Here is a 55,854-nt window from a genome sequence, read left to right on the forward strand (position 1 = left end):
TGCGCACGCCGCTCACCTCGATCCGCGGCTACATCGAAACCTTGCTCGATAACGATCTCGACACCGTGACGTCGCGCCGGTTTCTCGAGGTAGCGCGCAACGAAGCGCTGCGCCTGGGCCGCCTGGTCGACGGGATGCTCGAGTTCTCGCTGCTCGACCTCTCGCCGGTACCGATGGCCGGGGTGACCGATTTAGCCGGCGCGGTGCAGGCGGCGATCGAGGCGCTCGGTCCGGTCGCGAGCGACGCCGGCATGACCCTGGAAGCACGTCACGAGGGGGAAACCACGGCGCGGATCGGCGGAGATGCTTGCATGCACGTGTTGCTCAACGTCATCGAAAACGCCGTGAAGTACGGAAGTCGCGGCGGTCATATTCGCGTGAGCATCGAACGCCAAGATCCGTTTGTCCACGCAATCGTCGATGACGACGGCCCCGGCGTTGCCCCGGCCGAACGCGAGCGGATCTTCGAAGACCGCACGCGGGGCGGCAACAGCGACGCGACGCGCGGGGCGGGTATCGGTCTGCGCATCGTGCGTACGATCGTCGAACGCACGGGCGGCGCCGTGAGCGTGGACGACTCGCCGCTCGGCGGCGCACGATTTCTCATTCGTCTTCCCGCTGCCAAAGCGGAACTTCGGGCGAGTACGTCGTAGAAGTCGGTCCGTGGCCATGTCACGGATCGCTTTTGCTCACGAGAGCGAATCGGCTCTCGCCCGGCTCTTCGATTTCTATCGAATTGCCTGGGAATATGAACCTCGTTCATTCCCGATCGGTTGGGACGGTAGCGGCAGACCTGTCGCTTTTTTTACGCCCGATTTTTATCTTCCGGATTACGATCTGTACATTGAGATGACCGTTGCAAAACCGGCACTGAACACGCGAAAGAATCGCAAGCTACGCCTGATGGCGCAGCACCATCCGCGTGTGCGCGTGAAGCTCTTTACGCGGCGTGACGTCGAACGGCTCTTTGCGCGACTGCATCCGGCCGCATGATCGGCGAGGTCCTCTTCGATGCGCCGGCTATAGCGGTCCGCGTGCGAGAGCTCGGTGCGGAGATCTCGCGCGACTACGACGGTCGCGTTCCGGTATTGATCGGAGTCCTCAATGCGGCCGCGACGTTTCTCGCCGACCTTACCCGCGCGGTCACGATTCCGTGCGAGTACGACGCGATTGCGGTGACCAAATTCAGCAGCGTGGAAGGGATTCGGTTCCTGAAAGACACCTCAGCCTCTATTGAGGGCCGGGACGTTATCCTGGTCGACGATACCATCGACACGGGAATGACCTTGCAATATGTTTTCAAGTCGCTTTTGGCCCGCTCGCCTGCTTCGTTGGCCGTCTGTACGCTGCTGGACCGTCCCGCACGGAGAATTGCCGATATTGAAGTCAAGTACCGCGGATTCGAGATTCCCGACGTCTACGTCGTCGGCTACGGGCTTGACTATCGCGGACGCTACCGAGAATTGCAGGCGCTTTATGCCCATGGGTCGTGGCCGTGATTGAACGCTGGATGCGCGCGTGCGCACTGCTATGTGCCGTGCTTGCAGCGACACTGCCGTTGCGCGCCAATTCCCTCGAGTTACAGTCGATTGCGCGCGCTGCCGCGGACTACAATAGTCCCAACGCCCATCTGGCAGAGATGTTTCGCGCGGCGCTGCTCGACACCGGTAAGCTCGCGGAGTACGCCCCCGACGGGACGGCCTACATCAAGACCGGCGACATTCCCGCCGAGTGGCTGCGTGATGCGAGCGCTCAGGCACGTCCGTATCTATTCTTTGCCAAGGACGATCCCGATACGCGTAAGCTGCTGCGTGCAATTATCGCGCGAATGGTGAAATACATCCAAATCGACCCATACGCCAACGCGTTCACGCTCGATTACCGGGTTTGGGAAGAAAAATTCGAACTGGATTCGCTCGCCTATCCGGTCACGCTTTCTTGGAGCTACTGGAAAACGACCGGGGACGAATCGATTTTCACGCCTGATTTTCAAAAAGCGCTCGACGCGATCTTGGCGACGATGCAACGCGAACAGGATCACCCGCGCGATTCACGCTACACGCACAAAGAGCTCCCCAACGACGGGAAAGGGAACCCGGTCGGCTACACGGGGATGATCTGGACCGGCTTTCGTCCCTCCGACGACGCCTGCTACTACAACTTTCTGATTCCCTCGGAGATGTTCGCCGTGGTTGCGCTCGGCGACATGGCCGAGATCGAACGCTCGGTTTATCACAACGTGATCAAGGCCAACGAAGCGATCTCGCTGCGCGACGAAGTGCAGCGCGGAATTCAAACCTACGGCCTGGTACTCGTGCCGAAGTACGGATACATCTATGCTTATGAGGTCGATGGTCTCGGGCACGCGATTCTCACCGACGACGCAAATATTCCAAGCTTGCTCTCTGCGCCGTACATCGGGTATACGACGCCGAACGACCGCTACTACCAGAACACGCGGCGCTTCCTGCTTTCATCCGACAATCCGTCGTTCTATCAGGGCGAGGTCGCGCGCGGTATCGGCAGCTTCCATACGCCGGACCACTGGATCTGGCCGTTGGCGCTGATCATGGAGGGCCTCACCGCGACCACCAGCAGCGAAAAGCAGGACGTGCTCACGCAGTTGCTCGCCAGCGATCCCGGCGATCATCTCCTGCACGAGTCCTTCGATCCCGATGATCCCAAGCGTTTTACACGCGAGGATTTCGGCTGGCCGAACGCACTCTTCTCCGAATTCGTGCTCACGCAATTTCAGGGCCAACCGGAAATCCCCATGGGCGACACCAGCGACCTAGAATTCCGCTCTGAATGAGCAAAGCCGATATCATCGTCGGGATCCAGTGGGGCGACGAGGGGAAGGGCCGCATCGTCGATTTGTACGCGCAGGACTACGACGTCGTTGCGCGATTCGGCGGCGGCGACAACGCAGGCCACCAAATAAAGGTCGGGGACGTCGAGATTGCGCTGCGGATCGTCCCCTCCGGCGTGCTCAACCCGCACGTTGAGCTCTTCGTCGGCGGCGGAACGGTCGTCAATCCGCTCGCCGTACTCGACGAATTCGACCGGCTGGCGGCGATCGGCGTCGACACCGGACGCGTCAAGATCTCCGATCGCGCGCATTTGGTGCTTCCCTACCACGCTGCCGCGGACCGCGCGAGCGAACGCGCGCGCGGTGACCACGCGATCGGCACGACCGGACGCGGAATCGGTCCCGCCTATATCGATAAGGCGGCGCGCACCGGAATCACCGTGGGCGAGCTGGCGCGGCGCGAATCGCTGGCCGAAAAAATCAGGCTCAACCTCTTGCACCGTACCGCTCTCGAGGGCGAGGGAATTCCGAGCGAGGAGGATATCGTGGGGGCGACGCTCGACGCTGCCGAGCGGCTCGCGCCGCACATCGTCGACGGCGTCGCGTACATTCACGAAAAGTTCGAGCACGATAAGCGCGTGTTAATTGAGGGAGCGCAAGGATCGCTGTTAGATGTTGGATATGGGACGTATCCGTACGTGACCAGCTCGCACACCATTGCGGGCGGCGCGTGCATTGGACTGGGCATCGGGCCGAGCGCGATCGGTCGCGTCATCGGCGTCGCCAAGGCGTATTGCACGCGCGTTGGTGCGGGCCCGTTTCCCTCGGAACTGCACGACGAACGGGGTGAACGCTTGCGTACGGCCGGCGGAGAATTCGGCACCGTCACCGGGCGGCCGCGGCGCTGCGGCTGGTTCGATGCGGTTGCCGGCCGCTATGCCGTGCGGCTAAACGGGCTGCAGGCGCTTGCGCTTACCAAGCTCGACGTGCTCAGCGGCTTCGAGCGCATCGGCCTCGTGACCGAATATCGCCTGCACGGGCGCCCCGTCGACTTTTCGGACGCGGGATCGCCGGGACTCGAGGTCGTCGTCGAGGAGATGGAGGGCTGGAGCGAACCGATCGGAACGGTCCGCTCGATCGCCGGCTTGCCGCAAGCGGCCCGACGCTACGTTGCCCGGATAGAAGAGGTACTTCAGAGGCCGGTCGAACTCGTCTCCATCGGGCGGGAGCGACGTGATCTCGCTCGCTAGCATTAAATGGGGAAAGCGCCGTGACCGATACACCGGATAGTGGCCCGAGCTACGCATTGGGTCTCTCCCGCACAGGGCATGGACGCCCGGTGCTGCACGCCATGGTTGGCTCGGAGAATTAGGTACATATAGGCGTGGAGCGTCTCAGTTCGATGTGGTCCGATCTTGCCGGGCGTATTTCTGCTATTTGGCAGAATCAAAATCGCCAGACGCGCACCCTTACCGTGGCCGGTATCGCGATTTTGCTTGCGGCAGCGCTCGGTCTGGGCTGGCTCTACGTCGGCCAAAGTCAGAACTATCAGACGCTCTTTTCGAACCTCTCGGCGCAAGACGCGGCCGCCGTTACACAACATTTAAAAGATGATAAGGTTCCGTACCGGCTCTCGGCGGACGGCAAGACCGTCTACGTTCCGGCGGCCGATCTGAGCGACGAGCGGGTTGCAATCGCCGGTTCGGGACTGATCAAGGGCGGCTCTACCGGGTACGAGCTCTTCGATCGCACCAATTTCGGGATGACCGAGTTTCAGGAGAAGATCGACAAGACGCGGGCGATCGAGGGGGAGCTCGAACGCACGATCGACGGGCTGGACCCGGTCGAGTCGTCGCGCGTGAACATCGCCTCGCCCGATCAGACGCTTTATACGACCACGCAAGAGCCGACGACCGCCTCGATTGCGATCAAGACCAAACCCGGCGAGAGCCTCGATCCCGATCAAGTTCGCGGCATTACGATGCTGGTCGCCAATGCCGTCGACGGGCTCAAGCCGGAGAACGTCACGATCGTCAACCAGGACGGTCAGATCCTCATGCCGGGCCCGGGCGGCACCTCGGATACAAGTGGCGCCGCCGCGCCGGCCGATGCGCTTCGGTTGACGCAGGAGCAACTGTTGGCCAAGGAGCGGTACGAATCGGCGCTTCAGCAGAGTATTCAATCGATGCTCGATTCGACGCTGGGTCCCCGCCGCGCGGTTGCGCGCGTGTCGACCAAGATGGACTTCGACGCGAACTCGACCGAGAGCAAGGTGTACGCACCCCAGGGCACCGTGCTATCTTCGCAGAGCGAGCGCGAGTCCTACGTCGGCACGCAACCGGCGCGTAATGCCGCCATCGGCGTGCCGGGAACGACGAGCAACATCGGTACGTACCAGGCGCCGGCGCAGCAGTCGAACGGGCGCTACAATCGCTCGAAATCGACCGTGAACTACGACATTACCGAACAGAACATCAAACACATCGACGCGCCCGGCAAGGTGCTGCAAACCAGCGTCGCGGTGCTGGTCGATTCCACCCCACAGGTCGCCAACGCGTCCGGCCTTCCGGTGGCCGCCAACGCCCAGCCGTATCAACTCACGCCGGCAAACATCGCGCAGATTCGCAACGCTGTCGTCGCGGCCGCCGGTTTGAACTTGGCGCAGGGCGACCAGGTTTCGGTGGAAGCGATACCGTTCAACCCGTCGGTGGCGAATGCCGGCGCGCCGACCGCCGTCACGACGACGGTTCTGGGCATACCGGTCTGGGCGCTCGCCGCCGTCGGACTGGTCGCGCTGCTCGCCGGCATCGGTTTGGTTGCAATGCGCGCACGCCGCGGACGCTTCGCGCCGACGACCGAACTGCCGTCCTTCGACACCTCGCTGGCCGAAGAGCTGCCGCCCTTCGAAGAGCACCCGATTCTGGAAGGCGCGCCTGGAATCGCGGCACCGATTCGTTCCGCCGCGGACCTCACCCGCGAGCAAATGATCGAGTACGTCACGACCGTGGCTCAAGAAAATCCGGATTCCATTGCCAAACTCGTCAAGCTTTGGTTGGCCGAATGATGAATAGCAGCGATCGTTCGACGATGTTCCGATCCACCAACGCCGGCGGCGTCACGTCGGTTAGGGCCGCCCGAGGGGAATCGATGTCGGCACGTTACGTTTATGCGGCCCACGGCACGGGGGCCCCACGTAGTGGGGGGCGCGCAGCTCGGAGCGGAGCGCCGTTGTAATGGAGTCTCCCATCGTCAATCTCTCCGGCCTGGGTCCGCTTCCCGAACCGCCGATCGTGTCGGTCGGGCTGCCCGAATCGCCGCAGCTCGAGATATCAGGCCCGGAGAAGGCCGCGATTCTCCTGATCACGCTCGGCCTCGAACTCTCGGCCACGATCTTCAAATTCTTGCGTCAAGACGAAGTCGAACGCATCGTTCTCGAGATCGCCAAGATCACGACGGTGCCGATCGAAAAGCGCGACGCGGTCATTCAAGAAGCGTATCAGCGCGCGATCGCGCTCAAGTATATCAACGAGGGCGGAATCGAGTACGCCAAGGAGATCCTCGAGCGCAGTTTCGGCGCGGGCCAAGCCGATGACATGACCTCGCGGCTCTTCGCCGCGCTCAAGCACGGTAATCCCCTCGAGCTGATCAAGAAGACCGAGCCCGCGCAGCTGTTGCAATTCATCCAGGACGAGCATCCGCAAACGATCGCACTGATCTTGGTCTACATGCAGCCCGAACAGGCCGGCGCCGTTCTCTCTGCGCTGCCGCCCGACTTACAAGCCGAAGTGGCGATGCGCATCGCGATCCTGCAGAAGACGGCGCCCGAGGTACTCGAGCAGCTCGATGAACTTCTCGGCCGGCGTCTGCTGGTCAGCGGCGCGGATTTCGCGAAGGCCGGCGGCGTGCAGTCGCTCGCCAACGTCATGAACTTCGTCGACCGCGAGACCGAGAAGAACATACTCGACGGCTTGGCCAAGCGCGACCCCGAACTTGCGCAGGAAGTCAAGAACCTGCTCTTCGTGTTCGAAGACATCATCAATCTGGACGACCGCTCGATCCAGCGCGTGCTCAAAGAGGTCGACGGCAAGGATCTGGCGCTCGCGCTCAAAGTCGCAAACGAAGAGCTGCTCGCGCGGATCTACAAGAATATGTCCTCGCGCGCATCGACGATGCTCAAGGAAGAGATCGAACTCCTCGGTCCGACGCGCATGCGCGACGTCGGCAAGGCGCAGCAGCAGATCGTCGACGTGATCCGCACGCTCGAAGAAAACGGGCAAATAGTGATTGCGCGCGGAGCGAAAGACGAGCGGCTCGTCTGATGGTGCCCGGGTCCGCATTCGCGCGGAGCAGGAATGGGTAAGATCGTAAAGGAGGCGCGTTTCTCCGGCGGCGCTTACGTCGTTGGGGTCCCGCGTGCCGAGGGCGACGGAGAGTTGGACGAGCGTCGCGAAGGCGGCGATCCTTTTTCCCCACCCTTCGTGGAGCCGTCATCGAACGGGCACACCGAACGCATCACGTTGCCCGAACCCGAGCACCGCGTCGATTGGGATGCGCTGCGCGCCGATGCCGAAGCGATCGTCGACCGGGCCGCGGCCGACGCCGAGAGTTTGATTCATCAGGCGCAGGCCAAGGCGCTCGAACTGGTCGAAGCGGCCGGCGCGCGAGCCGCGCAAATCGAAGAGCAGGCGCGTATCTCGGGCCGCGAGCAAGGCTACGCAGCGGGCAAGAGCGCGGGCGAAGAAGAGCTGGCCCCGGTCATCGCGACGATCCGTGAGCTGATCGAAAGCGTGCGCGCGCAGCGCGGCGCGGCGATCGCGGCGGCGGAACCGGAGCTCGTGCGTCTGGCGATGGCCGTCGCGGAACGCGTCATCCACGGCGAACTGCTGACCAATCCGACGGTGATCGTCGAAAACGTGCGGCAGGCGCTGACGCGTCTGGTCAGCCGGGAGGTCGTAACGCTGCGCGTGAATCCCGTCGATCTCGACAGCATCCGAGCGCATCGGGACGAGATCGTGGCCGCCGGCGACGTGGAGCATTTGCGCATCGTCGAAGATCAGCGCGTCGATCGCGGCGGGGTCATCATCGAAACCGACGCAGGTACGATCGATTCGAAGATCGCTACGCAGTTGCGCGAGGCGCGGCGCGCGATCCTGAGCGACGATGAGCTCGCGCTCGGTGACGCGGAGGTCCTGCACTCCCCCGCCCAAGCCAGCTGACGCGCAGCACGCCGATGGACGCTCCCGTCTTTTCCGCTGAGCCGTATCTCGATGCACTGCGCGGCGCCGACCTCGTGCGCCAGTACGGCAAAGTCCGGCAGGTCATCGGTGTGGTGATCGAGAGTTTGGGGCCGAACATGGCCGTGGGCGAAACGTGTTCGATCTCATACAAGCGAACGGTCGAACCGGTGCTCGCCGAAGTCGTCGGATTCCGCGACAACAAAGTATTGATCATGCCGCTGGGCGAGCTCATGGGCATCGGCGCGGGGAGCGATGTGGTCGCGCACGGCGCACCGCTCGAGATCGGCGTTACCGATCATCTGCTCGGACGGGTGCTCGGCGGACTGGGCCGGCCGATCGACGGAAAGGGGACGATCGTCGCGGAGAACCGCGCGGTCGTCACCGCCGCGCCGCCGCCTCCGCTCTCACGCCGGCGCGTAACCGAGCCGCTCGCGCTCGGTATCCGCGCGATCGACGGCATGCTGACCTGCGGAAAAGGGCAGCGCGTCGGCATCTTCGCCGGTTCGGGCGTCGGCAAGTCGACGATTTTGGGCATGATCGCCCGCAACACCGCGGCCGACGTGAACGTCATCGCGCTGGTCGGCGAGCGCGGCAAGGAAGTGCGTGATTTCATCGAGCGCGATCTTGGCGAAGAGGGGTTGCGCCGAAGCGTCGTCGTCGTGTCGACCAGCGACCAGCCCGCACTGGTCCGCATCAAAGCCGCGTTCGTCGCCATGACGATCGCCGAGTATTTCCGCGACCAAGGTCTCGACGTCATGTTCATGATGGATTCGGTGACGCGCTTTGCAATGGCCCAGCGCGAGGTGGGCCTGGCGATCGGGGAACCGACCACGACGCGCGGCTACACGCCCTCGGTCTTTGCGACGTTGCCCAAGCTGCTCGAACGCGCCGGAACCTCGGACCGGGGAACGATCACCGGCCTCTTCTCCGTGCTGGTCGACGGAGACGACATGACCGAGCCGGTTTCCGACGCGGTGCGCTCCATCCTGGACGGCCACATCGTGCTCTCGCGCGCGCTCGCCTCGGCCAATCACTACCCCGCGATCGACGTCTTGCAAAGCGTGAGCCGCGTGATGCCCGACGTCGCCGACGCCAATCAATATTCGGCCGCGTCGGCGGTGCGCGACATGCTCGCCACCTATCGCGAGGCGGAAGATCTGATCAATATCGGCGCCTACGTTCCCGGCAGCAATCCGCGCGTCGACCTGGCGCTCTCGAAGATCGAGGGGATCCGGCATTTCTTACGCCAAGGCATCTACGAGACCAGCTCGTTCGAACAGACGATCGCCAAACTGATGAGCGTGACGTGAAGCGCTTCGCCTTCGCCCTGCAGCCCGTGCTCGACCACCGCAAACGGATCGAGGACGAGAAACAGCTGGTCGTCGCCGTCCGTCGCCGCGCGCTCGACGAAGCGGAGCGGGAACGGACGCGCCTCAATGAAGAGTTCCGCCGACACGCCGCGATGCTGCGCGAACGGCACCGTGAGCTGCAGACGAGCGAGCTGCAGTCGATCTATGCTCACCTGCAATTTCTCGACCGGTGCATCATCGCGCAGATTCGCATCGTGGCGGAGCGCCGCATCGCGCTCGATCGCGCCCGGGCCGATCTGCTCGACGCGAGCAAGGACAAGAAGGTCGTCGAAAAGCTGAAAGAACGCCGGCGCGAGGCGTTCGTTAGGGAAGAGCAGCGCGTCGAGCAAAAAGAGCTCGATGACGGAAATGCGCGCCGAGAAGGGCGCGTTCAAATGGGAGGTTCCTCGTGATCGTCACCCGCCGGCGTCGCAAACCGTTTCCGTGGAAGCGGTTGATCTTACCGGTGATCGCCATTGCCTTGGTGAGCTTCGCCATCGCCTGGCCGCCGTCGCGCAATGCGATCACGGGCGGCCCCATGGCCCCGATGTGGCAAACGGTCGGCTCGCGCTTCAGTACGGTTGCCGCTCCCTTCCGTTTTGCGGCGCAAAACCAGCTCTTGACCGCGAAGAACCGCCTGATTAAGCAGTTGCAATCACAAATCGCCGGTCTGCAGTCGCAGTCGGAGGCGAAGGACAAGCAGATCTCCTCGCTCAACGCGCAGATCGCACAGTTACAGAGTCAGGCTGCGAACGCGCGCTCGACGACGACCGCTCCGGTCGCGGCGCCCTCTACCGCGTCACTCGGCGTCGCCTCGGGGTCCGCCGTCTCGGCATCGGGCGACCTGAGCGCGGGAGCGACGCAAGACATGCGACGCACCGCCCAGATCTGGGCGAGTATGGAGCCGGAGAACGCCGCGAAGGTCGTGCAGAGGCTGCCGGTTCCCTACGTCGCGCGCGTCTTCGCGCTGATGTCACCCGACGACGCGGGAGCGATTCTGGATGCGCTGCCCGCCGCCTTCGCCGCGCAGTTGACGCAGGAAAACCCCGAACTGAAACGTTAATCGTGGCGTCTTGATCGTACGCACGCGGACGCTTCCAGCCGACGTTCTAACACCGATCGGTGCCTATCTCGCGCTCGCGCCGGCGGGCGCTTCCTGTTTGCTCGAAAGTGTCGAACACGGCGGCAAGATCTCGCGCTACTCGTTCGTCGGACTCGACTACATGGCGGCCGAATCGTTCGAGGCGACGCCCGATCTTCTCGATCGCGTGCGCGATATAGTCAACGCTCACCGGCCGCCGGCGGATCCGAGCGGTTGGGGTGGGGCGCTCGTCGTTTTTGCCTATGATGCGGCCCGACCGTTCGCGCGCTTGCCCCCGCGCGCGCAAGACCCTCCGGCGATGCCGGCCGCGTATATCGCCGTACCGGCGACATGGCTGGTCTTCGATCATCTCACCCATTCGCTCGTGCTATGGGGGTGCGGTGACCGCGCGGAGGCGATCGACGAACGGCTCGAACGGTATCTCGCGCAACTCCTGGGTGCTCCGCAGCTCGCCCATCCGGTTCGCGCCGCCGGTTCGCCGCGGGCCTCGCTCTCGCGCGAGCAGTACGTGGATCTGGTCGCGCGAGTGAAGCGCCACATCTACGACGGCGACGTCTACCAGCTGCAGCTCGGCATCCGGTTCGACGCCGACCTCGAGGGCGACGCGTTCGACGCGTATCGCGCGCTCCGGCGGCGCAATCCTTCGCCCTATATGTTCTACGTCGACGGACCGTTCGGCTCGATCTTCGGTGCTTCGCCCGAGTTCCTGGTACGGCTCGAAGGGCGCCGCGCGCGCATCCGCCCGCTAGCCGGTACGCGTTCGCGGGGCGCGACCGACGAAGAGGACGTGCAGATCGCACGCGAGTTGCTCTCGAACGAGAAGGAGCGGGCCGAACACGTCATGCTCGTCGATCTGGGACGTAACGATCTCGGGATGGTTTGCGAGTACGGCTCGGTCGGCGTCGACGAACTCTTGCAGATCGAGCGCTACAGTCACGTCATGCACATCGTCTCCGATTTGGTCGGCACGTTGCGATCTCCGTGCGACGGTCTCGACCTTTTCCGCGCCGGCTTTCCGGCCGGCACGGTCACCGGAACGCCGAAGGTCCGGGCGATGCAAATCATCGATCGGCTCGAACCGGTGACGCGCGGCTTCTACGCCGGCAGCGTCGGCCGCTGGTCTTTCGGCGGCGACTTCGATTCGTGCATCACGCTGCGCAGCATGCACGTACAGAACGGCTGCGTCTACTGGCAAGCTTCGGCCGGCATCGTCGCCGACTCGGACCCGCAATTCGAGTACGATGAAGTGCTACACAAAACCCGGATCGCGCGCGAGGTATTGGGCCTATGAGCGCCGTGCTCTTCATCGATAATTACGACAGCTTCACCTATAACGTCGTGCATCTGCTCGCTTCGCAGGGCGCCGCACCCGACGTCGTCTTGAACGACGACCCGCAGCTCGAGCCCGCGCTGCTGGAGCGTTATCGGATGTTGGTCGTCGGCCCGGGGCCGGGCAATCCCTCGGAGCAGCCGCGCATGATGGAAGTGCTCTCGAGCGCGATCGAACGCGGCCTGCCGACCTTCGGCGTGTGCCTGGGCTTGCAGGCGATCGGCGAGGCTCTCGGGGCCACCGTCACCCACGCGCCCTCCCTCATGCATGGGAAGACGAGCCGGATCGCCCACGCGGGGACTGGGGTTTTTTCCGGCCTGCCCTCGCCGCTGACCGCTACTCGCTACCACTCGCTCTGCCTCGATCCCGGCACGATACCGGAGGTCCTCACGGTCACTGCACGCAGCGAGGACGGGGTCGTCCAGGGTCTCGCTCACCGCTCGCTGCCGGTCCACGCGGTCCAATTTCATCCGGAATCCGTGCTCAGCGAGCACGGCGGAGCGATGCTCCGCTCTATGCTGGCAATCGCGGGATTGACCTGAGCTTCCCTAAGTTTCCGCCGGCCTCGGCCGAACATCAATGTGAGGGCCTCCACCCTCAATTTTGGATTTGGAAAGGAGGTGAATGAAGTAAGCATGATTTCTATCTCATCGGTGCTTCCGGCAACTATGCTGCGAGCAGGCGCGCTTAACGGCGCGACGCACGCGGTCTCGAAGGGCAAAGGCGGCCGCTGGGCCTCGCTCTTCGGAGCGTCGCTCGCAAACACAAACACAACCGCAAACACGAGCGGTGCTGCATCCTCAGGCTCGCCGGCAACGGCGACCAAGGCGGATCTGAGCGCCCAACTCGCTGCGCTTCTGCAAGGCGGAACATCGATGGCAACCATCGTCGATCAGCTCGCGCAAAGCGTCGGTTCGTCGGCAGCAAAGCTGCTCGCCGGAAAGATGTCCACGGGCGACACCGATCGACTTCGTAATTCCATCACCCAGACGATCGCGAAGGCACTCTCTCCACCCAGTAACGCGCCGCCGGGCACTCCCGCTCAAGAAGCGGCGGCCCTCGCAGCCCGATTACGAAGTGTAGTCGAGTCGATCGCGAGGGAAACGCAAGACGGATCAGGGCAGCAGAACGAAATCACGGGAAACCTCTTGGACGCCAACTCGGCGAAAGAACTCCCGGCCCAGCAACAGCAAAGCACCGGCACGTCGAGCCCGCTCGACGTATCGTCGGTGGTTCGTGCGCTGTTGGCTTCGGTGATCTCGACGCTCTCAACGCCGAACTCCGCGGCCACGACTGCTCCCACAAACGTCAAAGCGGCTTCGTCGAATGTTCCCGCGGCGAGCGCTGCAACGGCGAACGCTACAACGGCGAACGTTGCGACGCTCAACCAGCCGTTGGCCGTGAACCTGCAATCCGCACTCGACGTAACGACCGTGCCGAACAGCACGCCGTCAACGCTGACGGCAGGATTGCTCTCGCAATCGGCGGCCAATGCCGTCGCTGCCCAGTCGACCCAATCGATCACCATGGCGAACGCACCCGATCTGCTCGCACGAATGCTCGTGCGCGCCGCCGGGCTCGATTCGCAGATCAACGGGTCGAGCACCGCGTCGGCGCAGAGCAGCGCCGGTTCGCAAACCGCCGGCACCGCAACCGCATCGGCGCTCACTCCCGACATGCTCGCCGCACGCTTTGCGGCGCTCTTGGCCGAGGTGAGTCCGACCGGCGTAGCCGGGGCGGCATCTTCCGGAAACACCTCGACCGATCCCAACTCCGGTCATGCCTTCGATCAAAACCTTGCGCAGCAAGATTCATCGAACTCGAACGCGGCGAACAATCTCCTCGCGTCTTCGACGACGACGGGTTTGGCCTCGCAAGTGCAGACGGCCTTGCAATCAGCCGTAAGCGGCGGGACCGCAGTCGATGCGAACGCCGTCATGGAGCAAATGGTCAAAGGCATGGTGATGCGCACCGCCGTCCAGGGAACCTCGGAAATCCGGCTGCAGCTGCAACCGGAGAACCTGGGTCAAGTCACGATGCGGCTCACCGTATCCGGAAACCAAGTCAGTGCAAACGTCGTCGCACAAAACGCCGACGTGAGCACGGCGCTGGTTGCCAACCATCAAGAGCTCGCGCGCTCCCTCGCCGAAGCCGGGCTGACCCTGACGGGTTTCTCGGTCGACGTGTCGGGAGGTGACGCGGGCCAGGATCAAAGCAAGGATCGCACCGGCGGTTTCGGACGCCGGTACGTCGTTCACGAGTTGAGCGGCGATACGACGACCGAAGCCACGCAGTCGGGTCAAGGACCCCCGCTTTTGGGCGGTTCCGGCCTCGAACTGTTCAATTCCCTCGCATAGGAGGACCCATGGGACTAATCACCGGCGTTGGCGCCACCACAACCAGTGCCGACACCGCATCGACCAGCACGACGACTCCGGACAACGATCTGGGTCCGAACGCGTTTTTGCAATTGCTGACCACGGAACTTCAAAATCAAGATCCTGACCAGCCGCAAGACGCAACCGAATCGGTCACCCAGCTCGCGCAGATGTCCGAGTTGCAGTACCAGCAGCAACTTACGAACGATTTTGCCTCGTTTCAGAGCAATTTCGGGGTGCTGCAGGCGGCATCGCTCATCGGCAAGGCCGCGACCGTCAGTACGGGCACGAGTTCGACTTCGTCCAACTCTTCGACCGTGACGGGTATTATCTCGACGATCGACGTGCAAAACGGCACGCCGTATTTCACCATGACCAACTCGTCCGGGCAAACGCTCACCGATAGCAGCGGAGATCCGCTGTTGTTCGAGACCAGCCAAATCATCGGCATCGGGAACGCCTCGTCGGTGACCGGAACAACGAGCTCGAGTAGTTCGGGTACGTAACGACATGGATTCGAACGACGTCAGCCGCGTCCAACAGCCGGGAATCATCCCCGGTCCGATGGCGCGTCCGGTCGGTCAGCCAGTCGATATCCCGCCGACAGCGTCACCGAGCTTCCGCTCGGTGCTCGAAAACGCTGCGGCATCGCAGCAATCGTCGGCGGCAACGTCGAGCGAACCGCTTCGATTCTCGGCTCATGCCATGCAGCGTTTGCAATCGCGCAACATCAGTCTCACCTCGGAAGACGTGAGCAAGATGAACGCGATGGCCGACAAAGCCGCGGCGAAGGGCGCAAAAAACTCGCTCTTCATCGTTCGCGACGTCGCGATGGTCGTGAGCATCAAAAACCGGACCGTCATCACTGCGGTCGATTCAGACTCGATGAAGGAGAACGTCTTCACCAACATCGATTCGGCCGCGATTATTTAACCAACATCCGGAGCGGACCGCTTGCGGAGCTCCGGCCGCGACGTGGATGGACTGAAGCGCCGCGGATCTGTAAGTTGAGGTCAAGAATGGCTTTCGATTCTCTCTACACGGGGATCTCCGGCCTGGACGCATACCAGAGCTGGATCGACATGATCTCCAACAATATTGCCAATACGGCGACGACGGGCTTCAAAGCTCAACGGATGACCTTTGCCGATCAATTCTATCAGCAGGTCGGCTCGCCGTCGGGTCCCACGACCACCAGCGGCGGCGTCAATCCCATCGATAATGGGCTCGGCGTCAAGATCGGGTCGGTCGACACCGAGTTCGCACAGGGCGGCCTCGAGACGACCGGTATCAATACGGATCTCGCACTCAACGGCGACGGATTCTTCATTGAAAACAACGCCAACGCTACCGGCACGCCCACCTATACCCGCGACGGCGCCTTCTCGCTCAACTCGAATGGGCTCTTCTACGATCCCGCGACGGGCAATGCCGTGATGGGCTACATGGCGGACAGCGCCGGCGTCGTCAACAACACCGGGGTTCCCGGTGCGATCACGATTCCGATCGGCCTGCAAGAGCAAGCGCAAGCGACGGGCACCGGGGTCAAGGTCGGACCCACCAACAACGACGACGTGTTCGACGTCGCGCTCGGCGGTAATCTCGATCAGACCAACTGGTCGCAAGCCTTCCAAAACGCGGTCGGCGCATCGGCCAACCCGGGCGCGGCGGTGACCGTCTCGACGACGTTCTACGACTCGCTGGGCAACGCGCACGAAGCGATCGTTACCTACACTCCGGTCGCGCCGAGTGCGGTTGCGGCAACCGTTGCTGCAAGCGGGACGACGGCCAACACGACGGCCTTGTCGATCGCGCCGGGGACCAGCGTCGCCGACACCATCACGATCACACCGACGGGCGCGAGCACGTACTCGATCACGGATGCGGATACGGGCCAAACGCTCACCAACGTCGCGGGCGGAACGACGCAAACCGTCAACGGGGTCACGTTTACGCTCGCGACGCCGGCCACGGCCGGTGCCGAGACGTTGACGGTGACGGCGGCCGCAAACGGCCTGCCGTCGACGGTCGAAAATTCGGCCGGCACCGCCGTGCAGCCCGCCACCGAATGGCAGGTCAACGTCAGCTTCTCCGACGGTACCCAGTTCCAGACGATAACGCAGCCCGGAAACATCTCCGCCAACGGCACCGTCAACGCGGCCTCGGTCGGCGTCGCGTCCTCGGGAACGATCGGGTACGTCTACTTCGATCAGAACGGACAGTACATCAACAGTTCGTCGATCGATGCCGTAGCAGCCGGCGAAGCACTCGGCGCGAACGCGCCGGGCTACCTTCACGAGGCCGGTGCGACGGCGAGCCTCGACCAGGGCAACCAGCTCAACGTCACCCAATGGGGGCCGAGTGTCGGGAATGCGGCCCAGGCACCGACCGGCACGGCAACGCCGGGCGCAATTGCTTTGGGCTTCTATCAAGACACCAGCTTGGAGGGCACGTCGTCGGCAACGGTGGTCAGTCAAAACGGCTATTCCGCCGGCACGCTTTCCAATATCACCGTCGGTGAGGACGGCACGATCACCGGGTCGTTCACCAACGGACAGAGCAAAACGCTGGCGCAGCTCGCGATCGCGACCTTCCAAAACGAGGACGGTCTCGAACGACTGGGCAGTAACCAATTCGGAGCGACCGCGGCTTCCGGCTTGGCGCAAGTCGGGACCGCAAACTCCGGGCGGTACGGTTCGATCGTCGCCGGCGATCTCGAAGAGTCCAACGTCAATCTCGCCAACGAGTTCACCAACCTGATCATCGCGCAACGCGCGTTCCAGGCGAACTCGCGCGGCATCGAGACCGCAGACGCGAACCTGCAGACCGTCATCGCGTTGCAAGCCTCGCAGAACTAGAACACGGATATCCGCCGGAACACGGATGTGGGGCGGTTACACGGGGCGGCGAGGTCCAGCACACTCGCCGCCTCACTCGTTGGGGAAGCTCCGTTTCCTCGCATGGATGGGGACGATACGCCGGAGAATTTACGAGACCGTGATAGCTTTGACCCGACTCAACGGCCATCCATTGATGGTCAACAGCGATCTCATCGAACAGATCGAGGAGACCCCGGATACGGTGGTGACGCTGACCTCCGGAAACCGGCTAGTCGTCCGAGATAGGATGATTGAGATTCAGGAGAAAATCATCGATTTCAAGCGTCGAATCTATGGCCCTGCGTAAGCGTGCAGCCGCACGACGCGGCCGCAGGTTCCGAGCATCCGACGTGCGCTCGGCGCCGTGCTCGTCGAAGGGCCGAGCGAATACCCTTGATATTGGGGTTGGCCCGGCCGATACCCGGTAAAGGCATCGGCCTAACCTCTTGCGGAGAGCGGAACCTTGGACTTAGCAACTATTTTAGGCCTGATCCTAGGCTTTGGGGCTATTATCGTCGCCGGCTGGGTCGGTGGCACCGACCCGCACATCATCCTCGGGCGTCCCGAAGCGCTGTTTCTGATTCTCGGCGGCACGCTCGGCGCCACCCTGACGTCCTTTCCGATGCGCACCTTCTTGCGCGGCTTTTTCGGCGGCTTCCGAACCGCGTTCACACAGGTCGATTATCACGAACGCGACGTGATTTCAACGCTCGTGTCGTTCGCCGAGAAAGCTCGGCGCGAAGGACTGCTCGCGCTGGAAAACGAGGCTGCGGCGCTCGACGACGACTTCATGCGCAAGGGCATTCAGCTCGTGATCGACGGTCGCGATACCGAGATCATCCGCAAGGTGTTGGAAACCGAAGTCAGCAGCGCCCAAGAGAGCGGCGCCAAGGCCGAGCAGGTGTTCATGAATCTGGGCGGCTATTCGCCCACGCTGGGGATCATCGGTACCGTGCTCGGTTTGATCGGCATGCTCAAAGGTCTTTCCGAGATGAGCAATAGCACCAACGTTGCGGGCACGATCGGCGTCGCGACCGCGGAGGCGTTCGTCGCGACGTTCTTCGGCATCATGTTCGCGAATCTGCTGTGGCTGCCGATCGCCACCAAAATCAAGGAACGCAACGGTCAATTGCTGCTGATGCGCGAGATCATGATCGAAGGAATACTTGCAATCCAGGCCGGCGACAATCCGCGTTTGCTGGAAGAGAAGCTGCTGGCCTTCATCGATCCCAAGGACCGCGAGAGCGAGGTCGAAGAAGGGGGAGCGATTGCGGGCGAGGCCGGATACTCGGCTTCGTCGGCGTAACCGCGATGCGGCTGACGTAAACGATGGCACAACCGATCAAGAGTGCAGCCCGGGCAGCCGAATCGAGTCGGCCGCGCAAGAGATCCGAGGAAAAACTCGAGACCGCCGGCATGATGCGCTGGCTGCTGACCTACGCCGACATGATCACTCTCATGCTGGCGTTGTTCATCATCCTCTTCGCCATGTCCACGATCAGCCGCGTCAAGGTCCAGCAGTTCGCAAAATCCGTTTCCGCCGGATTCAACAATACCTGGTCGGTCAATCAGCCGCCGAACGGCGGCGCCAACGGCTCGCAGTCGTTCGAGGCGAGCTCCAGCATCCCGGCAATCGAGAAAGAGCTCGAGAAATACGTCAAGGAGAGTCATCTCGAGCAACAGGTCCAGATCCACGCGACGTCACGCGGGCTGGTGGTTTCGCTGCTTTCCGACAAATCGTACTACGATAGCGGCAGCGCCGAGATGCGGCCGCAGACATTGGCCGTGCTCGACGAGCTCGCGCCGCTGCTCAAACGCAACAACGACCAAATAGCGGTCGAGGGGTATACCGACAACGTGCCGATCGCGACGTCGCAATATCCGACGAACTGGGAGCTCTCCGCCGCGCGCGCCGTCGGCGTCGCCCGATATCTGGTCGAGCACGAGGGTATCTCGCCCAGCCGCGTCCGCGCCACCGGTTATGGTGAATATCGTCCGCGCAATGCGAACGCAACGGACGCACAGCGGCAGATCAACCGCCGCGTCGACATCGTGATCTTGAACGGCGGCTCATCTTTAGATACCGGGAAAGGTTAGTAAAAGCGCACGCATGTCAAGTCTTTCACAAGAAGAGATTGATGCCCTCATCAATCAACTCTCCGGCGAAGGAGCGGTCCCGGCAAAGGAAGCGATCGACGGCCGCCGTGTCAAGTCGTTCGATTTTCGTTTCAATAAGCGGCTCGATAAGTTCACGAACAATCAGTTGCAAACTCTGCGCACACTGCACGAGAACTTTACCCGGCTGCTCAACAACTCGCTCTCGGTCTACTTGCGAACTCGCGTTGAAGCGACGATCGTTTCGATCGAACAGATAAGTTACGGAGACTTCATCGCTTCGATCGGGATTCCGTCGATCTTAGGCATCTTTTCGATGGATCCGCTGCCTGGAAGCGGCATCGTCCAGGTGGACCTGAATCTGGTCTTTTCGATCATCGACCGTTTGCTGGGCGGGCCCGGCTGGTTCCCGAACAAGCTTCGCGATCTCACCGATATCGAGCGCACGCTGATGCAGCGCTTTATGGCGCGGATGCTCAACAGCTACCGCGAATCGTGGAACTACCTCTTGACGCTTTCGCTGAAGATCGAGGCGCTCGATTCGAATCCGCAGTTCATCCCGCGGATCATTCCCCTCGATCAGATCGTCGCCTACATTTCGATGGAGCTCAAGATCGGCGACATGGCCGGAGTGATGAATTTCTGCCTACCCTACCTCGTTCTCCAGTCGATCGGACAACAGCTCACCGAGTTCCAATGGTCACCGACGGTCGTGGCCGGGCGAGGCATGACGGAGGAAGACATTGCGCAGCTGACTCGAAACGTCGAACGTGCACCGGTCGAGATCGAGGTCGAACTCGGCAAAACGACGGTTTCATTGCGCGATTTGGTCGCGTTGCAGGAAGGGGACATCGTCGTCTTCGATAAGTTGACCAACGAGCCGCTCTCCGCGATGGTCAACGAACGGGAAAAGTTCCGCGTCTTTCCCGGCATCAATAAGGACCAGTTGACGGTGCAGGTCTCTCACGTTCTTTCGAGCGAGGACGAATAGCGTATGCCCGATACACAGCAGCTCGCCGATGCAATGCTGGCAGCCGCCGGCGCCGTGCTCGGCCGGCTGGTGGAGCAGACCGCGAGTGCCGGCGCCGCGACGCGAAACGATCACGACGGATCGATCCGCACCGACGGCGACGAGCTGGTTTCGCTGGCGACGATTCCGTCGCTGGGGGCGCAGCTCGTCGTGCGCTTCCCAACCGCGGACATGCAGCAGATCGTCGGGGTCATGCTCGGCGGGGGCGACGACGTAACCGAGATGGGCCCGATGCAGATGTCGATTGCCTCGGAAACGGTTTCTCAGATCGCAAGCGCGATGGTCGAGGAACTCGCCAAAGCGATCGGCACGTCGAGCGACGGCGCGCACGCCTCTCTGTGTAACGACGCGACGCTCCTTCCGCCGCCTCCTTTCATTTCCTATAGCGGAGCGATCGACGTCGGATCGGACCTGAGCTCGCGAATCAGCATCGACTTCGCCGCCATCACCCTCTCGAAGCTGGGGCTCAATGCGACGACCGGAGCCGAGAACACCGCCAAAGCCCCGCCGGCGGAAGCGGCCGCCACCGCGGCGCCCAAGCGTGCAGCCGCGGCGCCGGCGAACGCCCAAAACGTCGCATACACGACGATGCAGCCGACGGCGCCGCGCCCGGCGCAGCCGGGTCAAGCCAACCTCGATCTCGTGCACGACGTACCGCTCCAGATCAGCGCTGTGCTCGGGAAGACGGTGATGCCGCTGCGCGAAGTGGTTTCACTGCAATCCGGCAGTGTCTTCGAGCTGGACAAACTCGCTGCCGAACCGATCGATCTTTATGTCAACAACATCCTCATCGCGCGCGGCGAAGTCGTGGTCGTCGACGACAAGTACGCCGTGAAGATCAGCGAACTCAATCCGCAGACGAGTTCCTGACGGCGCCATAATGTCCGCGAGCTTTTGGCTCAACTACGTCTTTGCACTCCTGGTCGTCGCGCTGCTGCTCGGCGGCCTTTATGCTGTTGTACGCGGTCTCTCGCGCGGACGGATCCTAACATCGGCGAACCGGCGGCTGGTAACGGTGCTCGAGTCGACGCCACTCTCGCAACACTCCGCGCTGCACGTGATCAAAGTCGGCGATCGGTACTTCCTGGTCGGCGGAGGCCAAGGCCACGTCAACTCGCTGGTCGAGCTGCCGGCCGAAGAAGTCGAGGCCTGGCTGCAGACGCAGCGCGCGCTCTTCGGCGCGACGCAGAAATCGCTCGCCGACCTGGTGAAATCGCTGCGTGGAAAACCCTAGGGCCCGTAACCCGCGCCTTCGTGCGCTATTGGATTGTTTGAGGCGGCATGCTCCGTTTCTGGGCCTCTCGGCGGCCGTGATCGGCCTGCTCTGGGTGCTCCCGGCGCTTGCGATCGCGCAGACGGCGCCCACCGCTCCAACCGTGCCGGTACCCAACATCAACATCGGATTGGGTCAGACGAACAATCCGCAGCAGGTCGTCGGCGCGCTGCAGGTACTGTTGCTCCTCACGGTGCTTACGCTCGCGCCGACGTTGCTGGTGATGACGACCTCGTTCACCCGGATCATCGTCGTGCTCTCGTTCGTGCGCACCGCCATGGGCACGCAGCAGACGCCCCCCAACCAGGTGCTCGTCGGACTTGCCTTGTTGTTGACGTTCTTCGTGATGAACCCGGTCATCCGGCAAATCAACACCAACGCGGTCCAGCCATATCTACAGAAGAAGATCAGTCAATCGGTTGCCTTGGACCGCGCGGCGCAGCCGCTGCGCACCTTCATGTTCAAGCAGACGCGTGTGAAGGACATCCAGCTCTTCTACTCGATCTCGAAGGAGCCGCGCCCCGCCTCTCAACGCGACGTTCCGACCTATTTGCTCGTGCCCGCTTTCGTACTCTCCGAACTGAAGACGGCCTTCGAGATCGGCTTCGCGATCTATATTCCATTCATCATCATCGACATGGTCACCGCGAGTATCCTCCTGTCGATGGGCATGATGATGATTCCGCCGGTGATCATCTCGCTGCCGTTCAAAGTCCTCATTTTCATCCTCGTCGACGGCTGGGATCTGGTCGTCAGCGCGCTCTTCCAGAGTTTCCACACGTGACGTTCGGCGACGTGGTTTCGATCGGTCAACAAGCAATATTTGTCGCGCTCATCGCAGCGGCTCCCGTTTTACTGTTGAGCATGATCGTCGGCCTGACCATCTCGCTCTTTCAAGCGGTGACGCAAATCCAAGAGCCGACGTTGGCGTTCATTCCGAAGATCGTCGTCTCTGCGCTCGCCCTGCTCTTTTTCGCCCCCTTCATTCTTGCGATGCTGACCGATTTCACCGCGCGCATTTTCTCGAGCCTGCCCGCCTTTGTGAAGTAATGCATCTCTTCGGGCTGACGACCGAGCAGTTCGAGGTCTTTCTGCTGATCTTCCTGAGGGTCAGCTCGATGCTTTTTCTCTTTCCGGTCATCTCGTCGGCGCAATTCCCATCGCAGTTGCGGCTGGGTTTGGGGGCGTTGATCTCGTTCATCATCTATCGCACGGTTCCGCATCCGCATCTGGCCGGCGGCGCCTTCGAATTGCTGGTGGGAGCGAGTGCGCAGGTCTTGCTGGGCGTCATCGTCGGCTTTATCGCATCACTGGTATTTACGGGAATTCAATTTGCCGGCGAATTGATCGATTTGCAGATCGGGTTTGCCATCGCCAACGTCATCAATCCGACGACGCAGCAGAACATCACGATCATCGGCGAGTTCCAGCTTGCGCTCGCAACCCTGATCTTTCTGGCCACCGACTCGCACTATTTCCTGATTCAGGGAATCGCGGGCTCATTTAATCTGGTCCCGTTACCCTACATCAACCTCGACCCCGCCGTCGCCGGAAATCTCACGCTGTTCTTTTCGCAGGCGTTTCTGATCGTCTTCCGCATCTCGGCGCCGGTGGTCGTCGCGCTCTTTCTCACCAACGTGATGTTGGCGTTCATGGCGCGTGTCGCGCCGCAGATGAACGTGTTCGTCATCGGCCTGCCGATCCAAGTCGCCGTCGGGCTGACGATGATGGCGATCTCGATCCCGTTATTGGCAGTGGTAGGACCGGAAATATTTCAAGACGTCGCCGGCCAAATGGACGCCGCCATGAGAGGCCTGCGTCCTCCATGACGGCCATCCTCCAATCGTGGACCGAGTTGTAGCGCGGCTTCCGGCGGGCGCTACGTGCTGCGGAGGGGACTCTGACGCGAGCGCCATTGACAGGAGGTCAAAATTCTTCCGTTACAGGTGGCGCGAGCGCAGCGTAGCAGGAGCGCGACACGACGTCGCGCGACGAGCGACCCGACGCGGCATGTAGCGCCCGACCGGAAAGCGGCGCTAAAAATATCTAAACTGGCCGATATTATTCGCGGTTTGTTCGGTGAAGTAGACTTCGTTGTCGGGGCCGATCGTGAGCCAGAACGGGCCGGCGTTCGGGGTCTTCGTCGGGTAGCTCGTGACCGTTCCGCTCGAGGCGAGATACTGCACGATGGCGCTGCTGGTCTGGTCGGCGATGTAGAAGTTGCCGTCGGGCGCGGAAACCAGTCCGTACGGCGAGGTCACGCCGGTCAGCGTCGTTTCGGCGGTAACCTGACCCGTGGTGAGCATGCGGCCCAGCTTGTCCGCCTTGGTCTCGGTGAACCAAAGCGCGCCGTCCTGACCGGTGACAATCACGCCCAGGCCGGCATTGGGTGTGTTGATCGGGAAGCTCTGGATTTGGCTCGCGCTGGTTGCGGTACTGGGGATCTCGCCGATTTCATTCGCGTTCGTCTCGACGAACCACAGCGCGCCGTTGGGCCCGGCCGTGATCGATTCCGGCCCGGCGTTGCTGATCGGAAGCGCAAAAAAAGTAGCGACGCAGCCGGTCGTCACCATCCAGAGGCCATTGGTTCCGGGATCGGTGACCCACAGATTCCCTTGGTTATCGGCGGCGATGCCGAACGGAGTCGGCGTCAGGCCGCCCTCGGTGGGAAGCGGGCATTCGACGAAGCTGGTGCCGCTCTGGGAGACCTTCCCGATCTGCGCGCCCGCGAACTCGGTGAACCAGAGATTCCCATCTTGCCCCAGCGTGATGTTGAGCGGCTTGGCGTTGGCCGTGGGGACCGGGTACTCGGAGATCGTTGCGGCCTCGCTCAGCGCCCCGATCTGGTCGGCCGCCTCCTCCGTGAACCAGAGGGCGGTCGAGGTCCGGGTGATGCCGGCCGGCTTCGCGTTCGCGGTGGGAATCGGATATTCGGCACTCACGGTGGGGGAGTACGTCGGGCTCGGGGATGCCGTGCCGCTTGTAACCGGAGTCGTCTTTCCGCAGCCGCCAAGCATGAGCGCGGCGGCCACCGCGCCGGCCAAGACCAGCGTATATTTCAAGTTGCTCTCCTACGGGTCGTTTCGGGTCAGCCTCCCTTATTGGCAGGCCGCGGCCCCCTTCCCGCTTACCTCCACGCAACCTGTGACCCATCACCCGCCTCAAGCCGTCTCAGAATGAGGGACGTGCCGCCGAAAACCTTTATGAGCATGCTCGCGAACGATTTCGATGGCTAAACCGGAACAAACCGAGAAGGCCACACCGAAACGACGCCAAGAAGCACGCCAACGCGGTCAAGTCCCGCGTAGTGTGGACTTAGCCGGGGCAGTGATCTTCCTGTCGGTCGTTTTGACGTTACACGCTCTCTTTATGCCGATGCTGGGTGGTCTTCAGGACTCCTCCGTAGCTTACTTTTCGCGCATCGCCGACCACGCCGATCCGACCTACCAGTCGACGATCCTCTTGTTCATGCAAGCCTCCAACGGCATCGGATGGGTCGTGCTCATCACGTTCGCGATCGCCATCGTCGCCGGTATCGGCGCGAACCTGCTGCAGTTCGGATTCGTGGCCACCTCGACGCCCTTCAAGTGGAATTTTTCGAAGCTCAATCCGATCAACGGCTTCCAGAACATCTTCTCGAAACGGATCGGCGTGAATCTGGCCAAGCAGCTGCTCAAACTCTCTGCGGTCGCCATCATTCTCTACACGACGATTTCGAGCAATATCGGATTGTTCGCGCAGGTTGGACAGACCGATCCGGCCGGCGTGATCGGCCTGACCTTCGGAGTGATCTTCAACATCGCGTGGAAGTTCGGCTTGTTCCTGGTCGTCGTCGGAGTGCTCGACTACGCGTACGAGCGTTGGCAGCTCGAAGAAAACCTGAAGATGACCAAACAAGAGGTCAAGGACGAGTACCGTCAGTCCGAGGGAAATCCCGAAGCCAAAGCGGCGTTGAAGAAGCGCCAGCGCGAGTTCGCTCGGCGTCGCATGATGCACGCGGTGCCGCGCGCGACCGTCGTCGTTACCAACCCGACCCATTACGCGGTGGCGCTCGAGTGGGACGAAATAGAAATGGACGCGCCGGTCGTGATCGCTAAAGGCGCCGATCTGCTCGCCAAACGGATCCGCGACATCGCCACCGAGCACGACATTCCGATTATGGAGAACCCGCCGCTTGCGCGCACGCTCTACGAACGCGTCGAACTCAATCACCCGATTCCGCCCAACCTGTACGCGGCCGTGGCCCAAGTGATCGCGTTCGTCTACAAGCTCAAGCGAAAGATAATCGCATAGTGTCCGCGCGAGCGCCGGCCGCCGCGAGCGGCGGGAGCCTTCTCCAACGGCTCACGAGCTTCACACCGATCCTGATCGCAGGCGCATCGGTGATGCTCGTCGTGCTGATGATCGTTCCGATCCCGCCGTTCTTGCTGGACGTCTTGCTTTCGATCAACATCACGCTGGCGCTGGTGATCATCGCGACGGTCCTTTATACGGAGAACGCCCTCGCGTTCTCGGCGTTCCCGACCTTGCTGCTGATCGTAACGCTCTTCCGGCTCTCGCTCAACATCACGGCAACGCGAGCGATTCTGCTGCACGGATACGCGGGCGAGGTGATCAACTTCTTCGGTCAGATCGTCGTCGGGGGAAATTACGCCGTCGGCTTCGTGATCTTCCTCATTTTGATCATCATCCAGTTTGTCGTCATCACCAACGGCGCGGGCCGTGTCGCCGAAGTCGCGGCGCGCTTCACGTTGGACGCGATGCCCGGTAAACAGCTGGCGATCGACGCCGATCTCAACGCCGGCTTGGTTACCGAGGCCGAGGCGCGGCAACGCCGTAAGGATATTCAGCGCGCCGCCGACTTCTACGGCGCGATGGACGGTGCGAGCAAGTTCGTGCGTGGTGACGCGATCGCAGCCGTCATCATCGTTGCGATCAATACGATCGGCGGCTTCATCGTCGGCGTCGCCCAGCAGCATCTCACGATCCTAGAATCGCTTCAGAAGTTCACGCTGCTCACGGTTGGCGAAGGTATCGTCACGCAAGTTCCGGCGCTGCTGATTTCGACAGCAACCGGCATCATCGTTACCCGCGCCGCCGCCGAATCGGACTTCGGCAGCGACATCACCAAACAGTTGACCGCCCAGCCTCGCGCACTGCTCATCGCCGCGATCATCACCGCTCTCTTTGGCCTGGCGGGCCTGGATCGCTGGCTGTTGCTCAGCATCTCCGCGCTGCTCTTCATCATCTACTTTGCGCGCCGCGAAGGCGCGGCGGAAGCGACCGCGGAGCGAAAAGTCGCCGCCAAGGGCGGCGCGCCGGGCGCACAGCCCGCCACCAAAGCCGCGGAGAGCGTCGTACCCCTGCTCTCCTACGATCCGATGGAGTTGGAGATCGGCTTCGGGCTGATTCCGTTGGTCGACGTCAATCAGGGCGGCGATCTTTTGGAGCGCATCACGCTGATTCGCCGTCACGCCGCGCGCGATCTGGGCATCGCCGTTCCGCCCATCCGCGTGCGCGACAACCTGCAACTTCGTCCGAACAGCTACTTGGTCAAGATCTACGGGCTGGAAGTCGCGCAAGCCGAAGTGATGGTGAGCCGCCTGCTCGCGATGAACCCCGGCACCGCGACCGCACCGATCGACGGCATTCCGACGACCGAGCCGGCGTTCGGTCTGCCCGCGCTGTGGATCGCCGAGAGCGCGCGCAGCGAAGCCGAGATGGCGGGCTACACGGTGATCGATCCGACCAGCGTGATCGCGACCCACCTCACCGAGCTGATCAAATCGCATTCTCCCGATCTGCTCGGCCGTCAAGAGACGTCCGCTCTTCTCGACAACGTCAAGTCGCATTATCCGGTGGTGGTCGAAGAACTGGTCCCGGGTCTGCTGACCGTCGGTGAAGTGCAGCGAGTCTTGCAAAACCTCTTGCGCGAGCGCATTCCGGTTCGCAATCTCGTGATGATTCTCGAAACGCTCGCCGATGCGGCGCGCGTCAGCAAGGACGTCGACTTTCTCACCGAAAAAGTTCGCGCCGCACTCGCACGTCACATCTCGGCCGAGTACGCCGAAGACGGGTTGCTCTCGGTCATTACGGTCGACCCGCGGCTCGAGTCACTGCTCTCGGAAGCGGTGCGTCGCGGCGAGGATGCCTTTGCGCTGCTCGACCCGAATACGGTCTCACGGATCTACACGTCGTTGACGCGACAGATCGCGGTGGCACAGAACGCCGGCTTACAGCCGATCGTGCTATGTTCACCCTCCGTGCGTTTGGCCCTCAAGCGGCTTACCGAACGCGCGGCACCACAATTGGTCGTCCTCTCGTATTCGGAGATTGCACCGGGTCTGCGGGTCGAATCGATCGGTCAAATCACCGCGACCGAAGAGACCGCGGAAGCGAAGAGCTAAATGTTCAAATCGATTTTTGGAGGGCGCGGGGGTGCGGTGTCCCCGACGAAGCTTCCTCAACTCCACTCGTTCGTCGACGTCGTGGTCGGCGGCCGTCCCGCGCGATCGGTCACGGTGGAATCGGTGGGCGCCAAGGGCATCGTCACCCGCGACGCGCTCGGGAAGGTCGGCGAAGTTGCGGTTCTGATCTATAATGCCGCTGCCGGCCGCTACCGGATGGAAACAAAGATCGCCGCGGTCACCGCGACGAGCACCCAGTTCGATCCGCCCCGCAGGCTCAACTTGATCGGCGCCGCGACCGGCGCCCAGAAGCGCCAAAACGTCCGTCTCGACGCGATCGTCACCGGCGAATGGCGTTTCGCGCCCGGAGGCGTCGGAAACGGGGAATTCGCCCGGGCGACGATCCGGGACATCAGCCGCGGCGGCTGTTCGCTCATCCTCGACCGGGAGATCCGGCTCCATACGACGGTCGAGGTCAAGTTGCGGCTGAAGGTCGATGCGCCCTTGACCCTGCTCGGCGAAGTCATGCGCCACGAAAAGATCGAGAAGTCGGGCAAATTCTCCCATGGGCTGCGCTTCCAGGGGCTGCGGCCGGACGAAGACCAGGCCATCATCGACTTCATCAACCGGCGCCAGGCCGAACTACGCAGCCGGGGATTGGCCTGACCTATCTATAAAGTACCCCTATCCTTTGGCCGATCCAGTTCAGAGGATCGAGTCACGTTTTTGCACCTCGTCTTGGGAGCATTGGATGAGCAAGAGAGTCCTCATCGTCGACGATGCCGTCGTCATGCGGATGATGATCAAGGGGATCCTTTCCAAGAACGGCTTTGAAGTCGTTGGGGAAGCCCAAAACGGCGTCGAGGCGGTCGAGAAGTACAAGCAGCTTCAGCCCGACCTCGTGACGATGGACATGGTCATGCCCGAGATGGATGGGATCACCGCAGTCAAGCAGATCGTCGCCAACGATCCGAACGCAAAGATCATCATGTGTACCTCGATGGGCCAGCAGGCGCTGGTGGTCGAGGCCATTCAGGCCGGCGCGAAGTCGTTCATCACCAAGCCTTTCCAGCCGCCGAAGATCCTCGAAACGATTCAAAAGGTACTATCATGAGCGGCGGCGGCATGCAACTCAACGATCTCCAAAAGGACGCGCTCAAAGAGGTCGGCAACATCGGAGCCGGGCATGCGGCGACCGCGCTATCGCAACTGCTCAATACCAAGATCAATCTTTCCGAGCCCCGCATCGACGTCATCAAGTTCCGAGATCTGGCCTCACGCGTCGGACACGAGAACCGTACCGTCGCGGCGCTGCACATGTACGTGCGCGGCGAAGCCCCCGGACAAATGGTCGTACTCTTCGATCGCGAACAAGCGCTCGACTTCGTCAGCCAGTTCCTGCATCGCGTGATCGGCGACATTCAGATCTTCGACTCGATCGCGGACTCGACGCTCAAGGAGCTGGGCAACATCATCGCCGGTTCGTACCTCACCGCGATCATCCAGCTCACCGGATCGAACTTGCTGCCCTCCGTCCCGACGCTCTCGTACGGCACGGTGCAGGCGGCGTTTCGCACGCTGATGTCGATCCTGCCCGATCAGGACGTCTTCCTCATCGAGTCTTCGTTCTTGGACAAAGAAAAAGAAGTCGCGGGCCAATTTATTTTGATTCCCGAGACGGGCTCGCTCGGGCCCCTGCTCTCCGTCTTCGGAGTGGAATAAGCCTTGCGCGGCTCTGGACGCCGCGAGCGGCGGTCACCCGCGAAACCGCTCCTCGCGCCGCATCCTGCGCCGCTCCTGCTACCGAGTTTTTGCGCCACATTCAGAGGAAGATCACATCCTGTGAATGGCGCAAAAACTTCGAGTTTTCGCTCGGTGACCACCGCTCGCGGCGCGCACGCCGCTGCAGGCATCGTCGCGAACGACTGCGAGCAGCGGTCCTCGCTCGGGGATTACTCCTGTGTCGGATGAACTTTTTAATAGGGAAGAGTTCATCTCGTATTTCCGCGACGAGGCTGAGGAACTGCTTCAACAGATCGATGCCGATCTTTTAAAGCTCGAAGAGTTCGTTCAGACCGGCGAGAGCGATCCGGAGATCGTCAACTCGCTCTTCCGGGCTCTGCACACCGTCAAAGGCAGTGCCGGCATGCTCGGGTTTACCGACGTGCAGAATTTGGCGCACAAGCTCGAGAATCTGTGCGACTTACTGCGTAAGGATCGCATGCCGCTTTCGGAGAGCGTGGTCGACATTCTCTTCTCGGGGCGCGACCTGCTGACCGAGCTGGTCGAGGCGGCGATCGCCGATCAGCCCTCTCCCACCGGCGTCGAAGAGTACATCGAAAAGCTCGATAAGTTCACCTCGATCTACGAGCAGACGGCGCACGTGATCGAGGGGCGGACCGGTCAGGAGCAATCGTTCGAAGAAGTGCACGCGGCCGAACAGAAGCAAGGCAGTCCTGACGACGTCGAGGCGTTCGAAGCCGAGGTCCAGCGGCTGCTGGCGGAAGCCGCGGCCCAAAAGGAGAGCGCGGCAGCAGCGGTGCCGGCCTTCGAAGAACCCGCGCCCGCCGCTCCCGCGTCCGCCGCGCCGCCTCCGTTCGTCGCCGAACCGGAAAAGACCAAGGCTGCAGCAGCGGCGCCCGCTGCCGCGAGCGGCGCCGCCGCTTCCCCCAACGCGGAACAAAAGCGCTCCTCGATCCACCAAACGATTCGCGTCGACATCGAGCGCCTGGACTCGCTCTTGAATCTGGTCGGTGAGCTGGTGATCAACCGCACGCGCATCTCCGATATCGCGAGCACGCTCGAGCGCCTCATGAACGACAAGGTCGGCAAGTCGGCCACCGCGTCGTCGGGCATCATCGCGCCGCTGGCGAAGGATCTCGCCGATTCGGCAGCCTTGTTGGCGCGCACTACCAACGAGATCCAAGAGTCGATCATGAAAGTGCGCATGGTGCCGATCGGTCAAGTCTTCGACCGGTTCCCGCGCCTGGTGCGCGACGTTGCCAAGGCGCGCGGCAAAGAGGTTGCGCTGGTGATCTCCGGCGCCGAAACCGATCTCGACAAGACGATCGTCGACGAAGTCGGCGAGCCGCTGATGCATCTTCTGCGCAATAACGTCGATCACGGGATCGAACCACCCGACGAACGCGAGAAGCTCGGCAAGCCGCGGGTCGGAACGATCACGCTCAACGCCTATCACGAAGGCAATCAGATCATCATCGAAGTATCGGACGACGGCGGCGGAATCAACCTCGAGAAGGTTCGCGCGCGCGGCATCAAGCAGGGGCTGATCTCGGCCGACGATCGCTTGAGCGACCGCGAGATCATCGAGCTGATCTTCACCCCCGGCTTCTCGACCGCGGAGGTCGTCTCCGACGTCAGTGGCCGCGGCGTCGGCATGGACGTGGTCAAGCGCAACATCTCACGTCTGAAAGGCATTTTCGACGTCGACACCGCGCCCGGACAAGGTACGCGCTTTACGATCAAACTGCCGCTCACGTTGGCGATCATTCAAGCGCTTCTCGTCCGGGTCGTCGATGAGTTGTATGCGATTCCCCTCGATTCGGTCATCGAATCGCAGCGCGTCGAGATGAGCGATGTGCGCACGGTTCACGGCAACGAGGTCATCACGTTGCGCGGACAGGTGGTGCCATTGGTGCGCATCGCCGAATTCTTCGAACTCGGCGGCGAGCGCGATCCCGACAAGGTCATGATCGTCATCGTGGGGCTGCAAGGCCGCCAGGTAGGTTTGGTGGTCGACTCGTTCGAAGGCGAGCAAGAAATCGTCATCAAACCGCTCTCCGACGTCGTCGGCAGAATCGCCGGAATCTCGGGCGCGACGATTCTGGGCAACGGCTCGATCTCGCTGATCATCGACGTGCATTCGCTGGTGAGCGAGGCGTACGCGGGCGGAAGAGTGGCGCGCGCAGAGTACTCAGGCGTCTAGGAACCTAGGGATCAATCATCATGGCAGAAGCAAAAGAAGAAAAGAAGCAACAGCTCTCCGGCGAGGTGGTCCAGGTCGTCTCGTTCCGCTTGGGCAGCGAAGAGTACGGCGTCGACATCTCGCAAGTACAAGAAATCATTCGCATGGTCGAGATCACGCACGTTCCGCGTGCGCCCAAGTTCATGGAAGGCGTCATCAATCTACGCGGTCAGCTCATCCCGATCATCGACTTGCGCACGCGCTTCGGGATGAAACGCATCGACGCGACCAAGAGCACCCGCATCGTCGTCACGGAAATCGGCAATAAGCGCGTGGGCATCGTCGTCGACTCGGTAAGCGAAGTGCTCAACATCCCGATTGAAAACGTCGAAGACGCGCCGGAAATGATCGCGGGCGTCGGCACCGAGTACATCCAGGGCGTCGGAAAGATGGACGAACGCCTGATCATCATGCTCGATCTCACGATGGTGATCTCGGGCGAAGAGAAACAGGCGCTCGAGCAAATCGGGGAGCAAGCCGTAGGCGCGTAGTGCCGGGTTTCCTCAGAGTCCGCCGTCACGGCAGGCTTTCTCTTGCGTTGCCGTAGTAGAATGTCCCCTATGCGTATTGCGCCGCTTGCGATGCTCCTGGCCGTCCTCTTTGCCGCCACCGGTGCCGGCTCGGCTACGCCGGCTCCGGCTCCGACGTCCACCCCGTACCTGCCGGAAATCTATCACACGATCTCGCGTCCGCTCTGTAGCGCGCTCGTGACCAAGATCAAACCCGCGCTGGGCATGATGATCCAGAACGACGCGGCGATCGCCAAAAGCCCGGGTTATTTCCAGGAATACATCCAGCGAGCCGGCGAGGATAACGAGGTCGGGCAGAACATCGCAGTCCTGCATCTGGAAAATCTCGTTCAGCCGCTGGTACAAAACGCGCTCGCGATTCAAAAATTGCTCGAAGATCCGTCGGTTTTCCCCGCCGTCGCGCAGAACCCCGACGATGCTCGGTTGATTCAGATAAAAACGCAGATGCTCAAAGCGCTAGCTGATCAGCAAGCATCGATCGACATCATCAACGGTTTCGTCGACACGCAGCAGCTCAGCGGCATGCAGCACGAAGGCTTCGGCTATCTCTCCTCGATCAACACCGGTCCGAACGGCCAGGCCGATCCGGCGCTGCAGCAGCTGGTCGGGCCGACGCCCGATCCGACCAAACCGGAGATGTTCGACAATCTCGCGCTGAACGCAGGCTTGACACCGAATTCCTACGAGATCGATCCAACGCGAATTCCGGGCCTTGCCTTGGGCTACAATCCGATCAGACGTCTCAAGGACGGCGTCGTCTGGACGCAGGATCAGAGTAAGAAGCACGAAGCTCCTCTGGCCGATACGATCATCACCACGACCAAGTACTGTGATTCTCAGCCCGCGACGCCGTCGCCGAATCCGTAGCCGAGCCCGGTAAAGCGCATCAACCCTTCGAAGGGCCCATAGGGCGCGAATGCATCCCGCCAGAGAGCGCGCGCGCGCGCGAGTGCGTCCTCGCGTTGCATGCGTATGCGTTGCGCGGTAACGTGGAGATCCTTCGAGAGCGCCGGGAGCAGAAGATCGCGATCGTGGAGGTCGCCGAGTGCGTCCTGCAACTGGCTCAAGCGGCTTGCCGCTTCGAGCAGTGCCGGCTCGCGCGGCGTGAAACGCTCGAGCGAATAACGTAGGCGTTTGCAGGCGATGCGCAGATCGTGTAGATCCCGCACTTTTCCACGGCGTAGCGCCGGAACGAGCGTGAGCACTTCGGCAAAGCGGACGATCGCGATGCGGCGCATGGCGTCGTCGACGCCGCAGGCATCGGAGAGGTCGATGCGACGAGCTTTCACGACGGCCACGATCGCATGTGTTTGAGTGCGCGTACGATGAGTCGCAATGCGACGCGTTCGCGCCGCCGCAGTACGCGCAGCATGCCGCGGGCGGCGCGGCGCTCTCGCACGTCGAGCGCATCGCGCAGCGCCTCGCGCAACACCTCCGCATCGCGTGCTTCTCCGGTCAAGTCGATCACGTGGCGCAAGCGCTTGATCGAAAACGACGGAATCGCTTCGTGCAGATCTTCGTGCAGGCTGCGTAGACGGCGCGCGCTGGTGCGCAGGTCGTGCAGACGTTTGGCGCTGGGTTGACGCAAAAACCGCTTCCGCGCCCGCTCAAAGGTGTGGACGTCGTGTTTGACCAGCCCGCAGGCCCATTCCACGATACGATCGTCGGGCATGCGCTCGGGGCTTCGGTGCCCGGCGGGGTCTTGACTACCGAACATATGTTCGATTAGGATGGGGACCCATGCTTCCCGCACGCGCCGGTTTCCAGGACCTCAAAACCCGCTTCTCGGCAGGTGCGGGAGCTCTCCGCTTGGCTCGGGAGCCGCTCTTCTCAACCGCCATCCCCGCGATCGACGCGCTGCTCGGCGGGGGCATTCCGTACGGTACGCTGCTCACGATCGAGGGCTGCGGCAGCGCCGGCTGCCGGAGTATCGCTGCCGCGCTGCTCGCCCAAGGCACGCGCCACGGGCTGGGAGCGGTGATCGACGGAGGCGAGCTCTATCCGCCCGCACTGGCGGCGGCCGGTGTACGGCTGGACCGGCTGTTGATCGTTCCGGCTGCGACGCCGATGGCGCTCGCACGGGCCGCGGATCTGCTACTGCGCTCGCGTACCGCGCGGGTCGTGGTCATGACGGCGGGCGCGTTACGGGCGGCGGTGTGGGCTCGTCTGGCCAAGCTTGCCGCGCGAACCGGAACCGTCCTGGTGGTGCTCGCCGCCCGCGCGAGCGCCGAACTGAGCGTCGTCGCCGGCGTTCGCTTGGCATGCCGGCTGGAGCGGGCGGTGCTGCGCGGAACGCGTGGGCTGTGGGGTGTCTTTGCCGGGTTCGAACTGCATGCCGAAGTGCGCAAACACAAACGCGCCTGCAGCGGCGAGGTTCTCGTAAAAGCGCTGACTCCGCCGGTTGTCTATGGCCGTGACGAGGGCGTGAGCAGATGATCGCGTGCGTTCGTGTTCCCAACTACGCGTTAGGCGAGATCGTCTGGCAAGAGATGCTCGATGCGCTCGATGCGGTCACGCCGCTGATCGAGGATGCCGGGTCGGGTACGGCCTTTCTCGACATGCACGGAATGCGCGGTGATCCGCGGGTTTGGAGCACGCACGTTCGCGCGGAGTTGGTGCGGTTCGAGTTGCCGCTGCATATCGGCGCCGGACCCAATCGTTTCTGCGCGCATGCGGCTGCGTGGAGCGGCGACGGTACGGTCATCGAATCCGGCCGCGAAGCCGGCGCCCTCGCCCCGCTGCCCCTCGAGGTGCTCGAACTCGAATCCGGTATCATCGAACGCTTGCACCTTCTCGGCGTGAACACGCTCGGCGAACTGGCACGTCTACCGCACGGTCCGTTCGTGCGGCGCTTCGGCTCCGATGCGGCCCGTTGGCACGAGCATGCGCGCGGAATCGATCGTGTGCCGTTTCTGGCGCGCGGTCACGCGGTGTCGATCGAGGCGACGATGCTCGGCGAAGGTTCGGCCGAGAGCGAAGCGGCGGTGGTCTTCGCCTTACGCGTGTTGATCGGGCGAATCTGCAACGATCTCGAACGTTGCGGAAAACGCGCCGGCGCGCTGCAAGTCGAGATCGAACTCGAGGATGCGCAGACCGATCGTTTCGACGTAGCGCTCGCCGCGGCGACCTCGCAGGAGCGTGCAATGCTCGACGTGCTCCGGGTCAAACTCGAGAGCGCGCGCTTTTCTGCGCCGATCTGCGGGCTGCGCTTGCGCGCGCTCGGCTTGGAAGAAGGGGGCGAACCGATCCCGCTGCTTGCCGGCGACGAAATCGATCGGGCGAACGTGGCAGTCGTGCTCGCGCGTCTGGAGGCCGTACTCGGTGAACCCGTGCGCCGGGCGCAGATCCGGGCGGCGCATCCGCTCGAAGAGCGTTTCGCCTATGAACCGTTCACGCTCCCCGCGAATCGGCCGAAGGCCGGACGCTACGGATTCGGCGAAGCCGAATCCACGCGACTCGTTCCACAACTGCGCCTGCTCGAGGTGACCGAGATCGACGTGCGGCTCCGCCGTGGCGAACCGGCAACGATCGGTGAACGCACGGTGACGCAGTGCGCGGGGCCGTGGCGCATCGAGGAAGGATGGTTCACCGCCGCGGTCGTGCGCGACGAGTACGACGTACAGCTCGAGGACGGCGAGATCTGCCGCATCTATCGCCAGGGCGAGCGCTGGTATCTGCGAGGGTCGTATGATTAGTGGAGGCTCTGCGTGGCTGCGGCGCTGATGTGAACTATGCGGAACTCCATGCGTACTCGAATTTCACCTTTCTCGAAGGTGCGTCTCATCCGGAAACGCTGATCGCCCGCGCGGCCGAACTCGAGCTTACGGCGATCGCGTTGACCGATCGCGACGGGCTCTACGGCGCGGTACGTTTTGCGGGCGCCGCACGCCGCGCGGGCATCGAGGCGATCATCGGCAGCGAGCTCACCCTCGAGGACGGTACCTCTCTGGTGCTGCTGATCGAAGACGCGCGCGGATATGCCAATCTGTGCGAACTGATCTCAACCGCCCAGCTACGCGGCAGCAAAGGTGACGCTCGGCTGCGGATCGAGGATCTCGACGGCCGCAGCCAGGGGCTCGTTGCGCTCTCGCAGAGTCTCGAGCCTGCGCGGATCGATGCGCTGCGCGCATGTTTTCGCGATCGCTGCTACCTCGAACTCCAGCACCACCTCGCCCCCGCCGACGCAGAGCGTAATCGGCGCCTCGTTCGCCTGGCCCGGGAGATGCGCGTGGCATACGTGGCGACCAACGGCGTCGTCTATGCCGATCGCGCGGATGCTCCGCTGGCCGACATTCTCGCCTGCGTCAAAGAAACGATCACGCTCGAGGCGGCCCGCGCGCAGCGTCGTTTGCGTCCCAACGCCGAATACCATCTCAAATCCGCCGCGGCGATGCGAGCCGTCTTCAGTGCCTATCCCGAAGCGATCGACGCGACGCTGACGATCGCACAGCGCTGCCGCTTTCGGCTCGAACGGCTGACCGGGCAATTCCCGCTCTTTCCGGTGCCCGACCCTTCGAGGGGCTCAGGGCAGGCTTACACGCGCCAGAGTTATCTGCGCGAACTCGTGTATCGCGGCGCCGCCGATCGGTACGGTACGCCGCTCGCATCCAACGTCGAACGTCAACTCGAATACGAACTCGGCATCATCGCCAAGATGGATCTGGCCGGCTACTTCCTGATCGTCTGGGACATCGTGCAGGCTGCCGATCGCCTCGGTGTGCTCTGCCAGGGCCGCGGATCGGCCGCCAATTCGGCAGTCTGCTACGCGCTCGGCATCACCGCGGTCGATCCGGTCGGCATGAATCTGCTCTTCGAGCGCTTCATGTCGGAAGAGCGGCAAGAGATTCCCGACATCGACATCGACTTTGCGCATCAAGACCGCGAGCAGGTCATCCAATACGTCTACGAACGCTACGGCCGCAGCAACGCCGCGATGGCCGCCGAGGTCATCAGTTACCGCACGCGCTCGGCCCTGCGCGACGTCGCCAAAGCCCTCGGCTTCACGATCGAACAAACCGAAGAAATCGCGAGAGAATACGACGCCCGCGAATCGCTCGAAGATGCCGCCGCGCAATTCGGCGAACGCGCACGGCGTCTCGACGAATTCTGCCGCCGCATCGACGGTTTTCCGCGCCACATGGGCATCCACTCCGGCGGCATGGTGATCACCCGCGATCCGCTGATCCGCGTCGCCCCGATCGAATGGGCGACGATGCGCGACCGCACCGTCATCCAGTGGGACAAAGACGACCTGCAAGAACTCGGCCTGATCAAGATCGACCTGCTTGGCCTGGGCATGCTCTCGCTCTTGCGCGAAGCATTTTCGATTCACAAGCGATGCCTACGCGAAGGTGGCATCCCGAGCCCGATCGAGAGGAGACGGAGGTGCATCAGGGCTGTTGCCAAGCGAAGGCTCGAAGTTTTGCGCCATTCGCAGGATGCGCCCTTCGAGGCTCGCCTTTGGCTCGCACCTCAGGATGACGGAAGACACTGTCATCCTGAGGAGCATCGCCGCGAAGCGGCGATGCCTCGAAGGACGCGAGGAGCGTCTTCGCGGGCAATAACCCTGATGCACCTCCCTCGACTGACAACGCAGCCCCTCGCGCTCCACACCATTCCCCCGGACGATCGCGACACGTACGCGATGATTTCGAAGGCCGATACGATCGGGGTGTTTCAGATCGAATCGCGGGCGCAGCAGTCGATGTTGCCGCGGATGAAGCCGCGGTGCTTTTACGACATCGTGATGCAGGTTGCCATCATTCGGCCGGGCCCGATACAAGGGCAGATGGTGCATCCGTTTTTGCGCCGGCGCGCGGGACTCGAACCGGTGACATATCCGCATCCGAAGCTCAAGCCGGTACTGGAGCGCACGATGGGTGTGCCGCTCTTTCAAGAGCAGGGTATGCGTATGGCGATCGAGGCGGCGGGATTTACGCCGGGTGAAGCGGACGTGCTGCGCCGGGCGATGGGGCACAAGCGCTCGCACGAGCGGATGCGCGAGATCTATCCGAAGCTGGTCGAGGGCATGGTCGCGAACGGGATCGATCGCCCGGCGGCCGAGCAGCTCTTCCACATGCTCGAAGGCTTTGCCGATTACGGATTTCCCGAATCGCACGCGGCCAGCTTCGCGCTGCTCGCCTATGCCTCGGCCTACGTAAAATGTCATTTTCCGGCGGTCTTTGCGGCCGCGATCCTCAACGTGCAGCCGATGGGATTCTATTCGACCGAAGTCTTGGTCAACGACGCGCGCCGGCACGGCGTGGTGGTGAAACCGGTCGAGGTGAACGCGAGCGAGTATTGGTCGCACGTGGAGAGGGACGGCGCGCTGCGTTTGGGGTTTCACCTCGTGCGCGGCCTGGGCAGCGCGCAGAAGGAGCGGCTCGAAGCGGCGCTCGCGCAAGGACCTTTTGCGGATCTGCTCGCCTTCGCGCAGCGCACCCGGCTCGAAAAAGAGGCGATCGAGAATCTAGCGGTCGCGGGGGCGTTCGCGCCGTGGTTCGCATCGCGACGCGAGGCGATGTGGGCGCTGCGCGCGCTCGATGAACGCGAGGCACGCGGCGAGCTCGGGAAGTTGATGGAGGTCGAAGAGCCCGCGGTGCAGTTTGCGCCCCTCGCCCCGAAAGGAGAGACCGCGTTCGATCTCTGGTCGACGGGCGTGACGACGAAGGTGCAGGCGGTGGCGCATTTTCGCGCGCAGCTCGACGAGCAGCGTGTGATTTCGGCGCAGCGGCTGGAGGCGATGCCCAATCATCTGCTCTGTCGCGTCGGCGGTTTGGTGATCACCCGCCAGCGGCCGGGCACGGCCAAAGGCTTCGTGTTTCTGACGCTCGAGGACGAAACGGGTCTGGTCAACGTGATCGTGCGGCCGGACGTATACGAACGTTACCGCCGCGTCATCCGCACCTCGAACATGCTCGTGATCGAGGGGGTCTTACAGAAGGAAGCGGGGACGATCGACCTGCTCGCCCGTGCTGCGTGGCCACTCGAGGATGGCGGCGTCACCGACGGCGTGCGCTCGCACAATTTTCATTAACAACGCGCGCGAATCACTGATGAGCGAGCCAGAAATCGTAGACCTCTTTCTCGATTGGATACAGATAGGTCCCCGCCGGTACGCGATAACCGGGAAGCGGCAGCGGAAACGGAAACTCACGAATCCCACGCGCGATCGGATCGTCATTCGGCGGGAAGCAGAAAGCCCAAGGTATGTTCGCGACCTCCGTGCCGCCGGTCGGATACAGCCAGTGATATTGACCGTAGTAACAGTGCATGCCATTTTCGCCCCACGCTCGAAGCGGAATCAAGAACCCTTCGCCGTGACCTTGCAGCTCGGTGGTCCCCGAAAAATTCATGTGATACGATCGCGTCGCGGCCGCACGCTGGTTTGGATCGATCGTCGCGATCGAGAGCGGAGCTTGCTGCGCGTTGAGCTGCTGCGCTTCATGCTGAAATGCGACCTCTTGTTGCGCCAACTGCTCGGCGAGCGTCCCCTGCCGGACTTTCTTCGGTGCACTGCGTGGCTGGGGCGGTGCCGTCGGCTCGATCCGCGCGATCTCGGTGGGCTGTGCTTCCGGCTGCTTCACCACGCGGCGCGGGAGGGCTTTGGGCGGCGGCTGCGCGCGCTGCTGCCGGACCGGCACCGGTTGCGTCTGCGGTACCGGATGGCTATGCGGCGCGATGTGAATCGACGACGAAGCGACCATGAACGTTTCCTGCGGGTGGTGCTCCGGCGCCGCCATCATCGCGTGCAAGCGCAAGGCCACGCCCCACGCAGCCAACATCCACACCATGAGGTTGATGAAACCGGAAACGAGAAGCGACCACACCACAGTGGCGCGATCGTCGCTGGCTTGTCGCTGGTCGTCGGTTTCGCTGATCATGGGCTCGCTCGCTGGGCGGCAACCTCTATTACACCAGGTCTTTCCGGAACCTCTACTGAGAAAGGCCGCGGCGGCGGCGCGACGCGTCAGGGGTCTCCGTTGGCGGAAGGCCGAACCAAAACCGCACGATGGACCAGCAACCCGAAGCCGATCGTTCCGAAGATCGCCGCCAGCAGAATCTCACGCGCACGCTGATGTGGATCGGCGTCGCCGGGCTGGGCGCCGCGCTCGCGTTCACCGTGGTGCGCGTGCTGATGAGTCGACGCCCGGCCGACCCGACGAGCGAACGAATTCAGCAGCTGATCGACGAGGCAAATCACTTGCTCAAGACGCTTGACGAGCAGAGAAACACCGCGTAGCGGGTCACCGGCGATCATCGCCGGCGCGGAGTACGAACTCGCCTTCACGGATCTCCTAGCCAATGGCCAGGCCGTCGGGCGAACCGGCGGCATCGTCGTCTTCTGCTTCGGCCCATTACCGCAAGAACGCGCGCGCGTGCGAATCACCGCGATCAAGCCAAAATACGCGATCGCGCAGCTCGTCAAACTGCTCGTCCCCTCCGCCTTCCGGACCACGCCGTTTTGCAGCGTCTTCGGCACCTGCGGCGGATGTCAGGTGCAGCACCTGAGCTACCCCGCGCAGCTGGCGTGGAAGACCGACATGGTGCGCAGCTCGCTCCAGCGGATCGGGGGCTTTGCGGAGGTCGAGGTACGCGGCGCGGTCGGAATGATCTATCCGCGCAGTTACCGCAACAAGATGTCGCTGGTCGTCGAGCACGCCGGCGCCGGGTCCACGATCGGGTTCTATCAGCAGCGTTCGCACGAAGTGGTCGCGATCGAGGCATGCCCGATCGTAACGCCCCAACTCAACGATTATATCGGACGCCTGAACCGCGCGCGCTCGGTGCCCGAGGTCGCGGCAGCGCTCGCCGTCACGCGCCACGTGGTTTCGCGCAACGCGCGCTCCAGTGGCGAGTCGGTCGTCACCTTCACCACGGCGCAGGCCTCGCCCGAGGTTGCGCGCGCGACCGACTCGCTGATGCGCGTCTTTCCCGGGGCGGTCGGATTGACGAACTCCTACGATCGCAACAGTCAAAACGCGATCATGGGCCGGCACCACCGCACGCTGTTCGGCCGTTCCGAGATCGAAGAGTCGATCGACGGCGTGCGTTATCGCGTCTCAGCCGGTTCGTTCTTTCAAGTGAACGTCGAAATCGTCGGGCGCATCTTCGACTTTTTGCGGAGCGGCCTCGAGCATCCGCGCCGGATCGTGGACCTCTATTGCGGGGCCGGGACCTTCGCCCTGTTCTTCGCGCGCTACGGGTGCGAGGTGTACGGAATCGAGGAAAGCTCGCAAGCGATCGTCGAAGCGGAAGAAAACGCCGCGCTCAACGGCCTAGAGAATTGGGTGCGCTTCCGGGCCGGGCGCGTGGAAGACATCGTGCGCATGCAGGAGGCACGAACGGCAATGCGCGAGGCGGATATCGTCTTCCTCGACCCGCCGCGCAAGGGCAGCGACGAGGTGACGCTCGGCGCCATCGCCGAAGCGAAGGCCCCGTACGTCTGGTACCTTTCCTGCGATCCGGCCACGCTAGCCCGGGATTTAAAGTTCCTCGCCGCCAATGGATATCGCCTCGGCATCGTGCAGCCGTTCGACATGTTCCCGCAGACGGGGCACGTCGAGACGCTAGTGACGCTCTTTCGTGAGGCCGAAGCGGTGCCGCAGACCATCGCCGAAGCCTTTGGAGACGTACCTCCGCCGGTCTGGCCCGATGACGAGTTTGCCAGAAGCCAATTGGAGTATCCCGACTTTGTCGTCCGAGAAGATTGACGTTCGCTACGTAGCCAAGCTCGCGCGCATCGCGCTCACCGACGACGAGGTCGAACGGTTCGAGGCGCAGCTCGGCGATCTACTCGAACACATGGACGCACTCGCCAAGCTCGACGTGTCGGCGGTCGCAGCTACGGCGCAGGTGGTGGAATCACGCAACGTCGAGCGTGCGGATGTCGTGACGCCCTGCCTGGACCGGGAGACCGTGCTCTCACAGGCGCCGCAACGGCAAGGCGGATTCTTCCGCGTGCCCCGGATCATTGCCGACTAAAAAGGAACGTCCGTGACCGACCCACTCATCGAACGCAGCGCCGCGCAGATCGCGCGTGAGATAAACGCGCGTAGCCTCTCGGCCGTCGAGGTTACCGAGGCGGTGCTGGATCATATCGAAGCCGTCGATCCGCAGATCGGTTCGTTTTTGACGGTCCTGCACGAACGCGCGCGTGAGGCGGCCGCGCGCGTCGACGCGCGCATCGCCGCCGGCGAACAGCTGGCGCTCGCGGGCGTACCGCTCGCCGTCAAAGACAATATGTGCCTGACCGGCACGCGTACGACGGCCGGCAGCAAGATTCTCGAACGGTGGATTGCGCCGTACACGGCGACCGCGGTTGCGCGCTTGCTCGACGCGGGCTGCGTCCCGGTCGGCAAATCGAACCTGGACGAGTTCGCCATGGGTTCGTCCTGCGAGAACTCGGCGCTGGGCGTCACCCGCAACCCGTACGATCCCGGGCGCGTTCCCGGCGGCTCGAGCGGCGGTTCGGCCGCGGCGGCGGCCGCCTACGAAGCCGCGATCGGCATGGGCAGCGATACCGGCGGTTCGATACGTGAGCCCGGCGCGTTCTGCAATCTGGTCGGCTTCAAGCCAACCTATGGGCGGGTCTCGCGTTACGGACTGATCGCCTTTGCCTCGAGCCTGGATCAGATCGGGCCCCTGACCCGCACGGTCGAGGACGCGGCGCTGGCATACGATGCCATGGGTGGACACGATCCGATGGATTCGACCTCGATCGATCGTGCGCTCGAGCGCACCGCCACGCATTTGCGCGACGATCTTCGCGGGATGCGCGTCGGCATCGTGAAGCAGTTCGCGACCAACGGCTTGGGCGCCGAGATCGACGGGGTCTACGCGCAAGCGTACCGCGACCTCGAAGCACTCGGCGCGCAGCTGGTCGAGATCGAGCTGCCGACCGCGGAATTTGGCCTCGCGACCTACTATCTCATCGCTCCGGCCGAGTGCTCTTCGAATCTTGCGCGTTTCGACGGCGTGCGCTACGGGCTGCGCGTGGACGGCGCCGATGTGAGTGAAATGTACGAGCGCACGCGCGCCGCGGGATTCGGCCCGGAAGTCAAACGCCGGATCCTGATCGGCACCTACGCGCTCTCGAGCGGATACTACGATGCGTACTACGTGCGCGCGCAAAAGGCGCGCACGTTGATCGCGCGCGACTTCGAGGAGGCCTGGAAGGCGTGCGATTTGATCGCTTGTCCGGCCGCCAGTTCGCCGGCCTTCGAGTTCAACGCCAAGAGCGATCCCTATAGCATGTACTTGATGGACTACTACACGATCCCGATGTCGCTCGCGGGCCTGCCCGCGCTCTCGGTTCCGTGCGGTTGGGTCACCCCGCCCGGGGGAACGCGCCCGATGCCGATGGGCTTGCAGCTCTGCGCGCCGCTCTTCGAAGAGCGCAAACTGCTATCGGCCGCACACGCGTACGAGCAAAAGACGAAACACGCTCTGAAACATCGCCCCGCTCTAGCCGAGGTGGTCGGCTGATGATTGTTGCCGGCCATGTCTAGATATGAAGCGGTGATTGGTATCGAGTGCCATGTTGAGCTCAAAACCAAATCCAAGATGTTCTGCGGCTGCGCGAACGAGTTCGGCGGCGAGCCGAACACCAAAGTCTGTCCGGTGTGTCTGGCGCTGCCCGGGGCGCTCCCGGTCGCGAACCAAGAGGCGATCGACCACATGATCGTTGCCGGCCTCGCGTTCGGATCGCGGATCCCGGCGTTTTCGAAGTTCGACCGCAAGAACTACTTTTATCCGGATATGCCCAAGGATTATCAGATCTCGCAGTACGACATGCCGCTCACGGTTGGCGGCGCGGTGCGTTATTGGCTAGAGGATGGCACGATGAAAGAATGCCGCCTCACCCGCATCCATTTAGAAGAAGACACGGGAAAGTCGACGCACGCCGGCTCGAGCGACGGGCGCATCGCCGGAAGCACCTACTCGCTGGTCGATTTCAATCGCGCGGGCGTGCCGCTGATGGAGTGCGTTTCCGAACCCGAACTGCACAGCGCGGCCGAGGCTGTCGGCTATCTCGAGGCGCTGCGGCGCACGCTCCTGCAGCTCGGTGTGAGCGACGTGAAGATGGAAGAAGGCTCGCTGCGCTGCGATGCCAACGTGTCGATCCGCCTAACGGGTTCGCAGAAACTCGGCACGAAGACCGAGATCAAGAACATGAACTCGTTTCGATCCGTCTATCGCGCGATCGAGAGCGAGATCGAACGTCAAGTCGAGCTGATCGAAGGCGGCAAACGCGTCGTGCAAGAGACCCGCGGCTGGGACGAGTCGCGCGGAATCACGGTCTCGATGCGCAGCAAGGAAGAAGCGCACGACTACCGGTATTTCCCCGATCCGGATCTCGTCCCGCTCGAGATCGCGCGCGATTCGGTCGAACGGTTGCGCGCCGCCCTTCCGGAACTGCCGCACGAGCGCTTCGAGCGCTACACCGGCAAGCTGGGCTTGGACGTCAAGCAGGCAAATCAGTTGATCGACAATCCCCCGTTGGCGCACTTTCTCGACGAAGTCGTAACGGCGAGCAAAAACCCGAAGCAGAGCACGAACTTCGTACTCGGGGATCTCTCGCGCCTGGCGAACGAGACCGGCACTCCCGTACACGAATCGCCGGTAACGCCGGCGCATCTGGCCGAGCTCATCGCACTGGTTGAAGGAAAGACGATCAATTCGAAGATCGCCAAGGATCTGATCGAACGCATGTGGGGTGGGGAGGGTTCGCCCGCGGTCGTCGTGGAGCGCGAAGGACTCGCGCAGACGAGCGATCCGGCCGCGGTGGAACGCTTCATCGAGCAGGTTCTCGCCGCGAACGAAAAGAGCGTCAATGATTACCGGGCGGGCAAGACCAACGTCATGGGATTTCTCGTGGGTCAGGTGATGAAAGCGAGCGCGGGTAAAGCCGATCCGCAGCTCGTCAACAGCCTGATGAAAGCGAAGTTGGAGAAATAATGTTCGCGGACGAGCGCACACTGCAGGCGCTCGACTTCGCAGCACTACGCGAGCGGGTCGTGGCTGCAACGCGTTCGCAGCGCGGCAAAGCGCGCGCCGAGCAGTTGGAACCAATGGTCGATTTTGCAATCGTGCGGCTCGAACTCGGGCGTACCTCGCTGATGCGTGACCTGGTCGTGCAGCACGATTTACACGTGATGCCGGCGATCGACACCGCCGACCTGACCGCGGCCGCCGCACAGAATCTCACGCTCGCCCCCGCCGACTTGCGCGCGCTCGGCGATGCGATCGCGGCGGTGGCAGCGGCGGCGAATGCGCTGCGCGAGGTCAAGCACGAGGCGCTGGCGGCGATCACCGCACCCTACACGAATCTGCGCGATCTCCACCGCGCGCTCACGGATGCGATCGACGAGCGCGGCGCCGTGCTCGACCGCGCCTCTCCGGCGCTCGGCCGCATTCGGCGCAGTTTGAGTCAGGCGCAGAACGACGCGCGCGACCGCGTTGCATCGATCCTGCGTTCCGATACGTACGCACGGGTGATTCAGGACAACGTCGTCACGATTCGCGAAGGGCGCTTCGTGGTGCCGGTCAAGGCGGAATTCTCGGGCGAGTTCCCCGGCATCGTGCATGACACGAGCGGCTCGGGAGCGACGCTCTTCATCGAGCCGCTGGCGGCGCTCGACGCCAATAACCGCGTGCGCACGCTTCGCCTGGAGGAAGAACGCGAAGTGCTGCGCGTGCTCGGCGAGCTCTCGCGCTCGATCGGCGCTCACGCCGATGCGATCGAGCGCAATATCGACATGCTGGCGCAGATCGACGTCCTGGTCGCCAAGGCCGACGTTGCGCGGGCGATGGACGCGCTCGAACCGGAACTGGTCGACGAGGCGATCGTCCACGTCGAGGCCGGTCGTCATCCACTGCTCGGCGAACGCGCGGTCCCGCAAACGATTCCTCTCGATTCAGGGACGCAATTCCTGGTCATCAGCGGTCCCAACATGGGCGGCAAAACCGTCGCGCTCAAAATGCTTGGACTGTTCGTCTCGATGACGTACGCCGGGATGCATGTGCCGGCCGCGATCGGGACGCGCATCGGCCGCTTTGCCCGCGTCATCGCCGATATCGGTGACGAACAGTCGATCGTCCTGAACGCGTCGAGCTTCTCGGCGCACCTGGCGCGTTTGCGCGAGATGCTCGAGGTAGCCGACGATCGCACCTTGGTGCTGGTCGACGAGATCGGCGGCGGTACCGAACCCGGTGCGGGCGCGGCGCTCGCGATCGCGATGCTCGAACGCTTGCTCTCTGCCGGTACCTGCGGCGTCGTGACCACGCACGCGACCGAGCTCAAACTTTTTGCAAGCGGAACCCCCGGGGTCACGAACGCCAGCGTGCGCTTCGATCCGCGCTCGTTCGTGCCGACGTATCAACTCGACGTCGGCGCGCCGGGTCAGTCGCTCGCCTTTCCGCTGGCGCGTGCGCTCGGCGTTCCAGACGGCGTGGTCGAGCGCGCGCAGACGCTGCTCGATACCCGCGAGCGTGACTACGGATCTGCGCTCGCCGAGCTTTCGCTGCGGACCGCCGAACTGCAATCGGAACGCGAAGGGTTGCGCGCTCAGCGGCTTGCCGCCGAACGCGAACGCGGTTCGCTCGCGCACGAGCGAGCCGTCTTCGAAAGCGAGCGCAGCGCGTTTGCGGATCGTGCCGAAGAGCGCATGCAGCAGAGCCTGCGCGAGTTCATGGCCGAACTGCAGCGGCGCGCCGCGGCGGCGCAAGCCAGCCGGCCGCGCGTTACCGCTTCGCACGCCGCGCTGCTCGGAAAGAGCGCCGACGACCTGCGCCGGGAACTCGGAGCGCGCGAACCGGAAGCCGCCGCCGTTTCCCCGCAAGCGGCGTCTTTCGCGCCGAACGCTCGCGTGCATATTCGCTCGCTGCGCCAAGACGGAACCGTGGTCGAGGACTACGGCGAGAATGTGCTGGTTGCGATCGGACCGATGAAAACGGTGGTGAAGAAGAGCGATCTCGACCCGGTCATACGAGATGCGCGCAAACGCGCTCTCCCCGACGGCGGCGGCGCGCGCGGGGGGAGCGCTGCCGCAAAAGCAGAAGCGGCGGCGCGCTCGACGGCTGAACTGGACGTTCGCGGCCGGCGTTTCATCGAGGCGCAGCCGCTGGTCGAACGATGGGTCGACGAAGCCGCGCTTGCGGGAAATTCCCCGCTTCGCCTCATTCACGGCAAAGGCACGGGTATGCTCGGACGCGGATTGCAGGAGTATCTTCGCGCCCATCCTTCGGTCAAGAGCGTGCGTTATGGGCGCGAAGACGAGGGCTCGGGCGGCGTGACGATAATAGAATTGCAGTGACCGCTCTCCACTTCGCCGACGCCGAGTACTTGCTCGACGGGTTCGAGCACGTCGAAACCGTCGAGGATTTTCACGCCCGCCTCAAATTTGGGCGGCCTCTCAACGTCAAGCTCGGCATCGATCCGACCAGTCCCGATCTGCATCTGGGTTTCATGGTCGTGCTGCACAAGCTGCAGCGTTTCGCGCAAGCCGGACACGACGTAACCCTGATCATCGGCGACTTCACCGCGAGCATCGGCGACCCCAGCGGTCGCAACGCGATGCGCCCGCCCCTCTCGCGCGAGCAGATCCAAGCGAACATGCAGACCTATCGCGAGCAGGCCGGCAAGGTGCTCGATCTCGAGCGCGTCAAGATCCGCTACAACTCGGAATGGCTGGGGCGCCTGGATTTCTCCGAGATCGTGCGGCTGGTCTCGCACGTGACGGTTGCGCAGATGCTCGAACGCAACGATTTTCGCGATCGCTTCACCGGCGGTACGCCGATCTCGCTGCACGAGTTTCTCTATCCCGTCGCTCAAGCATTCGACTCGATCGCGATCCGGGCCGACCTCGAACTGGGCGGAACCGATCAGCTGTTCAATCTCCTGTTGGGTCGTCAATTCCAGCGCGAGTACGATCAGCTGCCGCAAATCTGCGCGACCGTGCCGCTGCTGGTCGGGTTGGACGGCTCGAAGAAGATGAGCAAGTCGCTCGGCAACTACGTCGGCATCACCGAAGAGGGGCCGGCGCAATTCGGCAAACTGATGTCGATGCCCGACCAACTGATGCCGGTCTATGCACGGCTCGCCGCCTTTCGCAGCCAAGCCGAAGCCGACGATTTGGCCAATGCGCTCTCGCGCGGGCGCCTCAACCCGATCGATGCGAAAAAGGCGCTGGCTGAAGAGATCGTCGCACGCTATCATGGCCGCGAGGAGGCAAAGGCGGCGCGTGCGTACTTCGAGCGGACCGTGCAGCGTAAGGAGATTCCCGATGGGGCGCTGCCCGAAGTCGCGCTCGGTGATGCGCGCCGTGTTGCCGACGTGCTGGTGCGCGCCGGCTTTGCCGAGAGCCGCCGCGCAGCCGAGCGACTTATCTCGGGGAACGGGGTAAAGGTCGATGGTATAGTCGTGGACGACCCGCGAGCGGCGTGGACGGCATCCGAGCCGGCCGTGCTCTCGGTCGGGTCACGCCGATTTGCTCGCGTGGTGCCGTAGGGAAGGATAACATGGCCGAAAAGATCTTCGTGTGCAAACGCTGTAAGCGCCGTTATCCCTATCCGCAACCGGGCGGCCGGCCGATCCGTTGCGAGTGCGGCTGGTGGTATTACAACGACGGCGTCGCGGTTCGCGAGGCGTTCTGGCAGCGCATCGAACCGTATCGTGATCCGCCCGACCTCGTGCACATGTTCGAGCCGGATTTTATCATTTAGAGCTTCCCTAGGCGATTCGTTCGGCGAGTTCGCGCAACTCGTCGCTCGTGAAGATGTAGCGTTTCTTACAGAATTCGCAGGCCGCTTCCGATTCGGAACGCTCGGCCGCGAGCGCGCGCAATTCACCGGCGCCCATGCTAAGCAGCGCGGCTTCGACCTTTTCACGAGAACACGTGCATGCGAAGCGAATCTCGAGCGCGCGATGCGCGCGCAACTCGAGCGAGCCGGCCAGCGCGTGCAGCAGGGCGTGCGCGTCGGCACCCTCGCTGATGAGTTTGGTCACAGGCGGCATCGCGAGCGCGCGCTCTTCGAGTGCGGCGATCGCGCGATCGTCTGCACCGGGAAGCACTTGGGCAATCACGCCCCCGGCTGCGAGCACGCCATCGGGATTCGCGAGCACGCCGAGCGCGACCACGCTCGGAATCTGCTCGGAGTTGACGAGATAGGACGCGATGTCTTCGGCGATCTCGCCCGAATAAAGCGGGACGATGCCGACGTAGGGCTGTCCGACGTCGTAGGATTTCGTCACCTGCAGCGAGCCGGTGCCGATCGCGCCCGCCACGTCGAATTTCCCGGCGGCATTCAAGGGTAGATCGGCACTCGGATTTCCCGCATATCCGCGAGCCCCAAGCAACTCGGGCTCGAGCAGCCACGCGTCGGCGGCGATACTGCCGATCGGGCCATTGCCCGTCATCTGCAGCGTGATGCGTTCGCTCCCTTTGAGCGAGACGCCGAAGAGCACCGCGCCGGTGGTCAGGCGGCCGGTCGCGGCCGTGGCGAGCGGTGAGAGATCGTGGCGGCTGCGAATTTCGGCGACAAGGTCGGTAGTAACGGCGGCGGCAAGGGCGATCCCGGCCGGTGGGGCCGACGCGGCGACGAGGAGATCGGGCATGCTCGTGCGGTGTCCCGAAGGCGCATGCTTTTCCTCCTGAGAAGATCGGCACATGCACGTTCTCGTCATTCACGGGCCGAATCTGAATTTGCTCGGCCAACGCCAGCCCGAAATCTACGGCAGCATGACGCTGGCGGAGTTGAACGATTTCCTTACGACGGTCGCGCACGATCACGGAATAACGATTGACTGCGTGCAGTACAACGGCGAAGGCGAGATCATCAACGCTATTCACGACGCGCGTAGCCGCTACGACGGAATCGTGATCAACCCCGGCGCGTATTCACACTATTCGTATGCGATCGCCGACGCAATTTCGTCGCTGGACATTCCGGTGATCGAAGCGCATCTCTCCAATATCGCGGCGCGCGAAACGTATCGCCGCGTGAGCGTGACTGCGGCAGCATGCATCGGAAGCATCTCCGGCTTCGGTCAACGGTCCTACGCGCTGGCGCTGCGCGTCCTCGCGGAAAGGGCCGAAAATTAAAGGACCGGGCCCGCCCCATGCGTATATTCCCCAGCCTGGCGGCCAGCCTGCCACCCACGACCGATCCCTTGCTCTTCGTGCCGCCACATAGGAGATATCGAGTTTGACGAAAGCCGATCTGATTGATGCCGTCGCCGGTGAAGTGGAGCTCTCCAAGCGCCAGGCCGGCGAAGTCGTCGACTTGATCCTCGAAGAGATCAAGACGGCGCTGCAGAAGGGCGATCGCGTCGCGTTGACGCCGTTCGGCAGTTTTGTCGTTCGCAGTCGCAAAGCACGCGATGGACGCAATCCCAAGACGGGTGAGAAAATCAAGATTGCGGCGCGTAAGGTTCCCGCGTTCGTCGCGGGCAAAGCCCTCAAAGACGCCGTGGGCGGAACGCGCTCGGGCGGAACCAAGAAGGCTGCCGGCAAGAAGAAAAGTTCAAACCGCTGATAATAGCGTCCCATAGGATGTGGGTGGAGGTTCCGAGCACACGATGTGCGTCCGCCGAAGGCGGCGGAACCGTCGCGGGCTGTGGCGCAGCTTGGTTAGCGCGCTTGACTGGGGGTCAAGAGGTCGCTGGTTCGAATCCAGTCAGCCCGACCAGAAATGCAAATGGGGTCCGAATGGACCCCGTTTGCATTTCTGGTTTTGGATTGGGTGGATGAGAACCAGCGAAGCTGGAACCTGCACGACGCAGGTTGGGGTTCGCAGCCGCAGGATGCGACTGTGTCCGGAACAGTGTGTAACTGCGGTCGCAGAGTGATGTAGTCGTGTTCTCAATGCGAAGACTTGGCAGTCTCGCGCTGAGTTCACAATAGGTCGATAATTGCAGTATTGTACATATATCTAAATGAAGCACGGCTTTGTTTTCAGGGCGCTGGCGGATCCTAGCCGCCGGCACATGCTCAGGCTCTTGCAGAGCGGATCTTTGACGGTCGGCGATATTGCGCGGCACTTCGATTTCTCAGCGCCATCGGTCTCGCACCATCTATCTGCCCTCAGGGCCGCCGACCTCGTTCGCGTCGAGCGCCGGGGGCAGAACCTCGTGTATTCGTTGAACACGTCAGTTCTCATGGACGTATCTCGTTTTGTCCTGGATCTGGTCGAGGGGTGTGAAAGGCATGACAAATGAGTCGTAAAAAGGCGCTACTCTTTGGTCTCGTTCTTGCGTTGATATCCGTCGGGCTTTCCGCTTGGTCTTATCCGCATGCGCCGGCGCTGATCCCCACGCACTGGGATGCTGCGGGGCACGCTAATGGATACATGCCGAAGCTGTGGGGCCTTTCAGTGCAACCGGCCCTGCTCATAGGACTGTGCGTTCTCATGCTCGCGCTTCCAAAAATATCGCCAACGGGGTTTCGGTTCGGACAATCTACCGATGTATTGAACCTGATCGTCGTTGCCGTCATGGTGGTAGAATTCGTCGTCGGCGTCGCTGTAGTCCGCGCCTCGGTCGGGATGGCTGCACCCTCCAGCGGCTTCGTGCTCGTGCTGGTAGGCAGTCTATTCGTGATAATAGGGAACTATATGGGGAAAGTTCGCAAGAACTTTTTCTTGGGGATTCGCACTCCTTGGACCCTGGCGAGCGATGAAGTATGGCTACGGACGAACAGACTCGCCGGTTGGCTCTTCGTCCTTGGCGGCATCGTTTTCATCGTGAGTGGCGTGGTGAGCGGTAATTCCACCGGTGTACTCATCGGTGTGGTTTCGGCCATCGTCGCTGTGCCGATCGTTTATTCGTACGTCGTTTACAAGAGGATCGAGGGCTTCGAAGCAAATGGCTCATAGGTAGCCATGAACGCTTCCTCACCCGTCCTCGGGCTGGTAAGAAAAGGACGCCGGCGGACGCCGGCGCATCGCGCCGGCGTCTCTTTGCACTAAGCGACCGCTGTCGCAGCCTCGCGTCGCAAGAGATCGTAGCGATCCGCATTCATGACCTTCGTCCATGCGGCGACGAAATCGTCGACAAATTTGCGCCCCGCGTCCGCGCTTGCGTAGACTTCGGCGAGTGCGCGCAGTTCGGAGTTGGATCCGAAGATGAGATCGACCCGCGTTGCGGTCCATTCGACCGCGCCGGTCTTACGGTTGTGACGCTCGTATACTGTCCGATCCGTCTGGTCTTTTGACGATGCTTTCCATTCGCCGCTCATGTCGAGCAGATTCACGAAGAAATCGTTGGTAAGCACCCCGGGCCGCTTGGTGAGGACGCCGTGCTTGGAACCGTCGGCATTGGTATCGAGCACGCGCATTCCGCCGACCAGAACGGTCATCTCGGGCGCGGTCAGCGTCAAGAGCTGCGCCTTGTCCACCAGCATCATCTCGGTTGGAATGCCGACGCGGTTCTTGACGTAGTTACGGAAGCCGTCGGCCACCGGCTCGAGTACGGCGAACGATTCTACGTCGGTTTGCTCTGGCGTCGCGTCGGTGCGTCCCGGCGCGAACGGCACGGTCACGTCGAACCCAGCTTTCTTCGCGGCTTGTTCAACGCCGACATTGCCCGCCAGCACGATCAAATCGGCGAGCGAGACCTTTTTGCCGCCGGATTGCGCGCCGTTGAACGAACTGGCAATCTCCTCGAGCTTCTTGAGCACCGTTGCCAGTTGCGCCGGCCGGTTGACCTCCCAACGCTTTTGCGGCTCGAGCCGAATACGTGCGCCGTTCGCGCCGCCGCGTTTGTCGGAACCGCGGAACGTGGAAGCCGATGCCCACGCGGTCGAGACCAGCTGCGAGACCGAGAGCCCCGAGCCGGCGATTTGCTTTTTGAGCGCGTCGACGTCGCGTTCGTCGATCGGCCGATAATCGACCGCCGGTACCGGATCTTGCCAAATGAGCTCTTCCTTCGGCACCTCCGGACCGAGATAACGTGCCCGCGGCCCCATATCGCGGTGCGTCAACTTGAACCACGCACGCGCAAATGCGTCCGCGAGTTGGTCGGGATGCTCGTAAAAGCGGCGCGAGATCTTCTCGTAGATCGGATCGAACCGCAACGCGAGATCGGTCGTCAGCATGGTCGGCTTGTGGTGCTTCTTGGGGTCGTGCGCATCCGGCACCGGGGCCGCGCCGTTCTTGGCGATCCACTGTTTTGCTCCGGCCGGACTCTTGGTCAGCTCCCACTCGTTTTTGAACAATGATTCGAAGAAGTTGTTGCTCCATTTGGTCGGGGTGGTGGTCCACGTCACCTCGGGACCGCCGCCGATGGTGTGTTCGCTGTGTCCCTTCCCGAACGAACTCTTCCACCCCAGGCCCTGCAGCGCGATGTCGGCGCCTTCAGGTTCGCGCCCGACGTGGGTCGGATCACCCGCGCCGTGGGTCTTCCCAAAGGTATGGCCGCCCGCGATCAGCGCTACCGTCTCTTCGTCGTTCATCGCCATGCGGCGAAACGTCTCGCGAATATCGATCGCAGCTTTGAGCGGGTCGGGATTGCCGTTCGGCCCTTCGGGGTTCACGTAGATCAAGCCCATCTGCACCGCGGCCAAAGGGTTCTCGAGAACCCGTTCTCCCGCGTATCGCTCGTCGGCGAGCCAGATGTCTTCGGCACCCCAATAGACCGACTCGTCGGGCTCCCATTGGTCGGGCCGCCCGCCGGCGAAGCCGAACGTCTTGAAGCCCATCGATTCGAGCGCAACGTTGCCGGTGAGCACCAAGAGATCCGCCCACGAGATCTGCTTGCCGTATTTTTGCTTGATCGGCCAGAGCAGCCGGCGAGCCTTATCCAGATTCACGTTGTCCGGCCAGCTGTTGAGCGGAGCGAAGCGTTGTTGTCCTCCGCCGGCGCCGCCGCGTCCGTCCGCGATGCGATACGTACCGGCAGCGTGCCACGCCATACGAATGAAGAGCGGCCCATAGTGACCGAAATCTGCCGGCCACCAATCCTGCGAATCGGTCATCAGTTCGCGCAGATCGCGCTTCAGCGCCGCAAGATCGAGTTTTTCGAATTCCTTGGCGTAGTCGAAATCAGCGCCCATCGGATTCGATTGCGGGGAATTTTGGCGCAAGATCGATAGACGAAGCTGCTCGGGCCACCAGTCGCGGTTGTGACGGCCAACGTGAGCCTTCGGGTGCACAGGACACGTGCTCTCAGACAAGATTCCATCTCCTTCAGGGCGAGCAAAAGGGCGCGAGCCGGCCGAGCCGCGAGCGCCACTCGTTCATGCTAATCGAGGAGATCGACTAGTCAAAGCCAATGGAAGCAATACTTTCCATCGTCTTCACCTATGAATCTGAAAGGACGATCGTGTGCCGACGGTGCTAGCGGCCCTTGCGTTGCTCTTCGTGTCGATGCCCTCGCCGGCTAGGGCGGCGGGTATGCGCGAAGAGTCGCTCACCGTTCCGATTTCCTCGGGCAGCCTCTCCGGTACGCTGACGCTGCCCGCCGGAGAAGGCCCGTTCCCGGTGGCGTTGATCATCGCGGGCTCAGGCCCGACCGACCGCGACGGCAATAGCGGAGCAATGCTGAAGAGCGATGCCTACAAGAAGCTCGCGCTCGCGCTCGCGGGGCAAGGCATTGCGAGCCTGCGGTACGACAAGCGCGGCGTCGGCGAAAGCGCCGACGGCCAGCCCGAATCGGAGCTGCGTTTCGATGATTACGTGGCCGATGCGCTTGCGCTCACCGCGCGCCTCGAGCGCGATCCGCGCTTCCACGGCATTGCGATCATCGGCCATAGCGAGGGGTCGCTGATCGGGATGCTGGCAGCGCAGCGCGACGCGCACGTGCAGGCGTTCGTCTCGCTCGAAGGAGCGGGCCGCAACTTGGCGACCATCATCGACGAGCAAGTTCGCGCGAACCCCGACAACCCGCCCTCAATCGTAAGCGAGGTCGCGCGCATCAACGCCTCGTTGCTTGCCGGCAAGACCGTTGCCGATCCGGATCCGGCGCTGGCCCCGCTCTTCCGGCCCAGCGTACAGCCTTACCTGATCTCGGAGTACCGCTACGATCCGGCCAAGGAGATCGCAAAGCTCACAATACCGGTGCTGATCGTCCACGGCACGACCGACATTCAGGTGAGCGCGGCCGACGCGCAGCGGCTTGCCGGCGCCGATCCGAAGGCCCGACTCCTCACCATCGAGGGCATGAATCACATCCTCGTCGACGCGCCGCAAGGCCGCGATGCGAACATCGCGACCTACATGAACCCGGCTTTACCGCTGTGCGCGACGCTCGTTCCCGCGATCGCGCAATTCCTGCGTTCGGCGCTCTGACCCAGGGAAGCTCTGAAGAAGTCCATGCACCGATCGTTATGGCCCCGATGGCCGCAGATCCGAGGAGTCGGCGAGGGAGCATAGCCAGGGTGTTCTGTGACCGAGCCGACGACGATGGAGATGCGCCATCGCGGTCATAACCCT

54 protein-coding genes, 1 tRNA gene and 1 pseudogene are annotated in these 55,854 nt (G+C 62.7%); 49 read left to right on the plus strand and 7 right to left on the minus strand.

The window, feature by feature from the left end; translation table 11 throughout:
- The 9 genes from VMF11_14260 to fliI form a co-directional block, all read left to right on the plus strand.
- Nucleotides 1–653, plus strand: a 653-nt coding sequence (locus tag VMF11_14260; protein ID HTU71463.1) for a HAMP domain-containing sensor histidine kinase, incomplete at its 5' end; no start/stop codon positions are given.
- A 16-nt stretch (nt 654–669) separates the two neighbouring features.
- A complete protein-coding gene (locus VMF11_14265; GenBank protein HTU71464.1) occupies nt 670–993 on the plus strand; it encodes a hypothetical protein in 324 nt (107 codons plus the stop codon).
- The gene (locus VMF11_14270) at nt 990–1,499 is read left to right on the plus strand and encodes a phosphoribosyltransferase family protein (GenBank protein HTU71465.1); all 510 of its coding nucleotides are present in this window, start codon (nt 990–992) and stop codon (nt 1,497–1,499) included. The genes VMF11_14265 and VMF11_14270 overlap by 4 nt, the downstream gene beginning before the upstream one ends.
- Nucleotides 1,496–2,812 (plus strand): glycoside hydrolase family 125 protein, encoded by a 1,317-nt coding sequence (locus VMF11_14275; protein ID HTU71466.1) that lies wholly within the window; start codon nt 1,496–1,498, stop codon nt 2,810–2,812. Before VMF11_14270 ends, VMF11_14275 begins: the two co-directional genes overlap by 4 nt.
- Nucleotides 2,809–4,059: an adenylosuccinate synthase gene (locus VMF11_14280; GenBank protein HTU71467.1), complete on the plus strand. Its 1,251-nt coding sequence runs from the start codon at nt 2,809–2,811 to the stop codon at nt 4,057–4,059. The genes VMF11_14275 and VMF11_14280 overlap by 4 nt, the downstream gene beginning before the upstream one ends.
- 134 nt (nt 4,060–4,193) lie before the next feature.
- A complete protein-coding gene (gene fliF, locus VMF11_14285; GenBank protein HTU71468.1) occupies nt 4,194–5,873 on the plus strand; it encodes a flagellar basal-body MS-ring/collar protein FliF in 1,680 nt (559 codons plus the stop codon).
- Between the two features lie 169 nt (nt 5,874–6,042).
- Nucleotides 6,043–7,128, plus strand: coding sequence for a flagellar motor switch protein FliG (gene fliG, locus VMF11_14290; GenBank protein HTU71469.1), 1,086 nt, complete (start codon nt 6,043–6,045; stop codon nt 7,126–7,128).
- A 33-nt stretch (nt 7,129–7,161) separates the two neighbouring features.
- Nucleotides 7,162–8,025, plus strand: a complete 864-nt coding sequence (locus tag VMF11_14295) for a FliH/SctL family protein (protein HTU71470.1) — start codon at nt 7,162–7,164, stop codon at nt 8,023–8,025.
- A gap of 14 nt (nt 8,026–8,039) precedes the next feature.
- A complete protein-coding gene (gene fliI, locus VMF11_14300; GenBank protein HTU71471.1) occupies nt 8,040–9,356 on the plus strand; it encodes a flagellar protein export ATPase FliI in 1,317 nt (438 codons plus the stop codon).
- On the opposite strand, the gene VMF11_14305 is transcribed toward fliI, so the two are convergent.
- Nucleotides 9,302–9,790, minus strand: coding sequence for a hypothetical protein (locus VMF11_14305; GenBank protein HTU71472.1), 489 nt, complete (start codon nt 9,788–9,790; stop codon nt 9,302–9,304). The two genes, fliI and VMF11_14305, sit on opposite strands and share 55 nt — an antisense overlap.
- A 14-nt stretch (nt 9,791–9,804) precedes the next feature.
- On the opposite strand from VMF11_14305, the gene VMF11_14310 reads away from it, so the two are divergent.
- The 16 genes from VMF11_14310 (at nt 9,805) to fliR (ending at nt 23,331) form a co-directional block, all read left to right on the plus strand.
- Nucleotides 9,805–10,458 (plus strand): hypothetical protein, encoded by a 654-nt coding sequence (locus tag VMF11_14310; protein ID HTU71473.1) that lies wholly within the window; start codon nt 9,805–9,807, stop codon nt 10,456–10,458.
- A 10-nt stretch (nt 10,459–10,468) separates the two neighbouring features.
- Nucleotides 10,469–11,788 (plus strand): anthranilate synthase component I family protein, encoded by a 1,320-nt coding sequence (locus VMF11_14315; protein HTU71474.1) that lies wholly within the window; start codon nt 10,469–10,471, stop codon nt 11,786–11,788.
- Nucleotides 11,785–12,369, plus strand: a complete 585-nt coding sequence (locus VMF11_14320; GenBank protein HTU71475.1) for an aminodeoxychorismate/anthranilate synthase component II — start codon at nt 11,785–11,787, stop codon at nt 12,367–12,369. Before VMF11_14315 ends, VMF11_14320 begins: the two co-directional genes overlap by 4 nt.
- Before the next feature lie 93 nt (nt 12,370–12,462).
- The gene (locus tag VMF11_14325) at nt 12,463–14,184 is read left to right on the plus strand and encodes a flagellar hook-length control protein FliK (protein ID HTU71476.1); all 1,722 of its coding nucleotides are present in this window, start codon (nt 12,463–12,465) and stop codon (nt 14,182–14,184) included.
- An 8-nt stretch (nt 14,185–14,192) separates the two neighbouring features.
- Nucleotides 14,193–14,711: a flagellar hook capping FlgD N-terminal domain-containing protein gene (locus tag VMF11_14330; GenBank protein HTU71477.1), complete on the plus strand. Its 519-nt coding sequence runs from the start codon at nt 14,193–14,195 to the stop codon at nt 14,709–14,711.
- A gap of 4 nt (nt 14,712–14,715) precedes the next feature.
- Nucleotides 14,716–15,138: a TIGR02530 family flagellar biosynthesis protein gene (locus tag VMF11_14335; protein HTU71478.1), complete on the plus strand. Its 423-nt coding sequence runs from the start codon at nt 14,716–14,718 to the stop codon at nt 15,136–15,138.
- A gap of 86 nt (nt 15,139–15,224) precedes the next feature.
- On the plus strand, nt 15,225–17,063 hold the full coding sequence (locus VMF11_14340) for a flagellar hook-basal body complex protein (GenBank protein HTU71479.1): 1,839 nt from the start codon (nt 15,225–15,227) through the stop codon (nt 17,061–17,063).
- Nucleotides 17,064–17,202: 139 nt separating this feature from the next.
- A complete protein-coding gene (locus VMF11_14345; protein HTU71480.1) occupies nt 17,203–17,391 on the plus strand; it encodes a flagellar FlbD family protein in 189 nt (62 codons plus the stop codon).
- A 156-nt stretch (nt 17,392–17,547) separates the two neighbouring features.
- Entirely contained in the window at nt 17,548–18,390 is an 843-nt protein-coding gene (locus tag VMF11_14350; protein HTU71481.1) for a motility protein A, read from the plus strand.
- Between the two features lie 23 nt (nt 18,391–18,413).
- Nucleotides 18,414–19,181, plus strand: a complete 768-nt coding sequence (locus VMF11_14355) for a flagellar motor protein MotB (GenBank protein ID HTU71482.1) — start codon at nt 18,414–18,416, stop codon at nt 19,179–19,181.
- A 13-nt stretch (nt 19,182–19,194) separates the two neighbouring features.
- A complete protein-coding gene (gene fliM / locus VMF11_14360; protein HTU71483.1) occupies nt 19,195–20,190 on the plus strand; it encodes a flagellar motor switch protein FliM in 996 nt (331 codons plus the stop codon).
- A 3-nt stretch (nt 20,191–20,193) separates the two neighbouring features.
- Nucleotides 20,194–21,099, plus strand: coding sequence for a flagellar motor switch protein FliN (gene fliN, locus VMF11_14365; GenBank protein ID HTU71484.1), 906 nt, complete (start codon nt 20,194–20,196; stop codon nt 21,097–21,099).
- Nucleotides 21,100–21,109: 10 nt separating this feature from the next.
- Nucleotides 21,110–21,463, plus strand: coding sequence for a flagellar biosynthetic protein FliO (locus tag VMF11_14370; protein ID HTU71485.1), 354 nt, complete (start codon nt 21,110–21,112; stop codon nt 21,461–21,463).
- Nucleotides 21,464–21,500: 37 nt separating this feature from the next.
- A complete protein-coding gene (gene fliP, locus VMF11_14375; protein ID HTU71486.1) occupies nt 21,501–22,286 on the plus strand; it encodes a flagellar type III secretion system pore protein FliP in 786 nt (261 codons plus the stop codon).
- Entirely contained in the window at nt 22,283–22,552 is a 270-nt protein-coding gene (fliQ, locus tag VMF11_14380; GenBank protein ID HTU71487.1) for a flagellar biosynthesis protein FliQ, read from the plus strand. Before fliP ends, fliQ begins: the two co-directional genes overlap by 4 nt.
- Complete coding sequence (gene fliR / locus VMF11_14385; GenBank protein HTU71488.1) at nt 22,552–23,331, plus strand: flagellar biosynthetic protein FliR; 780 nt, start codon at nt 22,552–22,554, stop codon at nt 23,329–23,331. Before fliQ ends, fliR begins: the two co-directional genes overlap by 1 nt.
- 207 nt (nt 23,332–23,538) lie before the next feature.
- Here the strand turns inward: fliR and VMF11_14390 are convergent, their stop codons facing one another.
- A complete protein-coding gene (locus VMF11_14390; GenBank protein HTU71489.1) occupies nt 23,539–24,564 on the minus strand; it encodes a hypothetical protein in 1,026 nt (341 codons plus the stop codon).
- 166 nt (nt 24,565–24,730) lie between these two features.
- Here VMF11_14390 and flhB point away from each other — a divergent pair, with 166 nt between their 5' ends.
- The 8 genes from flhB to VMF11_14430 all read left to right on the plus strand — a co-directional run bounded on the left by flhB (nt 24,731) and on the right by VMF11_14430 (nt 33,291).
- Complete coding sequence (gene flhB, locus VMF11_14395; GenBank protein ID HTU71490.1) at nt 24,731–25,795, plus strand: flagellar biosynthesis protein FlhB; 1,065 nt, start codon at nt 24,731–24,733, stop codon at nt 25,793–25,795.
- Nucleotides 25,795–27,909 carry a flagellar biosynthesis protein FlhA gene (gene flhA / locus VMF11_14400; protein ID HTU71491.1) on the plus strand — a complete coding sequence of 705 codons (2,115 nt, stop codon included), beginning with the start codon at nt 25,795–25,797 and terminating at the stop codon, nt 27,907–27,909. The genes flhB and flhA overlap by 1 nt, the downstream gene beginning before the upstream one ends.
- Nucleotides 27,910–28,023: 114 nt before the next feature.
- A complete protein-coding gene (locus tag VMF11_14405) occupies nt 28,024–28,575 on the plus strand; it encodes a PilZ domain-containing protein (GenBank protein ID HTU71492.1) in 552 nt (183 codons plus the stop codon).
- A gap of 85 nt (nt 28,576–28,660) precedes the next feature.
- Nucleotides 28,661–29,023: a response regulator gene (locus tag VMF11_14410; GenBank protein HTU71493.1), complete on the plus strand. Its 363-nt coding sequence runs from the start codon at nt 28,661–28,663 to the stop codon at nt 29,021–29,023.
- Nucleotides 29,020–29,631, plus strand: a complete 612-nt coding sequence (locus VMF11_14415) for a chemotaxis protein CheC (protein ID HTU71494.1) — start codon at nt 29,020–29,022, stop codon at nt 29,629–29,631. Before VMF11_14410 ends, VMF11_14415 begins: the two co-directional genes overlap by 4 nt.
- A gap of 238 nt (nt 29,632–29,869) precedes the next feature.
- On the plus strand, nt 29,870–31,855 hold the full coding sequence (locus tag VMF11_14420; protein HTU71495.1) for a chemotaxis protein CheA: 1,986 nt from the start codon (nt 29,870–29,872) through the stop codon (nt 31,853–31,855).
- Between the two features lie 20 nt (nt 31,856–31,875).
- Nucleotides 31,876–32,385 (plus strand): chemotaxis protein CheW, encoded by a 510-nt coding sequence (locus VMF11_14425; protein ID HTU71496.1) that lies wholly within the window; start codon nt 31,876–31,878, stop codon nt 32,383–32,385.
- Nucleotides 32,386–32,454: 69 nt separating this feature from the next.
- Nucleotides 32,455–33,291 carry a hypothetical protein gene (locus tag VMF11_14430; protein HTU71497.1) on the plus strand — a complete coding sequence of 279 codons (837 nt, stop codon included), beginning with the start codon at nt 32,455–32,457 and terminating at the stop codon, nt 33,289–33,291.
- On the opposite strand, the pseudogene VMF11_14435 reads toward VMF11_14430, so the two are convergent.
- Both VMF11_14435 and VMF11_14440 read right to left on the minus strand, forming a co-directional pair.
- Nucleotides 33,261–33,788, minus strand: a pseudogene (locus VMF11_14435) (CHAD domain-containing protein). The gene VMF11_14430 and the pseudogene VMF11_14435 overlap by 31 nt on opposite strands.
- Nucleotides 33,710–34,141 (minus strand): CHAD domain-containing protein, encoded by a 432-nt coding sequence (locus VMF11_14440; GenBank protein ID HTU71498.1) that lies wholly within the window; start codon nt 34,139–34,141, stop codon nt 33,710–33,712. The pseudogene VMF11_14435 and the gene VMF11_14440 overlap by 79 nt, the downstream one beginning before the upstream one ends.
- Nucleotides 34,142–34,233: 92 nt before the next feature.
- On the opposite strand from VMF11_14440, the gene VMF11_14445 reads away from it, so the two are divergent.
- Genes VMF11_14445 through VMF11_14455 form a run of 3 tightly spaced genes read left to right on the plus strand, consistent with a single transcriptional unit; the run spans nt 34,234 to nt 39,460 of the window.
- A complete protein-coding gene (locus VMF11_14445) occupies nt 34,234–34,860 on the plus strand; it encodes a hypothetical protein (protein HTU71499.1) in 627 nt (208 codons plus the stop codon).
- Nucleotides 34,857–36,119 (plus strand): hypothetical protein, encoded by a 1,263-nt coding sequence (locus tag VMF11_14450; GenBank protein ID HTU71500.1) that lies wholly within the window; start codon nt 34,857–34,859, stop codon nt 36,117–36,119. The genes VMF11_14445 and VMF11_14450 overlap by 4 nt, the downstream gene beginning before the upstream one ends.
- On the plus strand, nt 36,119–39,460 hold the full coding sequence (locus VMF11_14455; protein ID HTU71501.1) for a PHP domain-containing protein: 3,342 nt from the start codon (nt 36,119–36,121) through the stop codon (nt 39,458–39,460). Before VMF11_14450 ends, VMF11_14455 begins: the two co-directional genes overlap by 1 nt.
- A 13-nt stretch (nt 39,461–39,473) precedes the next feature.
- Here the strand turns inward: VMF11_14455 and VMF11_14460 are convergent, their stop codons facing one another.
- A complete protein-coding gene (locus VMF11_14460; GenBank protein HTU71502.1) occupies nt 39,474–40,307 on the minus strand; it encodes a hypothetical protein in 834 nt (277 codons plus the stop codon).
- A gap of 128 nt (nt 40,308–40,435) precedes the next feature.
- Here VMF11_14460 and VMF11_14465 point away from each other — a divergent pair, with 128 nt between their 5' ends.
- The 8 genes from VMF11_14465 to VMF11_14500 are packed head-to-tail and all read left to right on the plus strand — an operon-like array spanning nt 40,436 to nt 49,149.
- Complete coding sequence (locus tag VMF11_14465) at nt 40,436–40,666, plus strand: hypothetical protein (GenBank protein ID HTU71503.1); 231 nt, start codon at nt 40,436–40,438, stop codon at nt 40,664–40,666.
- Nucleotides 40,641–42,137 (plus strand): 23S rRNA (uracil(1939)-C(5))-methyltransferase RlmD, encoded by a 1,497-nt coding sequence (gene rlmD, locus VMF11_14470; protein ID HTU71504.1) that lies wholly within the window; start codon nt 40,641–40,643, stop codon nt 42,135–42,137. The genes VMF11_14465 and rlmD overlap by 26 nt, the downstream gene beginning before the upstream one ends.
- Nucleotides 42,118–42,408, plus strand: a complete 291-nt coding sequence (gene gatC / locus VMF11_14475) for an Asp-tRNA(Asn)/Glu-tRNA(Gln) amidotransferase subunit GatC (protein ID HTU71505.1) — start codon at nt 42,118–42,120, stop codon at nt 42,406–42,408. Before rlmD ends, gatC begins: the two co-directional genes overlap by 20 nt.
- A 12-nt stretch (nt 42,409–42,420) precedes the next feature.
- Nucleotides 42,421–43,911 (plus strand): Asp-tRNA(Asn)/Glu-tRNA(Gln) amidotransferase subunit GatA, encoded by a 1,491-nt coding sequence (gatA, locus tag VMF11_14480; GenBank protein ID HTU71506.1) that lies wholly within the window; start codon nt 42,421–42,423, stop codon nt 43,909–43,911.
- Between the two features lie 15 nt (nt 43,912–43,926).
- Nucleotides 43,927–45,384 carry an Asp-tRNA(Asn)/Glu-tRNA(Gln) amidotransferase subunit GatB gene (gatB, locus tag VMF11_14485; GenBank protein ID HTU71507.1) on the plus strand — a complete coding sequence of 486 codons (1,458 nt, stop codon included), beginning with the start codon at nt 43,927–43,929 and terminating at the stop codon, nt 45,382–45,384.
- Nucleotides 45,384–47,741: a Smr/MutS family protein gene (locus VMF11_14490; GenBank protein ID HTU71508.1), complete on the plus strand. Its 2,358-nt coding sequence runs from the start codon at nt 45,384–45,386 to the stop codon at nt 47,739–47,741. Before gatB ends, VMF11_14490 begins: the two co-directional genes overlap by 1 nt.
- Entirely contained in the window at nt 47,738–48,934 is a 1,197-nt protein-coding gene (gene tyrS / locus VMF11_14495; protein ID HTU71509.1) for a tyrosine--tRNA ligase, read from the plus strand. The genes VMF11_14490 and tyrS overlap by 4 nt, the downstream gene beginning before the upstream one ends.
- 11 nt (nt 48,935–48,945) lie before the next feature.
- Nucleotides 48,946–49,149 carry a hypothetical protein gene (locus VMF11_14500; protein HTU71510.1) on the plus strand — a complete coding sequence of 68 codons (204 nt, stop codon included), beginning with the start codon at nt 48,946–48,948 and terminating at the stop codon, nt 49,147–49,149.
- Between the two features lie 7 nt (nt 49,150–49,156).
- Here the strand turns inward: VMF11_14500 and hslO are convergent, their stop codons facing one another.
- Entirely contained in the window at nt 49,157–50,041 is an 885-nt protein-coding gene (gene hslO / locus VMF11_14505) for an Hsp33 family molecular chaperone HslO (GenBank protein ID HTU71511.1), read from the minus strand.
- Between the two features lie 52 nt (nt 50,042–50,093).
- Here hslO and aroQ point away from each other — a divergent pair, with 52 nt between their 5' ends.
- The 4 genes from aroQ (at nt 50,094) to VMF11_14525 (ending at nt 52,299) form a co-directional block, all read left to right on the plus strand.
- Nucleotides 50,094–50,528, plus strand: coding sequence for a type II 3-dehydroquinate dehydratase (gene aroQ, locus VMF11_14510; GenBank protein HTU71512.1), 435 nt, complete (start codon nt 50,094–50,096; stop codon nt 50,526–50,528).
- Between the two features lie 103 nt (nt 50,529–50,631).
- On the plus strand, nt 50,632–50,961 hold the full coding sequence (locus tag VMF11_14515; GenBank protein ID HTU71513.1) for an HU family DNA-binding protein: 330 nt from the start codon (nt 50,632–50,634) through the stop codon (nt 50,959–50,961).
- 75 nt (nt 50,962–51,036) lie between these two features.
- A tRNA-Pro gene (locus VMF11_14520) sits at nt 51,037–51,114 on the plus strand.
- Nucleotides 51,115–51,639: 525 nt separating this feature from the next.
- Complete coding sequence (locus VMF11_14525; GenBank protein HTU71514.1) at nt 51,640–52,299, plus strand: SdpI family protein; 660 nt, start codon at nt 51,640–51,642, stop codon at nt 52,297–52,299.
- A gap of 89 nt (nt 52,300–52,388) precedes the next feature.
- On the opposite strand, the gene katG is transcribed toward VMF11_14525, so the two are convergent.
- Nucleotides 52,389–54,596, minus strand: a complete 2,208-nt coding sequence (gene katG, locus VMF11_14530; GenBank protein HTU71515.1) for a catalase/peroxidase HPI — start codon at nt 54,594–54,596, stop codon at nt 52,389–52,391.
- A gap of 151 nt (nt 54,597–54,747) precedes the next feature.
- Here katG and VMF11_14535 point away from each other — a divergent pair, with 151 nt between their 5' ends.
- Nucleotides 54,748–55,710 (plus strand): alpha/beta fold hydrolase, encoded by a 963-nt coding sequence (locus VMF11_14535; protein ID HTU71516.1) that lies wholly within the window; start codon nt 54,748–54,750, stop codon nt 55,708–55,710.
- The last annotated feature ends 144 nt before the right edge of the window (nt 55,711–55,854 follow it).

The sequence above is a fragment of the Candidatus Baltobacteraceae bacterium genome (assembly GCA_035502855.1).
In the GTDB taxonomy this organism is placed as follows: domain Bacteria; phylum Vulcanimicrobiota; class Vulcanimicrobiia; order Vulcanimicrobiales; family Vulcanimicrobiaceae; genus Aquilonibacter.

Bases quoted from the DNA above. Each gene is read 5' to 3' on its own strand.
- VMF11_14525 (HTU71514.1), top strand. From the start codon at position 51,640: ATGAGTCGTAAAAAGGCGCTACTCTTTGGTCTCGTTCTTGCGTTGATA.
- VMF11_14280 (HTU71467.1), top strand. From the start codon at position 2,809: ATGAGCAAAGCCGATATCATCGTCGGGATCCAGTGGGGCGACGAGGGG.
- aroQ (HTU71512.1), top strand. From the start codon at position 50,094: ATGCACGTTCTCGTCATTCACGGGCCGAATCTGAATTTGCTCGGCCAA.
- fliM (HTU71483.1), top strand. From the start codon at position 19,195: ATGTCAAGTCTTTCACAAGAAGAGATTGATGCCCTCATCAATCAACTC.
- VMF11_14410 (HTU71493.1), top strand. From the start codon at position 28,661: ATGAGCAAGAGAGTCCTCATCGTCGACGATGCCGTCGTCATGCGGATG.
- VMF11_14415 (HTU71494.1), top strand. From the start codon at position 29,020: ATGAGCGGCGGCGGCATGCAACTCAACGATCTCCAAAAGGACGCGCTC.
- VMF11_14460 (HTU71502.1), bottom strand. From the start codon at position 40,307: ATGATCAGCGAAACCGACGACCAGCGACAAGCCAGCGACGATCGCGCC.
- fliR (HTU71488.1), top strand. From the start codon at position 22,552: ATGCATCTCTTCGGGCTGACGACCGAGCAGTTCGAGGTCTTTCTGCTG.
- VMF11_14335 (HTU71478.1), top strand. From the start codon at position 14,716: ATGGATTCGAACGACGTCAGCCGCGTCCAACAGCCGGGAATCATCCCC.
- VMF11_14370 (HTU71485.1), top strand. From the start codon at position 21,110: ATGTCCGCGAGCTTTTGGCTCAACTACGTCTTTGCACTCCTGGTCGTC.
- VMF11_14450 (HTU71500.1), top strand. From the start codon at position 34,857: ATGATCGCGTGCGTTCGTGTTCCCAACTACGCGTTAGGCGAGATCGTC.
- hslO (HTU71511.1), bottom strand. From the start codon at position 50,041: ATGCCCGATCTCCTCGTCGCCGCGTCGGCCCCACCGGCCGGGATCGCC.
- VMF11_14265 (HTU71464.1), top strand. From the start codon at position 670: ATGTCACGGATCGCTTTTGCTCACGAGAGCGAATCGGCTCTCGCCCGG.
- VMF11_14295 (HTU71470.1), top strand. From the start codon at position 7,162: ATGGGTAAGATCGTAAAGGAGGCGCGTTTCTCCGGCGGCGCTTACGTC.
- VMF11_14500 (HTU71510.1), top strand. From the start codon at position 48,946: ATGGCCGAAAAGATCTTCGTGTGCAAACGCTGTAAGCGCCGTTATCCC.
- VMF11_14330 (HTU71477.1), top strand. From the start codon at position 14,193: ATGGGACTAATCACCGGCGTTGGCGCCACCACAACCAGTGCCGACACC.
- fliN (HTU71484.1), top strand. From the start codon at position 20,194: ATGCCCGATACACAGCAGCTCGCCGATGCAATGCTGGCAGCCGCCGGC.
- VMF11_14490 (HTU71508.1), top strand. From the start codon at position 45,384: ATGTTCGCGGACGAGCGCACACTGCAGGCGCTCGACTTCGCAGCACTA.
- VMF11_14325 (HTU71476.1), top strand. From the start codon at position 12,463: ATGATTTCTATCTCATCGGTGCTTCCGGCAACTATGCTGCGAGCAGGC.
- VMF11_14320 (HTU71475.1), top strand. From the start codon at position 11,785: ATGAGCGCCGTGCTCTTCATCGATAATTACGACAGCTTCACCTATAAC.
- VMF11_14425 (HTU71496.1), top strand. From the start codon at position 31,876: ATGGCAGAAGCAAAAGAAGAAAAGAAGCAACAGCTCTCCGGCGAGGTG.
- VMF11_14270 (HTU71465.1), top strand. From the start codon at position 990: ATGATCGGCGAGGTCCTCTTCGATGCGCCGGCTATAGCGGTCCGCGTG.
- VMF11_14465 (HTU71503.1), top strand. From the start codon at position 40,436: ATGGACCAGCAACCCGAAGCCGATCGTTCCGAAGATCGCCGCCAGCAG.
- fliG (HTU71469.1), top strand. From the start codon at position 6,043: ATGGAGTCTCCCATCGTCAATCTCTCCGGCCTGGGTCCGCTTCCCGAA.
- gatB (HTU71507.1), top strand. From the start codon at position 43,927: ATGTCTAGATATGAAGCGGTGATTGGTATCGAGTGCCATGTTGAGCTC.
- flhB (HTU71490.1), top strand. From the start codon at position 24,731: ATGGCTAAACCGGAACAAACCGAGAAGGCCACACCGAAACGACGCCAA.
- VMF11_14355 (HTU71482.1), top strand. From the start codon at position 18,414: ATGGCACAACCGATCAAGAGTGCAGCCCGGGCAGCCGAATCGAGTCGG.
- VMF11_14440 (HTU71498.1), bottom strand. From the start codon at position 34,141: ATGTTCGGTAGTCAAGACCCCGCCGGGCACCGAAGCCCCGAGCGCATG.
- VMF11_14430 (HTU71497.1), top strand. From the start codon at position 32,455: ATGCGTATTGCGCCGCTTGCGATGCTCCTGGCCGTCCTCTTTGCCGCC.
- VMF11_14340 (HTU71479.1), top strand. From the start codon at position 15,225: ATGGCTTTCGATTCTCTCTACACGGGGATCTCCGGCCTGGACGCATAC.
- fliI (HTU71471.1), top strand. From the start codon at position 8,040: ATGGACGCTCCCGTCTTTTCCGCTGAGCCGTATCTCGATGCACTGCGC.